At 31.6% G+C, this 57,671-nt stretch carries 55 protein-coding genes, 1 tRNA gene and 11 pseudogenes (2 of these 67 only partly in view); 37 read left to right on the plus strand and 30 right to left on the minus strand.

The genetic code is table 11. The annotated features are described in order from the left end of the window. On the minus strand, positions 1 to 389 hold the beginning of the coding sequence (locus DN393_RS21540; RefSeq protein ID WP_149173894.1) for an S-layer homology domain-containing protein. It extends 766 nt beyond the left edge of the window; only the first 389 of its 1,155 coding nucleotides appear in the window; its start codon is at positions 387 to 389; the stop codon falls past the left edge of the window. Positions 390 to 748: 359 nt separating this feature from the next. Continuing rightward, positions 749 to 1,150 (minus strand): hypothetical protein, encoded by a 402-nt coding sequence (locus DN393_RS21545; protein WP_149173895.1) that lies wholly within the window; start codon positions 1,148 to 1,150, stop codon positions 749 to 751. Between the two features lie 135 nt (positions 1,151 to 1,285). Between DN393_RS21545 and DN393_RS21550 the strand changes: the two genes are divergently transcribed. Beyond that, entirely contained in the window at positions 1,286 to 1,651 is a 366-nt protein-coding gene (locus DN393_RS21550; RefSeq protein ID WP_149173896.1) for a hypothetical protein, read from the plus strand. Between the two features lie 163 nt (positions 1,652 to 1,814). Here the strand turns inward: DN393_RS21550 and DN393_RS21555 are convergent, their stop codons facing one another. Next, the gene (locus DN393_RS21555) at positions 1,815 to 2,384 is read right to left on the minus strand and encodes a sunset domain-containing protein (RefSeq protein WP_149173897.1); all 570 of its coding nucleotides are present in this window, start codon (positions 2,382 to 2,384) and stop codon (positions 1,815 to 1,817) included. Positions 2,385 to 2,834: 450 nt separating this feature from the next. Between DN393_RS21555 and DN393_RS21560 the strand changes: the two genes are divergently transcribed. From DN393_RS21560 to DN393_RS21595, 8 genes are all read left to right on the plus strand, one after another. Next, positions 2,835 to 2,984, plus strand: coding sequence for a hypothetical protein (locus DN393_RS21560; protein WP_255449805.1), 150 nt, complete (start codon positions 2,835 to 2,837; stop codon positions 2,982 to 2,984). 1,214 nt (positions 2,985 to 4,198) lie between these two features. Further along, positions 4,199 to 4,309, plus strand: a complete 111-nt coding sequence (locus DN393_RS21565; protein ID WP_097816455.1) for a YjcZ family sporulation protein — start codon at positions 4,199 to 4,201, stop codon at positions 4,307 to 4,309. Positions 4,310 to 4,349: 40 nt separating this feature from the next. Further along, complete coding sequence (locus tag DN393_RS21570; RefSeq protein ID WP_088058122.1) at positions 4,350 to 4,460, plus strand: YjcZ family sporulation protein; 111 nt, start codon at positions 4,350 to 4,352, stop codon at positions 4,458 to 4,460. 38 nt (positions 4,461 to 4,498) lie between these two features. After that, positions 4,499 to 4,624, plus strand: coding sequence for a YjcZ family sporulation protein (locus DN393_RS21575; RefSeq protein ID WP_088058124.1), 126 nt, complete (start codon positions 4,499 to 4,501; stop codon positions 4,622 to 4,624). Positions 4,625 to 4,746: 122 nt separating this feature from the next. Further along, complete coding sequence (locus DN393_RS32110; protein ID WP_255449806.1) at positions 4,747 to 5,394, plus strand: hypothetical protein; 648 nt, start codon at positions 4,747 to 4,749, stop codon at positions 5,392 to 5,394. A gap of 418 nt (positions 5,395 to 5,812) precedes the next feature. Further along, on the plus strand, positions 5,813 to 6,025 hold the full coding sequence (locus DN393_RS21585; RefSeq protein WP_154131932.1) for a DNA translocase FtsK: 213 nt from the start codon (positions 5,813 to 5,815) through the stop codon (positions 6,023 to 6,025). A gap of 399 nt (positions 6,026 to 6,424) precedes the next feature. After that, positions 6,425 to 6,739: a hypothetical protein gene (locus tag DN393_RS21590; RefSeq protein ID WP_149173898.1), complete on the plus strand. Its 315-nt coding sequence runs from the start codon at positions 6,425 to 6,427 to the stop codon at positions 6,737 to 6,739. 79 nt (positions 6,740 to 6,818) lie between these two features. Beyond that, positions 6,819 to 7,133, plus strand: a complete 315-nt coding sequence (locus DN393_RS21595) for a hypothetical protein (protein WP_088047512.1) — start codon at positions 6,819 to 6,821, stop codon at positions 7,131 to 7,133. Between the two features lie 75 nt (positions 7,134 to 7,208). Here the strand turns inward: DN393_RS21595 and DN393_RS32490 are convergent. Together DN393_RS32490 and DN393_RS32115 are read right to left on the minus strand one after the other, a co-directional pair. Next, positions 7,209 to 7,424, minus strand: a pseudogene (locus DN393_RS32490) (hypothetical protein). Positions 7,425 to 7,442: 18 nt separating this feature from the next. Beyond that, the gene (locus DN393_RS32115; RefSeq protein ID WP_088047510.1) at positions 7,443 to 7,640 is read right to left on the minus strand and encodes a hypothetical protein; all 198 of its coding nucleotides are present in this window, start codon (positions 7,638 to 7,640) and stop codon (positions 7,443 to 7,445) included. Between the two features lie 437 nt (positions 7,641 to 8,077). On the opposite strand from DN393_RS32115, the pseudogene DN393_RS21610 reads away from it, so the two are divergent. The 3 genes and pseudogenes from DN393_RS21610 to DN393_RS21620 form a co-directional block, all read left to right on the plus strand. Continuing rightward, positions 8,078 to 8,308, plus strand: a pseudogene (locus tag DN393_RS21610) (hypothetical protein); the annotation flags it as partial. 134 nt (positions 8,309 to 8,442) lie between these two features. Further along, positions 8,443 to 8,699: pseudogene (locus DN393_RS32120) on the plus strand (rod shape-determining protein MreC); the annotation flags it as partial. Between the two features lie 446 nt (positions 8,700 to 9,145). Further along, a complete protein-coding gene (locus DN393_RS21620; RefSeq protein WP_088047508.1) occupies positions 9,146 to 9,370 on the plus strand; it encodes a hemolysin XhlA family protein in 225 nt (74 codons plus the stop codon). Between the two features lie 698 nt (positions 9,371 to 10,068). On the opposite strand, the pseudogene DN393_RS32125 reads toward DN393_RS21620, so the two are convergent. Together DN393_RS32125 and DN393_RS21630 are read right to left on the minus strand one after the other, a co-directional pair. After that, positions 10,069 to 10,255: pseudogene (locus DN393_RS32125) on the minus strand (hypothetical protein). A gap of 973 nt (positions 10,256 to 11,228) precedes the next feature. Continuing rightward, positions 11,229 to 11,798: a TetR/AcrR family transcriptional regulator gene (locus tag DN393_RS21630; protein WP_149173899.1), complete on the minus strand. Its 570-nt coding sequence runs from the start codon at positions 11,796 to 11,798 to the stop codon at positions 11,229 to 11,231. Between the two features lie 402 nt (positions 11,799 to 12,200). Between DN393_RS21630 and asnB the strand changes: the two genes are divergently transcribed. Next, on the plus strand, positions 12,201 to 14,024 hold the full coding sequence (gene asnB / locus DN393_RS21635; protein WP_149173900.1) for an asparagine synthase (glutamine-hydrolyzing): 1,824 nt from the start codon (positions 12,201 to 12,203) through the stop codon (positions 14,022 to 14,024). A 219-nt stretch (positions 14,025 to 14,243) separates the two neighbouring features. Then, positions 14,244 to 14,462, plus strand: a pseudogene (locus DN393_RS21640) (GNAT family N-acetyltransferase); the annotation flags it as partial. Positions 14,463 to 14,522: 60 nt separating this feature from the next. Here the strand turns inward: DN393_RS21640 and tnpB are convergent. After that, the gene (tnpB, locus tag DN393_RS21645; protein ID WP_149173901.1) at positions 14,523 to 15,644 is read right to left on the minus strand and encodes an IS200/IS605 family element RNA-guided endonuclease TnpB; all 1,122 of its coding nucleotides are present in this window, start codon (positions 15,642 to 15,644) and stop codon (positions 14,523 to 14,525) included. Positions 15,645 to 15,812: 168 nt separating this feature from the next. Between tnpB and satA the strand changes: the two are divergent. Then, a pseudogene (gene satA / locus DN393_RS21650) lies at positions 15,813 to 16,058 on the plus strand (streptothricin N-acetyltransferase SatA); the annotation flags it as partial. A 232-nt stretch (positions 16,059 to 16,290) separates the two neighbouring features. Here the strand turns inward: satA and DN393_RS21655 are convergent. Then, positions 16,291 to 16,737 (minus strand): hypothetical protein, encoded by a 447-nt coding sequence (locus tag DN393_RS21655; protein ID WP_088047622.1) that lies wholly within the window; start codon positions 16,735 to 16,737, stop codon positions 16,291 to 16,293. Positions 16,738 to 17,073: 336 nt separating this feature from the next. Between DN393_RS21655 and DN393_RS21660 the strand changes: the two genes are divergently transcribed. After that, a complete protein-coding gene (locus DN393_RS21660; protein ID WP_088047623.1) occupies positions 17,074 to 17,253 on the plus strand; it encodes a DUF4083 family protein in 180 nt (59 codons plus the stop codon). 192 nt (positions 17,254 to 17,445) lie between these two features. On the opposite strand, the pseudogene DN393_RS21665 reads toward DN393_RS21660, so the two are convergent. Continuing rightward, positions 17,446 to 17,741: pseudogene (locus DN393_RS21665) on the minus strand (IS4 family transposase); the annotation flags it as partial. Positions 17,742 to 17,929: 188 nt separating this feature from the next. On the opposite strand from DN393_RS21665, the pseudogene DN393_RS32130 reads away from it, so the two are divergent. The 4 genes and pseudogenes from DN393_RS32130 (at position 17,930) to DN393_RS21680 (ending at position 21,405) form a co-directional block, all read left to right on the plus strand. Further along, positions 17,930 to 18,126: pseudogene (locus DN393_RS32130) on the plus strand (helix-turn-helix transcriptional regulator). A 1-nt stretch (position 18,127) separates the two neighbouring features. After that, positions 18,128 to 18,598, plus strand: a complete 471-nt coding sequence (locus tag DN393_RS21670; RefSeq protein WP_242069246.1) for a DUF6773 family protein — start codon at positions 18,128 to 18,130, stop codon at positions 18,596 to 18,598. A gap of 250 nt (positions 18,599 to 18,848) precedes the next feature. Further along, positions 18,849 to 19,473, plus strand: a pseudogene (locus DN393_RS32495) (DUF874 domain-containing protein). 1,506 nt (positions 19,474 to 20,979) lie between these two features. Next, positions 20,980 to 21,405 (plus strand): DUF4879 domain-containing protein, encoded by a 426-nt coding sequence (locus DN393_RS21680; RefSeq protein WP_088047624.1) that lies wholly within the window; start codon positions 20,980 to 20,982, stop codon positions 21,403 to 21,405. Between the two features lie 96 nt (positions 21,406 to 21,501). Here the strand turns inward: DN393_RS21680 and DN393_RS21685 are convergent, their stop codons facing one another. Further along, complete coding sequence (locus DN393_RS21685; protein WP_000540371.1) at positions 21,502 to 21,612, minus strand: YjcZ family sporulation protein; 111 nt, start codon at positions 21,610 to 21,612, stop codon at positions 21,502 to 21,504. Between the two features lie 250 nt (positions 21,613 to 21,862). Between DN393_RS21685 and DN393_RS32145 the strand changes: the two genes are divergently transcribed. Together DN393_RS32145 and DN393_RS21690 are read left to right on the plus strand one after the other, a co-directional pair. Beyond that, a complete protein-coding gene (locus DN393_RS32145) occupies positions 21,863 to 21,997 on the plus strand; it encodes a hypothetical protein (RefSeq protein WP_001177696.1) in 135 nt (44 codons plus the stop codon). A 593-nt stretch (positions 21,998 to 22,590) separates the two neighbouring features. Continuing rightward, entirely contained in the window at positions 22,591 to 24,117 is a 1,527-nt protein-coding gene (locus DN393_RS21690) for an NAD(P)/FAD-dependent oxidoreductase (RefSeq protein WP_149173902.1), read from the plus strand. Positions 24,118 to 24,173: 56 nt separating this feature from the next. Here DN393_RS21690 and DN393_RS21695 read toward each other — a convergent pair whose 3' ends face one another. From DN393_RS21695 to DN393_RS21700, 3 genes and pseudogenes are all read right to left on the minus strand, one after another. After that, positions 24,174 to 24,569 (minus strand): DUF3221 domain-containing protein, encoded by a 396-nt coding sequence (locus tag DN393_RS21695; RefSeq protein ID WP_000491767.1) that lies wholly within the window; start codon positions 24,567 to 24,569, stop codon positions 24,174 to 24,176. Between the two features lie 446 nt (positions 24,570 to 25,015). After that, positions 25,016 to 25,330, minus strand: coding sequence for a hypothetical protein (locus tag DN393_RS31660; protein ID WP_370458105.1), 315 nt, complete (start codon positions 25,328 to 25,330; stop codon positions 25,016 to 25,018). Next, positions 25,267 to 25,482 (minus strand): annotated as a pseudogene (locus DN393_RS21700) (Y-family DNA polymerase); the annotation flags it as partial. The gene DN393_RS31660 and the pseudogene DN393_RS21700, both read right to left, overlap by 64 nt. Before the next feature lie 584 nt (positions 25,483 to 26,066). On the opposite strand from DN393_RS21700, the gene DN393_RS21705 reads away from it, so the two are divergent. From DN393_RS21705 to DN393_RS21720, 4 genes are all read left to right on the plus strand, one after another. Next, positions 26,067 to 27,158 (plus strand): response regulator aspartate phosphatase, encoded by a 1,092-nt coding sequence (locus DN393_RS21705; protein WP_001102657.1) that lies wholly within the window; start codon positions 26,067 to 26,069, stop codon positions 27,156 to 27,158. Then, complete coding sequence (locus DN393_RS21710; protein WP_149173903.1) at positions 27,158 to 27,316, plus strand: Phr family secreted Rap phosphatase inhibitor; 159 nt, start codon at positions 27,158 to 27,160, stop codon at positions 27,314 to 27,316. The genes DN393_RS21705 and DN393_RS21710 overlap by 1 nt, the downstream gene beginning before the upstream one ends. 188 nt (positions 27,317 to 27,504) lie before the next feature. After that, positions 27,505 to 28,299 carry a hypothetical protein gene (locus DN393_RS21715; protein WP_000713970.1) on the plus strand — a complete coding sequence of 265 codons (795 nt, stop codon included), beginning with the start codon at positions 27,505 to 27,507 and terminating at the stop codon, positions 28,297 to 28,299. Between the two features lie 28 nt (positions 28,300 to 28,327). Then, positions 28,328 to 28,561 (plus strand): hypothetical protein, encoded by a 234-nt coding sequence (locus tag DN393_RS21720; RefSeq protein ID WP_240792561.1) that lies wholly within the window; start codon positions 28,328 to 28,330, stop codon positions 28,559 to 28,561. Between the two features lie 175 nt (positions 28,562 to 28,736). Here the strand turns inward: DN393_RS21720 and DN393_RS21725 are convergent, their stop codons facing one another. From DN393_RS21725 to DN393_RS31665, 3 genes are all read right to left on the minus strand, one after another. Next, positions 28,737 to 29,009, minus strand: coding sequence for an HU family DNA-binding protein (locus tag DN393_RS21725; RefSeq protein WP_149173904.1), 273 nt, complete (start codon positions 29,007 to 29,009; stop codon positions 28,737 to 28,739). A 133-nt stretch (positions 29,010 to 29,142) separates the two neighbouring features. Next, positions 29,143 to 29,508 carry a hypothetical protein gene (locus DN393_RS21730; RefSeq protein WP_064475132.1) on the minus strand — a complete coding sequence of 122 codons (366 nt, stop codon included), beginning with the start codon at positions 29,506 to 29,508 and terminating at the stop codon, positions 29,143 to 29,145. Between the two features lie 269 nt (positions 29,509 to 29,777). After that, positions 29,778 to 29,921 (minus strand): hypothetical protein, encoded by a 144-nt coding sequence (locus DN393_RS31665; RefSeq protein WP_170958608.1) that lies wholly within the window; start codon positions 29,919 to 29,921, stop codon positions 29,778 to 29,780. Positions 29,922 to 30,084: 163 nt separating this feature from the next. Here DN393_RS31665 and DN393_RS21735 point away from each other — a divergent pair, with 163 nt between their 5' ends. Continuing rightward, positions 30,085 to 30,510: an HD domain-containing protein gene (locus DN393_RS21735; RefSeq protein WP_149173905.1), complete on the plus strand. Its 426-nt coding sequence runs from the start codon at positions 30,085 to 30,087 to the stop codon at positions 30,508 to 30,510. 172 nt (positions 30,511 to 30,682) lie between these two features. Here DN393_RS21735 and DN393_RS21740 read toward each other — a convergent pair whose 3' ends face one another. From DN393_RS21740 to DN393_RS32155, 4 genes are all read right to left on the minus strand, one after another. Beyond that, positions 30,683 to 32,518, minus strand: a complete 1,836-nt coding sequence (locus DN393_RS21740; protein WP_149173906.1) for a DNA/RNA helicase domain-containing protein — start codon at positions 32,516 to 32,518, stop codon at positions 30,683 to 30,685. Positions 32,519 to 32,858: 340 nt separating this feature from the next. Continuing rightward, entirely contained in the window at positions 32,859 to 32,987 is a 129-nt protein-coding gene (locus tag DN393_RS32150; protein ID WP_000789571.1) for a hypothetical protein, read from the minus strand. 379 nt (positions 32,988 to 33,366) lie between these two features. Then, positions 33,367 to 34,785, minus strand: coding sequence for a right-handed parallel beta-helix repeat-containing protein (locus DN393_RS21745; protein WP_149173907.1), 1,419 nt, complete (start codon positions 34,783 to 34,785; stop codon positions 33,367 to 33,369). A gap of 113 nt (positions 34,786 to 34,898) precedes the next feature. Next, positions 34,899 to 35,030 (minus strand): hypothetical protein, encoded by a 132-nt coding sequence (locus tag DN393_RS32155; RefSeq protein WP_255449812.1) that lies wholly within the window; start codon positions 35,028 to 35,030, stop codon positions 34,899 to 34,901. Between the two features lie 275 nt (positions 35,031 to 35,305). Here DN393_RS32155 and DN393_RS21755 point away from each other — a divergent pair, with 275 nt between their 5' ends. The 8 genes and pseudogenes from DN393_RS21755 (at position 35,306) to DN393_RS21795 (ending at position 49,232) form a co-directional block, all read left to right on the plus strand. Beyond that, entirely contained in the window at positions 35,306 to 35,731 is a 426-nt protein-coding gene (locus DN393_RS21755) for a hypothetical protein (protein WP_149173908.1), read from the plus strand. Between the two features lie 357 nt (positions 35,732 to 36,088). Beyond that, entirely contained in the window at positions 36,089 to 38,509 is a 2,421-nt protein-coding gene (locus tag DN393_RS21760) for an AAA family ATPase (protein WP_149173909.1), read from the plus strand. Then, positions 38,509 to 39,774 (plus strand): McrC family protein, encoded by a 1,266-nt coding sequence (locus DN393_RS21765; protein WP_149173910.1) that lies wholly within the window; start codon positions 38,509 to 38,511, stop codon positions 39,772 to 39,774. The genes DN393_RS21760 and DN393_RS21765 overlap by 1 nt, the downstream gene beginning before the upstream one ends. Before the next feature lie 183 nt (positions 39,775 to 39,957). Beyond that, a complete protein-coding gene (locus DN393_RS21770) occupies positions 39,958 to 42,273 on the plus strand; it encodes an AAA family ATPase (protein ID WP_179958529.1) in 2,316 nt (771 codons plus the stop codon). After that, the gene (locus tag DN393_RS21775) at positions 42,266 to 43,594 is read left to right on the plus strand and encodes an HNH endonuclease (RefSeq protein WP_149173912.1); all 1,329 of its coding nucleotides are present in this window, start codon (positions 42,266 to 42,268) and stop codon (positions 43,592 to 43,594) included. Before DN393_RS21770 ends, DN393_RS21775 begins: the two co-directional genes overlap by 8 nt. Positions 43,595 to 44,961: 1,367 nt before the next feature. Further along, positions 44,962 to 46,191 (plus strand): Shedu immune nuclease family protein, encoded by a 1,230-nt coding sequence (locus tag DN393_RS21785; protein WP_179958530.1) that lies wholly within the window; start codon positions 44,962 to 44,964, stop codon positions 46,189 to 46,191. Positions 46,192 to 46,401: 210 nt separating this feature from the next. Then, the gene (locus tag DN393_RS21790; RefSeq protein ID WP_179958531.1) at positions 46,402 to 48,249 is read left to right on the plus strand and encodes an ATP-binding protein; all 1,848 of its coding nucleotides are present in this window, start codon (positions 46,402 to 46,404) and stop codon (positions 48,247 to 48,249) included. A gap of 432 nt (positions 48,250 to 48,681) precedes the next feature. Next, positions 48,682 to 49,232: pseudogene (locus tag DN393_RS21795) on the plus strand (recombinase family protein). 50 nt (positions 49,233 to 49,282) lie between these two features. On the opposite strand, the gene DN393_RS32500 reads toward DN393_RS21795, so the two are convergent. The 5 genes from DN393_RS32500 to DN393_RS21810 form a co-directional block, all read right to left on the minus strand. Further along, positions 49,283 to 49,513 (minus strand): IS3 family transposase, encoded by a 231-nt coding sequence (locus DN393_RS32500; protein WP_370458100.1) that lies wholly within the window; start codon positions 49,511 to 49,513, stop codon positions 49,283 to 49,285. Positions 49,514 to 49,518: 5 nt separating this feature from the next. Beyond that, positions 49,519 to 50,001, minus strand: a complete 483-nt coding sequence (locus tag DN393_RS32505) for a hypothetical protein (protein ID WP_370458101.1) — start codon at positions 49,999 to 50,001, stop codon at positions 49,519 to 49,521. Further along, positions 49,995 to 50,423 carry an HTH domain-containing protein gene (locus DN393_RS32510; RefSeq protein ID WP_370458102.1) on the minus strand — a complete coding sequence of 143 codons (429 nt, stop codon included), beginning with the start codon at positions 50,421 to 50,423 and terminating at the stop codon, positions 49,995 to 49,997. The genes DN393_RS32505 and DN393_RS32510 overlap by 7 nt, the downstream gene beginning before the upstream one ends. Before the next feature lie 144 nt (positions 50,424 to 50,567). Beyond that, positions 50,568 to 50,634: transfer RNA gene (locus tag DN393_RS21805), tRNA-Val, on the minus strand. After that, positions 50,628 to 50,987, minus strand: a complete 360-nt coding sequence (locus DN393_RS21810; RefSeq protein WP_002204123.1) for a helix-turn-helix domain-containing protein — start codon at positions 50,985 to 50,987, stop codon at positions 50,628 to 50,630. The genes DN393_RS21805 and DN393_RS21810 overlap by 7 nt, the downstream gene beginning before the upstream one ends. Before the next feature lie 152 nt (positions 50,988 to 51,139). Here DN393_RS21810 and DN393_RS21815 point away from each other — a divergent pair, with 152 nt between their 5' ends. Further along, positions 51,140 to 51,337 (plus strand): helix-turn-helix transcriptional regulator, encoded by a 198-nt coding sequence (locus tag DN393_RS21815; RefSeq protein ID WP_002204122.1) that lies wholly within the window; start codon positions 51,140 to 51,142, stop codon positions 51,335 to 51,337. A gap of 388 nt (positions 51,338 to 51,725) precedes the next feature. Here DN393_RS21815 and DN393_RS32515 read toward each other — a convergent pair whose 3' ends face one another. From DN393_RS32515 to DN393_RS21840, 4 genes are all read right to left on the minus strand, one after another. Then, positions 51,726 to 51,992 (minus strand): hypothetical protein, encoded by a 267-nt coding sequence (locus DN393_RS32515; protein WP_002090487.1) that lies wholly within the window; start codon positions 51,990 to 51,992, stop codon positions 51,726 to 51,728. A 681-nt stretch (positions 51,993 to 52,673) separates the two neighbouring features. Next, entirely contained in the window at positions 52,674 to 53,318 is a 645-nt protein-coding gene (locus DN393_RS21830) for a hypothetical protein (RefSeq protein ID WP_149173915.1), read from the minus strand. A gap of 100 nt (positions 53,319 to 53,418) precedes the next feature. Further along, positions 53,419 to 55,074: a pyridoxal phosphate-dependent decarboxylase family protein gene (locus DN393_RS21835; protein ID WP_149173916.1), complete on the minus strand. Its 1,656-nt coding sequence runs from the start codon at positions 55,072 to 55,074 to the stop codon at positions 53,419 to 53,421. Positions 55,075 to 55,560: 486 nt separating this feature from the next. Then, complete coding sequence (locus tag DN393_RS21840) at positions 55,561 to 56,487, minus strand: aldo/keto reductase (RefSeq protein ID WP_149173917.1); 927 nt, start codon at positions 56,485 to 56,487, stop codon at positions 55,561 to 55,563. A 365-nt stretch (positions 56,488 to 56,852) separates the two neighbouring features. Between DN393_RS21840 and DN393_RS21845 the strand changes: the two genes are divergently transcribed. After that, positions 56,853 to 57,671, plus strand: partial view of a non-ribosomal peptide synthetase gene (locus DN393_RS21845; protein WP_149173918.1) — the 5' portion only. Its footprint extends 6,780 nt past the window's final position; only the first 819 of its 7,599 coding nucleotides appear in the window; the start codon lies at positions 56,853 to 56,855; the stop codon falls past the right edge of the window.

Raw genomic sequence — 57,671 nt, forward strand, 5'->3', positions numbered from 1 at the left:
TGTTCACGAGTCAAAATATCATCTGGGCCAAATCTACTATTACCGTATCCATTCATAATTCCAGCTTTTACAATCGCTAAAATTTCTTTTTCAAACATAGTACCTTTTACATCATTGAATGGATTTTTGAAAGAAGGATCATCCACTGGTTGTAAATATGCATATAACAACCTAGCAACTTGACCACGTGTAATGGGATCGCCAAAACCAAAAATACCATTTCCATAACCAGCAAAGATATTTCTCTCTTTTAAATCCATTATTGCTTTATAAGACCAGTGATCTGAAGGAACATCACGAAATCCAGTCTCAGCGTGTACATTTGTCAAAGAAGTAAATGTTGATGTAGCAAGAACAGCGCCCGCTAAAATAATTTGTTTGAAATTCATAAGTAATCTCCTAATAATTAATTTTTCACAAATTAATTAAATTTTTTTATTAATAAATACAAATATAACAATTAGTATTGTATTTAAATTTACAAATTAAGTAAATATTTAGTGGTAATTGAATAATTCAATAACTATCCATAATGGTCAGCACAAAACATACTATATCACTGCTTATAAAGATAATAAATATTTGCAGTAACTAGGGGAAAAGGGGATTTAATATTAAAGGTCTGCTGTTACTTTTAAGCAGACCTTCTATTGTTAACATATGATTAAAGTATATTATTACATATATATCGCAATACAGAATGTTTCATTTATAGAATGATTTAATTTGAACATTCTTGATAGAGAGTTTAATACCACTTTGGATATAGGTTAATATTGTTAACTTCCATGGATTGAGGGTCTTCAATCCATTTTTGTAATAAAGGAAGATATTCTTCAATACGTAATTGTACATCTTCAGTAGAAATAAAAGACTTAGCATTATTTGATGTAGAAAGGATTTTATATAATATTGACATAACTAAAAAAGCATTTGCTTCTGTACCTACAATATCAACTGGTAAGAGCAAGCCATTAACATAGATGTGATAATAATTTGCGTGATTACCACTGTCATAACGATCTTTAGTAATTACAAAATGCTGACTAGGGGTAGAATTTGTTTCGTGAGTGAATACCACATTTGCTTTTTGTTTATTTAATGTATCCAAAAAGTCTTTCATGGGTAATGTTGATTTAAATGGTATCATGATAATCCTCCTTTAAATGTTTACATCCTTATATTAACAATTAATATATAGAAATGTATGTTAAATAAAGTTCTGTATTTGTGAATATTTTCCTGTTAAAATGTTTGTATATACAAATTATTAGGGGATGAATTCATGGATAAGAGCGGAAATGTAGATTCTCAGAATGAACTGCAGTTAACCCAAAAGCACGCGGAATTACAAGCGATAAAGAATAAGTTTGAATCAAAAGTAATGGGTGCTGCATTAGAGTCGGTAGAAAAGGAATCAAGCTTATTGAAAGTTAGAATGGAAGAAATTAATGTTGCAGTTAAAAATGATATTGAAATAAATGTTGATGAACTTTCAGAGAAAGCAGAAGAATTACTAAATATGGATAGAAATCAATCTAATGAAGAAGTTGCAATTAAGCTATTAGAAGATATTTCGTTAAATAGTAAAAGTAAATTTTTACGAAGTATAGCTAAAAGTATGTTAAAAGAAAAGTGGTGGGAGAAGTAATGTATAAATATATAAAAGAGAAAATTCAGAATTTCTTATTTAAATTATTAAATAGTGAGAAATTTAAACAAATGCTATGGGATTTATTAATACTGATTATTGAAACTGTTAGAGATGATGATAGAAAAACAAAAACCGGCTCGTAAGGAGCCGATTTTTTAATTTATTTTTTTGATGCTCTATAACCGGCAGATTTTGCGTCGGCTTCTGAACAAAACATCTCTTCAGCTTTCGTTTTATCATAGAACTGTTGACCAGGCATATGATAAATTTTCTCGCCCCTACTATTTTTATTGCCTTTGATAGTACAAGTACCATTTTGTTCTGTTACTTGATTTGTTTTGGGTTGAGTAGCAGCTTCTTGTTTCTTTTGTTGCTCTTGTTGTTTCTTCAATTCTTGTTGTTTTTGCTGTTCATCACGTTGTTTCTGAAGTTCCTGTTGTCGTTTTTGTTCAGCTTCTTGTTTTTTGAGCTCTTCTTGTTTCTTTTGTTCCTTTTGTTCCTCTTGTTGCTTCTGGAGATCTTGTTGTTTTTTCTCGTCTTCCTTTGATTCCTCAGATTTCTTTGTTTCTTCTTGTTTAATAGTAGTAGCGGCTTTGTCGGATTTATCGTTATCCGAATCTTTAGCGCAAGAGCCAATTAAAATAATTAATAAAATAATAATACCTAGGCACCCAAAACATCCGCACCCTCTGCGCTTTTTTTCTTCTTTTTCATTAATTGCTTTTGCCATCCTAATCCCCCCTTAAGTATTTTAAATTTCAATATACAGTATAACAGATGTTATGAAGGTATTTTGCAAAAATAATTGATTTTCGGTTTGTTATAAGAAAAGAGCCAATCCTTGTATAGTAATAGCTCTTTAATATGTATGCTTCATTATGCTAATAAGAGCATCTACATCGATGAGCTCAATATTTATATTCATTGTATAATACGTACGTTGAAGAGGACTCGGATTTCGTATTGTCTTTTGTAAGTATAGTATCCTACAGGAGCAACCTTGCTTAGGATAGTAAAAAAGATGGCAAATGCAAAGCGCAGTTTTTGTTTATCGACTCTTACTGTATCAGAAGTAGTGATAGATCAATTTGGATTAGAGAAACTGCAACCTATCCAAGGAAGGTATATATGAAGGAAAACTCCGAGTGGTTTAGCACCTGAGGTTGTCAGTAATTTAAACATGCAAGTTATACCGGATAAAGATATTGGTATTATGTATGATCTTAGCCCCTCGTATGTTGGGAAAAAGAAAATACAATGGAAACAAGCGGGTATCTGGAAAGGGCCTACTGATATGAGAGAAATTAAAAGGGGTGAAGCGAATGCCTGAAATACTTGATGTGAAAGCCATGTTGTATGATGAGTTTGTAAAGAATATAATAAGTTAGTTTACAAGTTTGTATGGAGAAAGTACGGAGCAGTTTTGGAATCGATAAAAAGTACTACGGGTTTAGATATAGAGGATTTAATTTAAAATGGTATGTGATTTGAATGATGAAAAGTCCTAGCACAAAGTGTTAGGACTCAAGGAAGTAAAGTTTTTGCAATTGTCGATTCCATATAAAAATAGCAGTAAAAAAATCATAGTGATTTTTTAATAAAACCGCTATTTTTTGCATACAAAAAAAGGAGTGCCGTATTAGGGCACTCCTAATCGCTAATAAATACCCAGCTTCATTTAATGATATGTGAAGTTTAACTAAAAATGATCATAAAAATTTCAGTATGTTTTAGTTTAAAATCAAAAAAGAGCACTTAATAAAGTGCTCTCGTGACGAGATTCATTTTGTAATGATTAATTCAATTTATAAAGAAAGGAACACAGAATATTATATGTGCGTGCAGTCAATTGAGTTCGTTTTTTATAAACAAAGAGCAGTTAGCAAAAGCCAATTGCTCGGTTAATTGAATGTGAAAATTTAGCTTTTACATTCTCATAGCGGGATAAGAGATTACTATTTTTTATTAAATTGGATTAGGCGGAAGAGATCTTACAGCAGAAAAACTACGATTTCCGATTTGAACTGACGATACAGTCTCACTAATGTATCTTGTTTTTCATTGTATACAGTTACCGAATTTTATCATACTATGTAATTCAAAAATGGAAGCTTATTAAAGCTGAGAGTATTAAGAGATCTAGCGTTGGACTTAGTTACACAAAATATAAAATATGGGTAATTCATAGAGAACTTAAAATAATATACTAGTTACTTAGTGAAATAGTTATGTATTTTTGAATTACTAAAGTAGAGGGGAAATATATGTATGATTCAATTCAAATGAGGAACTATAAAACTATAAAATAGTATGTAACAATTTATAAATTGATTAATGGCATTTTCATCAAAAATGGAAAAGTTGATATAAAAGCACATAACCGTTTACAGCCCAATACATATAGTGTCAGTGTAGTGAGAAGCAAGTACAACATGATTGCAATGAGTAGATACACTTTCTATATTAACTTGTTTTCATTACGAGCTGTATTAATAGAACTTCTGTTAGTATTATGAAATTCATCTTTGGATAGGAGGGAGTATCTTGGCTACAGGAAAAGGGTATGGACATGGTTATAGTAATTGTGGAGGATTTGCATTACTAGTCGTGTTGTTTATTTTGCTTATTATCGTTGGTGCTGCTTGTTTTTGTTAGTTTATGAAGTTCATTCGCTTCTAGAGGGGAGTAGTGTATATTGGCTGCAGAAAAAGGGTATGGACGTGGTTGTTGTTTTAGCGGAGGATTTGCATTACTAGTCGTGTTGTTTATTTTGCTTATTATCGTTGGTGCTGCTTGGATTTGTTAGTTTATGAAATTCATTTTTTCTAAAAGGAGGAATGTATCTTGACTACAGAAAAAGGATATGGAAACAGTTGTGGTTTTGGCGGAGGATTTGCATTACTAGTTGTATTGTTTATCTTGCTTATTATCGTTGGTGCAAGTTGTTGGGGCGGGGGATATGGTGCTTAAGTAACACCTTTTTATATCACCAAGATTAAATGGAGGATTACTTCACATGATGTGAAGTAATCCCTCATTAATATAATATATGTTAAGGACAACCAATAAGTTCGTTGTGAAAGGAGAAAAAAATGGAATCTAATCCATATTTTCATAAGGATGTTTCGTACCAAACTCTATCTATTCCAACAAACGAGGTAGTTCAGAAAAAAATTAGAATTATAACGGTTGAAACCATTACACTCCCTCAACAGCCTAACGAATTAATTAATGAAATCACAGGTGAAATCACAGACGAAACTGCAGATCAAACCACAGATGAAACTGCAGATGAAACCACAGATGAAACTGCAGATGAAACCACAGATAAAACCACAGATGAAACTGCAGATGAAACCACAGATAAAACCACAGATGAAACTGCAGATGAAACTGCAGATGAAACCACAGATGAAACTACAGATGAAACCACAGATGAAATTACAGAGAAAACCACAGATGAAATCACAGACGAAACCATTAATAAACAGGAAAACAATACGCTAGATTCCTCGCCATTTCAAATTAACATTCCGTATTTTAATATAAAAATCACTTCAACAGAGATATTAGGTGTTGCTAAATCTGTATTTATGCAAACGCTACTTAAAAAAATTCAAGATCCGGTATTTTTAATGAATCTAATGAATAGTGAAGGTGGAAAAAAACTACTTAATTTAGCAGGTAATTTTTTAAAAGATACTAGTACGAAATCAGAAAACGATAATGATGCAAAATGATCTCAGTCTATATTAATACACATTTTTTTGGTCGCTCTAGTTTTATTGATACTATATCAAAAGGAGGATAGGAATTTTAAAAAATTCCTTCTTTTATTACGGTGATATTGTTTATTTCCCTTGTTATTATAAAGGTATCTTATATTATGAATTCAATGAAAAAAAGTGCCAGGATAATGGCCTTTGTTTGGCAGGAAATGTGTCGGTTATTTTGGAGGTAACGTGTTATATTTGTACTATAAGTAGTAATGTAAAACATTGCTCGAGAGCCTTTTGATAATTGAAAATGGATTGTTATAACTAACAAGGATGGTTGCAAATTGGACGGACAGTATTTCTTTTACATTCAATTGCAATTCACATTACGTAGGTGAAGGAGTATGAGATTTCATTTATCGTATATTTAAGGAGAAGGACAATGGAAGAGAAGATTAAAGAATATGTAGATGGGGTTTATGAAGCTGTTAAAGAGTGGGTAATCACAAGGAAAATAATATCAACGACGATGTTACAGCGTAGATTTAGAATCGGGTATACGAGGGCTGCTCGAATTATTAATAGACTAGAAGAAAATAATATTATCGAGCCAAGAGAAGGTAGAGGACCGAGAAAAGTTTTAGCAAATAAATAGCATCCATTGGGGTGCTTTTTATATTGTAAAGAAATGTATATAAATAGTAATATTATTATAAAATGATTTTAAAATATCCATAAAGCTTTTTATTGTATGATTATGGAGGAGGTGATTGGATGTTTGAATGGCATTCGCTAAGTGATATTATAGTTTTTATTTTTAAAGCTGGAGCCTTAGCTACAGGATTTCATTATGTGATGAAAAAATTAAAGTACCTAGCTTAATAGGTGCTTTTTCTTTTGCACAAAACAAACGAACTTAATGAATGGAAATACAGCGATGTATGAGATTTGTATTTTATTACAGTTGATTTGAAATAAAATACAAATCTTTTTAAAAGTAGCTATTTTTATTCTATATAATAAATCTAAATTAAATTGAAAAGGGGATGTTGATATGAGAAAAATAGATGAGTCAAAAAGATCTTTTTTCGAAACGCATGGAGAAAAGGGAACAACTTACTTTGTACATGGTTATGGGAAAGGGATAGAACAAAAGATATACTTTGGAGAATTTAACTCATTAAAAGAAGCAAGACAGTTTATTTACCGTTACGTTCATAGGAATCCTGAGTGGTTCAATGGAAATGGTGATGTGAATGAATACAATAATAAGCAGTCAAGGCCGGACGCAGATGATGCATGGCATGAAAATGTGTTCAAAAATGAATATCCAAAGCAATATAAAGATTTTGAAGGTTGGAGCAAATAAAAGTAGCGAATTAGCTGCTTTTTTATTTGATAAAAAAGCATTTTAAACATTTCTTATAGCATCGAATACTTATGTAAATATGGGAAACAGATTTAATTCTTGGAATGAGGGTATCGATGTGGATATAACACAAATTATGGCGAGAATAGTGGTGAATGGGAAAGATCTTCCGTTTACTTCAGTTAGAACCTCTGCGTGGATTAATGGACCTGCAAATGATTTAATTGTTACGACTAAGCAAAGAGTAAATGAGCTTTATCGGTTTATGTGGTCACGGGTGCCAGTTATGCTAACAATGTATTTCCTTCAGGGTGCTGACGTGATGAGATTTGCTAGGGTTGCTGGAGTTGATGAAAGTGTAACGGGAGAATATATATATCATTTTATTTGGTGATAAGACAAACTTTAAGTAGCCTAACAGCTGCTTTTTTATTTTGAATAGAAAAAAGGAACCCGTAATGGCTCCTTTTCATAATGCTATCTTGTACTTATTAATTTTTCGCTTAACATCCATAAAAGCTAGTAGTGCTGCAATAGCGCAAACACCTTTAAACCAAAGAAATTCAGAAGAAAATAGTCCGCCAAAGAAAGCGACCGAGTGTACAAGACAAGTAATACCAAATAACTAAAGCATTAATTTTAATTCCTTTGAGGAATACTTATAGTTTTTAAATCTTTCCCACATATGTATCAACTCTTATTGTTATGAAGTTCTGTAGTTTTTCTTTTTAAAATCGCGCATGTTGAGGATGAAGAATAAAAGGAAGATAAAAGCTGCGATACCATTAATCCAGTAGTATGTGCCCCCTGTTGTGAAGCCGTTATAGAAGGAATAGACATTCCAAATTATAAGAAGTATTGAACAAACAGTAGAGATCATTAATGAGCTAAAACTTCTCATGATTTTCATCTCGATTCAAAATGTTAGAACTTATCTATAATTCTACATTTATATAAATAGATTTTCGAGAAGAATGAAAAAGAACCCGATGAAGTTCGGGTCCTTTCGTAAGTGATGATGTATTCTCGGCTTGGGAACTGAGAAAATACAAAAATATAATACATTGAGATTTAGAGAATTTCAATACTAAATTAGGGATTACCGCAAGGGGTGAATATGGTTAGGCAACAAAGCCTAAATTGTAAAATGAATAATTTGTTACTATATTTAAATTTTTACAAAAAATAACCATTTTCTTCAGATTTCAAGAAGGTTTTACAAAAAAATACATAGAAATATAAATATATGATAATGAAATGAGTCGAATTTTCATCATGACTGATATCCATAATATGTTCATTTCAATTAACATGAAATACATATAGAGGAGAGCGATTATGAAAAGGAAAATTGGTACAGCAGTCGTAGGTTTATCTGTTTTAGGATTTGGAATTTTTGGTTTTACTCATGGAAATGGTGGAGGTATTGTTCAAGCGGCTTCAGAAGGGGATGGAGGAGGAGCGCCTGCATATGCACATGGAAATCATGGAGGAGCACCATCTTATACTCATGGAGAGGGATGGTCTCCTAGTTATGCACATGGAAATACTGGAGCACCAGCTAATACAGAGCCTGGTGGGGGAATTTAACTAATACTAATATAAAAGTTGTAAGTTTATATATAAGAAAAAAGTTATTCAAAGAGGAAAATAACCGAATTTCTGCCTAGTTGTATAGAAAGCGGTGCACCCAGATGCGTAAAGATGAAAGAACGAATCGTTTGGCAGTAACAATACAAACCGATCAATCCATTCTAGGGTTTTTTACAGGGGGAGGGTACGATGGGAAGAAGAAAGTTCTTAAAATTAAAAAATCCCAAGAGATAAGGCTGGAAAAATTAAAAAAGGTGATAAATTTGTTACATCTAGTCTAAGTGCAAAGATAATATCTGGTCTTGATGTAGCAGAAGTGGTGGACCAAGAGTCAGATGAATATGGTTTTACTCAAATCATTTATTAGAGTAAAAGATAATTTATAAGTGCTAACAATTTTGCAAATGAACTTACTAACAATTATGTAGAATAGACATAAATAATCGCTAATATGTCGTCTTTGAAAATAGCTGAAATTAATTAAATCACACTTATACGAAATGCTCTTAAAATTATCCGTGATATCAATCATAATGTCTAGAATTGTGTAGTATTCAATTGAGAAACCATCAATTTAAATAGGACACAATCAAGTTAATTGGATGAAAATTAAAGCAACAAATCAATGGTATTAATAATAAAGCTGGATAAAATCAAGTTTTATGTATTAAAAGAGGCAAAATTGCCTCTTTTTTTATTTTTAACAATATACGGATGTGGTATGGAATTTCCTCCAATGAATTCACCATGAATAAGGTTGTCTCATATTATGTAAAGATTGCTCTATTAAGATTATAAAAGGATGTGAACGCATTGGAAGATGTTTATGTAAAAATTGACAATTTAAAAGCAGAACAAAAAGAGTTAATGCGAGATATTCGTAATTTAGAAACTCGCACAACAATTAATGAGAAAGACATAGCTACAATTAATAAGCAATTAGAAAAGATTAGCATGAATACAACTTGGATTTTACGAATTATTATTAGTGCAATTACTATGTCAGTTTTGGGCTTAATATTAAAAGGGATGATTTAGAATGTAAAAATAATAGTACTTATGGAGAGAGGGACAAGTGTCTCTCTTTATTTTTACCATTTTAGCCAAGAGGGTTCCTTTAGAACATGACATAGGTAATCTGTACGATTGAATGTGAGACATTAGTCAGTACTTATCGATGGTAAAGTAGACGTATATAATTTAAAAGAGAACCCATGCAACAATACAAATAATAATTTGTATGTGAACGTAAAAAATACCAAGACGGCCATGGAGAGGAGGGAGGGATTGGTATTTTTTAGTTAAGATTACGGTTTTTTACGTGATTTTCACATTCTGTTAACCATAATAATATCAAGTTCTTTAATTCAATCGTTTCAATTTTGCAAGTGTATTCTTCATCTTCTACATATTGGTGGGGCATCTTTGTATAATCTGATTGTATCTCTAAATTAAAACTGGTTACCTCATCACCATCAAGCTAAAGTTTTATAATGCTCCAAAATGAAAAATACGCTATTCTTTTTGTAGAATCATAGGAGTGGGTGGCGTATTTTTTATTTTGTTTTGCTAACTTGATGTTGATGTGATGTAACCTTAAGTGTTTAAAAATTTAAAAAGGTCCCTCAATAATATTAAAGGGACCTTGCTCACGCAAATGATCTGTAAATCAATTCATCTTTGATATACAAATCATTTGTGTGATAATATTTATAAAGAATTACTAAATATTGAAATTACATAAATGCTTTTAGAAGTTCCTGAATTAATGGGATTGTTCCACCGATAAATTTTAAAACTGCCATTGCGATTTCCATATAATTCTCTCCTCTGCTTTTGTATTAAGGTGTGTTGAATCTTTATAACCTTATTATAGTAAGCGGTTACATTTATAACAATACATTTTTGTATGCAATATTGCATATTTATACGTTTAGACAAAACTTATACCTCTATTAGTCATTCTTTAATGGTACCATACAGAGGTGAGAGTCTTTAAGGGTTCGCCCTAATAGGAGGAAATATGGAAAGAGTACAAGTGATTTACAGTAATCTGAAAATTAAAAGTTGGGCTAAACAGGTATTAGCTGTAGGAGGAATATTAGGGTTCTGCTACTTGGTGCTATATGTTTTTAGTTTATTAGTTGTTATGTAAATATTATATAACTAAACTAGTAGAGTCTTGCCTAGATAGGTAAGGCTCTTTTGTTATCTGTAATGAGTAAACTACATACAAGACCTCTCAAGTTTGTCAGGTACTATGTATGGTGCCTTATTTCTCTATGTTTTAGACACTAACTCCTATCATTGAAAGTAAATAAACCTCTATTTAAAAGTTTCCATTTATATTGAAAACACAATTGTATTGATAAAAAATGTGTGTTTATTAGATACATTTTAAAAAGAGAAGCATAAGTTATATGACGTTTTGGTGGAATTTTTTTATCTTTGAAAAGGATTTAAATCTTACAAATAGATTTGATCCCTTTCTGTATACCGTAATTTCTATATTACCATATGAATATAATATACTGAAAATAATTTAAAAGCAAGAATATTAGTAGGGGTCCACCACATGCCCATCAACTTAAGACTTTAAAGTAGCCCCTAAACGAAGAATTTTTTAAAATTGATTGATAGTAAACAAGAAAGGTTGGCAAATACCTAACTAAAGAAATTTCTTCAGGTAAGCAAATCAATAATATATCAAAAGGTCCTTTACAAAATTTATTACTCTATGGACAATCATACGGATTGGGATTTTATCAGTTATTCCTAAATAAACATTGGATATTTCTTATATTTGTCCAGACTGAAAAGAGCTCATTAAAAACACCAGTATTCGTGCTTTTCTTTATATATTTGTACCACAATTATTTTTTGTATGTGGTTAAAACTAGTTTTTAAGAAGCATATGTTTTAGTAACTGAAGAAATTCTTTATCACTTTTATCATCTTTTATATAATCCTGTTCATAGTTAAAAATCATTCGCACTAACATAAAAGCTGTAAGCGGTAATGGTACCTTCTGAAAAGCCCCTTGCTGATAACCTTTTTCAAGCAAATTACTTATCATTTTAATTGCTTCTTCTTCAGATTTTTTTAAACAAGCTATAATTTCAGGTGAATGGTACTCTTTATATTCTTGAAAGAGTGTAGAAACAAATGGGTCTTGATGATATTCTAGGCTGATATAATGAAGGATTTTTTGTATTCGTAGCAAAACATCCTTTTCCTCTTTATATAAATCAAATAATTGTGAGCGTTTAAGTTGAATATGACGCATATAGCAGTCACATAATATTTGAGTTTTATCTGTATAGTAATAATAAATAGTTCCTTTACCAACTTTAGCTTTCTTTGCAATTTCATCAACCGTTGTGTTACGGACACCACGCGTAGAGAACAGTATTGTGGCAGATTGAATGATTTTCATTTTTTTATTTTCTTTTTCTAATTTTATCATCGTCTACACCCTATCCTTGAAATATTTAGCGAAGTTTTCTGTCATTACATTCTCTATCAGTCTATTTGTCATTTATTAACGCCTAATAGAAAGTCCTCTAGTTGCTTCTTATAGAATAACACACATCATTCCTATATCTAGTATATAACCATAATAGAATACGATTTTACATCTTAAGAATAGAAATGAGAGTATGAGATCATAGGTTATTAATTGGATGATGAGAATTCAAGTGAAAGGAGACAGCGATCTCCTCATCGATTGAATAATTTGATTTTTTACTCAATTCATTTTATTATATAAACATGACTAAAAGATGTTTTTAGTCGGATTTTTTTATGAAAAACCGACTGGTATTTGATTTTAGTCGGTTTCTATACTATTTGAGAGAAGGTAGACACTATGTGTGGAATTGCAGGGTGGATAGACTGGTCTAAAGACTTGTCTAATGAACAAGAAACGTTAAAAAAAATGACAGATGCTATCATTCACCGAGGACCTGATGCAGAGGGGCATTGGTTTTCAAAACGAGCGGCATTAGGTCATCGACGTCTCATCGTCATTGATCCTGAAGGTGGCCTTCAACCTATGCTGTATAAAGATGGAAATGATACGATTGGTCTTACGTTCAATGGAGAAATTTATAACTATCAAGAATTACGTAAAGAACTTGAGGAGAAAGGTCATGAATTTCAGACAAAGTCTGATACAGAGGTATTACTACATGCTTATTTAGAATGGCAAGAAGATTGTGTTCAACACTTAAATGGGATTTTTGCTTTTGGTATTTGGGATGAAAGATTTGGGAAATTGATGCTTGGTCGTGATCATCTAGGTGTGAAGCCTTTATTTTTCGCTCAAAGAGGGAGTGCAATTCTCTTTGGTTCAGAGTTAAAAGTTTTACTTTCGCATCCACTTGTAGATGCAGAAGTAGATAAAGAAGGACTTTCTGAGATATTTTGTCTTGGACCAACACGTACTCCAGGTCATGCGATTTTCAAGGATATACACGAAGTGCGTGCTGGCCATTATATGACATTTACCACTAATGGCTCGAATACGACACAGTATTGGAAACTTGAAAGTAAAAACCATATAGATGATATTGATACGACAGTGGAGACAATCCGCTCTATTTTACAAGATACGGTTAAACGTCAGTTAATTGCTGATAGACCAGTAGTATCTATGCTTTCCGGAGGTTTAGATTCAAGTGGTCTAACAGGTTTAGCAGGAAACGAATTTGGGAATAAAGGGGAACACCTTCATACATATTCCCTGAATTTCATCAATGATGAAAAAGACTTTGAGCAAGACTTCCTTCGTTTTGATCGTGATGAACCTTGGGTGAAACGTGTGGCTGAATATGTAGGAACAAAGCATCACTCTATAGAATTGGGATCAGATAGTTTAATAGAGCATTTATTAATTCCAATGCGAGCGCGTGATCTACCTGGAGTTGGAGAACTAGAAACATCACTTTATTTGCTATTTAAGGAAATGAAAAAAGACGCAACAGTTGCACTTTCAGGCGAATCAGCAGATGAAGTGTTCTCAGGATATCCATGGTTCCACCAAGAGAAGTTTTTAGATGCAGAAATATTCCCTTGGAGTGTTAATTTATGGTATAGTACAGAAATTTTATCAGAGGATTTTAAAGATAAGATTAGCCCTGAAAAATATCAAAAACAAAAATTTGTAGATGCGATTGCTGAGGTTCCTTTTTTAGAAGGTGAAAGTGATCTGCAAATGAAGCAACGTCAAATGTCTTACATGTTTATTACACGTTTCTTGCCATTTATGCTAGAACGAAAAGATCGTACAAGTATGATGAATGGCTTTGAAGTACGGGTTCCATTTTGCGATTACCGGCTTGTAGAATACTTATGGAATGTTCCATTCGAAATGAAAAGCATAGACAATATTGAAAAAGGTATTTTACGTCGAGCTTTTGAAAATGTACTTCCAGAGGATGTACTTTATCGCAAAAAAAGTGCATATCCAAGCACAAAGGATGCTTCATATCTACAAGGTATTAGTGATTGGATGTTACATGTGTTGAACGATCCTCAATCACCTATTTTACCATTAATAAATGTAGAAAGAGTTCGTGCTATTGCAGAAGGAAAAGACAAAGTAATTTCTGGTAATGATGCACGAAGTATAATAGATTATTTACTTCAAGTTAATAGTTGGCTTCAGGAATATAATGTTAAATTAGTATGATAAATGTAATTTTCGAATAAAGAGGATAGATGAGTCCTCAATGACCTAAGTGAACCGCATCTCCAATGTATTAGATAGTTATCTAACATTTGGAGATGCGGTTTTATTATTTTGATTTGCAATAACGCTAATCAGTTAGTAAATTAGAATTGAATAAGGGACATGGAAAGAACTAGGGGGAATAATATGAATTGGAGGTCCCACGTAAAGGAGAATATGATGAACCTTTTAATTAGAGAATTAGAAGTAGATGATTTAGACAATTTACCGGAGATCGATGATAGTTTTATAGTAAATTCTCGGTTGATTTTTTCTCTTTCAAAAATAAATAAGCAAATAGAATATACAGTAGAAGACGTTCCAAGTTATGAGAAAAGTTATTTACAAGACCAATATGATGATGAACTAGCATACACTGAATATTTGAACTACCCCCACTTTCACTTCGTTTAGAAGTGGAGGATTCCTAAGTAAAGAGTTCTATCGAACTCTAATTGATTAGGCTAGCCCCGCAGTCCTTGCGGTTAGAAGCCTTATTGCTTCATTCTTTATATTGATACTTGCGTTAATATCTCTATCATGGTGTGTACGACAAGAAGGACAGTCCCATTTACGTAGGTTTAGATTTTTAACGTCTTTGTTTTGATATCCACAACAAGAACATAATTGGCTGGAAGCAAATGTTTTCGATACGACAATGACTTGTTTACCATACCATTTTGCTTTATATTCCAACATGGTTCGAAACTGTGACCAAGATACTTCACTAATTGCTTTTGCCAACTTACGATTTTTTAACATATTCGATACTTGCAAATCCTCTATACCGATAACATCGTGATTTTTGATGATTTCAGTTGAGATTTTGTCTAAGTAATCTTTTCTAGCATTGGATATGTATTCATGAATTCTAGCTACTTTTACTCGTTGTTTATTCCAACGAGAAGATCCTTTTATTCTTCTAGAAAGAACACGCTGTGCTTTCGCCAACTTATCTTCTAATGATCGGAAAAACTTTGGATTTTCATAGGGTGTTCCATCTGACAAAATGGCGAAATCTTTTAGTCCTACATCTACTCCAATGTAAGAATGTGTTTTCGGAAGTTCTTGTACTTCTGTTTCGACTAACAATGACACAAAGTATCTGCCAGAAGGATTCCGTCTAACAGTCGCATTTACAATACGTCCCTCTACTTTACGACTTTTGGCAAATCGAACAAGGCCTAGCTTCGGCAACTTTATTTTGTTCCCTACAAAGGCAATGTTTTCATTTGTTTGTTTTGTGGTATAAGACTGTACGTTGTTCTTCTTAGATTTAAAGCGCGGTGCGCTGTTTTGTTTTTTGAAAAATCGTGTATACGCATCCGCAAGGTTGCGAACAGACGACTGAATCGCAATACTATCCACTTCTTTGAGCCAAACAAACTCTTTCTTCATGGCAGGAAGTTTGGCAGAGCATGTACCATATGTTAAACCTTTTCCAGTTTCTTTATATGCGCGATCCCATAGGGATAGGAAATGATTGAATACAAAGCGAGAACAACCTATCGTTTTATTAATTAGAATTGTTTGTGCTTGATTTGGATAGATACGAAACTTAAAGGCTTTATTAATTATCATTTGATTCACCTCCATTTCGGTATATGAATATTATACACCAAACGTATATTCGATGGATAGTGAAGTAACACTTTATGTATGTCGAACAATTAAGATGGCTTCCTGCCATCTCTTGTTCGAAGCCAATTCATCTCCCACCTATTCACTTCGCGTTCCTTGAGGAGAATGATAAAGGTGGATAAAAAATATCGTTCACTTGGAGTTGGTAGGAGGTTAATTGAGCAAGCAACACAGTGGGCAAAAGAAAGCAATATGCCAGGTATAATGCTTGAAACACAAAATAATAATGTAGCAGCATGTAGGTTCTATGAAAAATGTGGGTTTGTAATAGGTGGGTTGGATTTTTTAGTATATAGAGGGATACATGAAGAAAGCGATGAAGTTGCAATGTATTGGTATTTGCATTTCAAATGAAAGTAAACCAAAACTCGAATATATAAATTCCTCGCTGTTACATCCGGGACAAGCAAATAACTAAAAGAAAAAGAAGGTTTCTTTCCGAGAGTAGGGGCATCTTTAATCTTGCTACCGATAATCAAATGATATGTTAATTAGATTTTGATATTGTATGCATCGTCTTTTCTTCAATTAAATAAAAAATACATCCTTATAGGGATGTATTTTTTATTAATAATAATGTTATAAATTATTCTACATGAACCGATATACTTTTAGATAATACTTGCATTGAGAAAGGAACTCTAGCTTCAAAAGCTATAGTGTTTGTTGAATTTGGTGTATTTGAGAAGATGTAAGAATCCTTAATACGTAATCTAAATGTTTTTTCAGATCCGAATGGACCAGTATAAGAACTGACTTCGTCTAAAGAACTTCCTGAATATCTAATACCATTAATAGTTAAAGCTTCTGAATATGAATCCGGTGTACCTACTTCACTAACTTTCACATAAAGGTAATCGCCTTTAAGAACAGGAATAGATAAGTAAGAACTTGCACTATACATTTTGTTATTATCGCCTACAGCACTAATGCTAACACTTCGTAATGGAGAAGAATCCGCCTTTGAAATAGTTGGTAAAAATGCTAGTGTAAGTGCAAAACACATAGCTAACATGCTCATAAATTTTTTCATATTAACAACCCCTTAGGTATTTATTTAACATCCTGTATTTTACAGGTTAAAAATGTAAACTTCAATATCGTTATATAAGGAATAATTATGAAATTATGCATATTTGATATAAAGCACACCAAAACTCGGATACATAAATCCCTTGGGGTTACATTTGGGATACGCAAATAACTAAAAGAAAAAGGAGGTTTCTTTCCGAGAGTAGGGGGTCTCTTTGCTCTTGGTGCCGATCATGTGACGTTATACGAACCTGACATGTATAGAGTATACAACCAAAATCAAACAACAAATCAATTCTTTTAAATGGTAAAATAAGGAAAGAGGGAGTCCTGTATAATGCCTTTAGAAAACTCTATTTATTATATAGGAGTTGCTATTATATTAATGATCATCGGTACATTGCTTGGGGGAATTATACGTTTAATTCAACATACTAGTAATCACAAAAAGCAAGATTCAGTTGAGCAAAAGTTAGATAAAGTTATTCAACTGTTAGAAAAACAAACCAAAGATTGACCTTACTCAAAATAGAAGTAGTTTGCAATAGCTCCCAATAACGCAAATTATGTAAATGAGCTGTCCATATGGATGGCTCATTTTATTTTTTCTTAGCGTGACTTTTCTGCGAAATGCTGTAGGTACCCAATCACTATCAATCTAACAAAAGCAAATATCCTCAAAACAAAAAATAAGCCGGTCCTTGTCAAAAAGTAGGTGTTGTAACAGTGGTACGGTCCCCTTATTAAACAGTTGATTCAGTCACTCCGCGGGCTGATGAGTACTTTTGTTGATGCTTCTAAACAGCTAGATAACTGGGCTAAAGAAGTTATAGCTATATTTTGGCCAACTCATACACATAAATTTACTAAACCTTTTGCTTGGTACTTACTGTTTTGTTGCACAAAACGAACATCTCTAGCAAGATACTGTAAGGTATATGTAGATAAAAAAATTCGAATTTCGTGAGCAATTAGTTCTAATTCATCATACAGAGAAACAGACATGAAAAAGCCATCCGTTCCTATAATTCTACAGAAATTATAGGAACGGATGGTTTAAGATAAAAAAATATATATTCGTAATCTATATGTGACTTAATGTAATATATATATTTCATTTATGTTAATAATAATTTAATATATAGAATATGGGATTTATATATGAAGTTAACTTTACAAATGGGGTGTATGTAGTGTTTGTAAGTAAAGAGAAAATTGCAAGAGTTAAAAGAGTCTAACTCAACAGGAGTTGGCCGATGTTGTAAACGTTACGCGACAAACCAGTAGCCTTATTGAAAGTAATAAGTGTAACCCTTCTTTAAAGCTTTGCATTCATATAGCTAAAACATTAGATAAAAGTTTAGATAAATTATTTTGGGAGGAACTTTAAAATGGAAAAACTAAAAAAATGGTTTTCACTCAGTACACACTCAGATGAAAGAATTCAACAAATCGAAATGAAAATTTGGGCGCAATCTGGAATTATTGTCCTACTTTTAGCTTTTATAGATGTTGTAATAAGGGGAGCATATCTACACCACCCATTCCTAGAATGGATTGCTTCATTAGCCATTATAATTTGTTATATGATTTTCTTCTTTATTAAATCTATTCTAACTGGTGTTTATGAAACAGATATTAATAATAAAGAGCAATTAAAAGAAAAATTAAAAGAAAAAATGAGTAATACCTTTATTTTTTGTTTTGTCGCAATAGGTGCTACTACATACAAATATTACTTCCCTGAAGATTTTGGCGGATGGTTAGCAGTAATAGCAAAATTCATTATACTTTTCGTTTTCCTATTTGGTATTCAATATCTTATTACAGTAATAGCTTGGAAGAGATCAAATAAAATTTAATACATATAGACAAAAAAGCTTATCCTTTAGTATTTAATGATAAGCTTTTTTATTATTTTTTTATCGTTTTTTTTGTTTTTGGTGTATTTCCTTCTCTTAGGTTGATAACGATGCGGTGTTACTCCATCACTATCAATTTAAAAGAATGATTCCACGTTTTAAGAAGAAATTAATTTGTTTTGATTGAGAATAGATTATAAAGTTAATATTTAAATATAAAGAATTTGAATATTAATTAGTTATCATTTGAATGATTCAGATATGGGATACAAAGTTAATATTTGTATCTGTGGTCGTTTATACATATGAAAGAATTAAATTAGCAGGCTTAACAATTGCAGCAAGTTTATTATTAGCAGCGTGTGGTACTGAAGAAGAGACAATAGAGCAAGATGCGAAGAAAGAGGAACAAAAAGAAAAAGTTAAAGCATTTCAGGAAGAAAAGCAGTGGGTTAAATGAAGCGAAAGCACAAGAAAAAGCGGAACAATCGATGACAGAACAAGGCCAGGGAGCGTGAAATAAAGATGTGAAATCAAGTCAATTAGGAATCCAAACAGCAAAGGATGGAATAAAGGTGGCTGAACAGGCGCTAGATGTCCATATTGAAGAAAAAGACAGTCTAACTCGAATTGTTGTTATCGTTCCAGCAGGAACAACGAAAGAAACAGCGCAACAAGTATGCGACATAGCAGCGCGCCAGGTGGCAAGTTTCGGGACAATGGGATTATATGTAGATTTGAAAGCACCATCAAAAGACTATTTAGGGGAATATTAGGAAAATTTCACTGGTGATATCGGTATCTATGACAGCAACGAAAAACAATTAGTACGTGGATACATTTCCAAGTTAAATCCAACAAAAATTAAATGGTAAGAAAAACAAGATCCCTACACAATGTGTGGGGATTTTTCCATAAAGAAAAGACACCCAAAGGTGCCTTCCTCCGACTTGAACTACTTTAAATTTATATAAATATACACGTATTACCCCTTTGTTATACGTGTAAACACATCCTATAAAACAGAATCGTCTATATACACCAGATTGTTAGTTCACTAAATATCAAGAGATTTAAGATCAATACGTTACGTCTTTCAAAAGAATCTGCTTTATAGAATGTATCCACAATTTATATTTTACTACATGTAATATTTATTTGGTGTATTTTTTGAGAATATGTATAATTGCATAAAGTTCACGAAAAAATGAGAGTATAATTTGGTATTGTGTAATAAAGAAAAGGCCCACCTACGGAAATAGGTGGGCTTTTTTTGGGCAATACTATCTCAATGCATAAAAGGGAATTTGTATTAAAATAATAGCATATTCTTAGAGTTCTTATATTGAGAAATAAAGAAAAGACACCCTAAGGTGCCGCCAAAGTTTTTAAGCTAATTCTAGTGTATCTCCATGTAGAGTACAGATTAAGTTTGTATAATACATATGTATTATATAGAAAAAACAGATACATGTTGTTAACAACTTACATGAACTATTCAATGTTTATATTTTCTTTTACTTACAAGTAGAACCATTGAGCAATGGGGGGATTTTTAGTGTTAAATATGGTATGTATATGCTTAATTATAGCAGCTCTTATAGCTGGGATATGTATTGGGGTTACATCGATGATTTTTCCACAAATAGAGAAAAGGGTTCCTAAAGATTAGTTATAATTACTCTTGTAGTAGCAATAATCCATCTTAAAACAAGTGGATTGTTTTTGCCCATAAAGAAAAGACACCCAAAGGTGCCTTCCTCCGACTTGAACCATCTTAATTTTATTGTGTTGTTATCATATAAGAAAAGAAGACATCGATTAAGATGTCTTTTTTTCCTTGTACAATGCTGTTAAGAAGGTATTGTATTACTTAAAAACCATAAAAAAATATAACAATCATTGAGTAAGCTTATTATAGCATCAATAAATAGTTGTTTCGATATGCAATATTGCATATATATAGATTTATATATTTTTTATCTATATAGTTTAATTGTCTGTTATTTGTTTTAATTCATTTACTTATATTATTTTTTGAGTGCTCCAGCAATGGAGCCTTTTTTTATGCAATAAAACATTTTCTTTACATTATTTAGTCGATCTATATTAGCTTTTCCTTCTTAAAAGATACTTATATGTTACCAAACTATTGTATAGACGACCAGTCTTTTGACGAGAATTTAGTGAGTTAATAATATTAAATTTGAAAATAGTTTTTATATTGAAAGTAGTAGCTGGATTATTCTGTATGTCAATCGATATGCTAAATTGCATATCAAAAAAAGTAGAAATTGTTAACGTTTTCAAAATAAGGAATATTCTAATAAAATTATGCTAATATCAAACTTGTACTTATTATAAAACAAGGGGATGTTTATATGTTTAAAAAAGTTACATTAGGGATATCATCATTAGCGGTGGCAGCGGTAGTTGGGTTAGGAATGGCATCGGAGGCATCAGCAGGACCAGCAGCACCTCTAACTTCTTTAAGTGTAGTAAAAGTGGAATCACAATTGGGTGGAGTTGAATACATTACTCCTAATAGTTTTAGTACAACTAAAGATCATGGGGGAAGTTACTTATATGTTTACACAAAAGAAATAGGATATGGCCAGTTTCCTTTTGCCAAAATGAATGGATTTGATGTAAAAAGTATTGGTTCACAAATAATTGGTGGTAATCCTATTGTAGGTTGGGAATATAAATGGGACGCATCAAAGCATCAAGAAGGGACTTTTGAATATCAAAAGACTTCAATAAATTATCCAAGAGATACGTGGCGCACGTCGTTATATATTAAGTAATCAGTTTTATATATTAGTAGCATGAAAATCCCTGCACTTTGTGTAGGGATTTTTCCAAAAAGAAAAGACACCCAAAGGTGCCTCCTCCAATAGTTTTTAGCAGAAACAACTGCATCCGATAATGATTAATAGTATAAAGAGTACAACGAGTAAAGCAAAGCCTCCAGCAAACCCACAGCCTTCGCCGCAACTACCACCATATCCCATAATTATAGTTCCTCCTTTAGATAAGAGTATAAAACTAGGGTTCATTCCATGGATTTTAATGGGTTCACTTTACCTTATGTTTTTACGTTTGAATTGAGCAGGTCTTTTTGAAAATAAGGGAAATATAATTTAATGTGTTTCCGCTGAATGTTGATAAATTACACATTTTCTAAAAACAAACTATTTAATTATATAAATAATAAGATTATTTAATATAATGTATTAATCCTAACAGAAGGGAGGATTAGCCATGCAATTAGTTTGTTTTAAAGTTGTAAATGGTCAATACTTTTTAGTTGTAGAAGGTATCGAGATTCCTGCGCCAATTCCAGCGTTTGCTGCAGCTTTATTAATTGGTTTAGGAGTAATACCGCTTTGTTCTTAATTTAAGGAATTCCAAACGGCACTACCTTTCAATCGATAAACCCTTAGGCATATGAATGCTTGGGGGTTTTCTTAAAATAAAAAAGAAAAGACGCCATAAGGCGTCCCCACAATTAGGTAGATAAGACTTTAGTTTTCCAATCTAAAGAAATTTTGTATCAGCTCTTTGAAAGTATATCATAATATCTGATTGAATTATTATGCATTATTACATACTTTCCCAAAACACTCTAGTTTCTATTTGATAAAATAAAATCGAAATATTACTAAAAATCAAATAAATATTTCTAAAAATCCCAAATATTTAAAAGGATATCAAAAGTGATACATTTAAGGTGCAAATTATAAAAAATATTAAAGGGGGAAAAAGCAGTATTAAAAAAGCAATTATAAGCGGTGGGCAGTTATACAAGTTATATGAACCTGAATTTTGTTGAAAAAGGATACTCATTTAAGTTTACTTTTTCTGACTTGGACCAACTTCATTTTAATAATTTGAATGAAGAATCATCATTTGTTTATTCTGATTTCTGGAAAAGTTTTAATAGATTCATGTTGAACAAACATACTTTTTAGAAAGAGGAGAGATTATTGATGGATAGTCAATTACTATATCAACAGCAAAAAAGAGAAAAGGCACTTGTGATTGGAGCTGGTATTGCAGGCTTACATACTGCACGCGTGCTTTCCAGTTATTTTGAGACAGTGATAGTTGTTGAAAAAGATGAGTTACCTCAAAAACCATCTGAACGTCCAGGTACCCCCCAAGACTTTCATCCTCATCGTGTATTACCACGTGGAGAAATAATTATGAACCGTTTCTTTCCTGGATATGTTGATGATTTATTAAATTTAGGGGCCCATAATGTCAAGAATGATAAAATGATTCGATTTTCTCCGTATGGGGCACTGGAACTAGTTATAGAACGAAAAGGTGCAGCAAGCAGTCGAGCATTGTTAGAATGGACAATCCGCCAACGTGTGCAAGAAATTCCTAATGTCCATTTTTATTCAAAGCAAGTAGTCACAGGCATTTTAGCTTCGTCTGATCACAAGCGTGTTATTGGAATTAATATTCAAGAACGGGACGAATTAAAAACAAAGCGAACTGTGTTAACCGATTTGGTAGTTGACACATGTGGTCGTCAATCTAAACTCAATAAATGGCTTACATCTATGGGCTATGATGTTCCAGAACCAGAACGTTTAAAGGTGAATTTCGGATATAGCACGAGATATTATAAAGTACCTTCACATATCAAAGAGAAATTGAGTGCAATTTCTGAAGGAGATCCTGCTAAAAAAGTTGGTGCTGTAGGGTTATTATATATTGAAGATAACATAGCTCAAGCGCTACTATTTGTTGCTGGAGGTACGCATTATCCACCAACCAATTCAAAAGAATATGAAAAAGAGCTGGATTCATTAGTTACCCCTATGATGAGGGAGTTAATTAAAGAGTTAGAACCAATTAGTGTCCCAAGAGGATTTAGAGCACGTGAGTCAACTCGTCAACATTTTGAACAAATGGAAAATTGGCCATCTGGATTATTGGTGTTAGGTGATGCTTTTTGTAACTTTGATCCCATTTATGGGCAAGGAATGACCGTAGCCGCCATTGAAGCTGAAATGTTAGATACTTGTTTAAAAGAACATTCTACTCATAAACCTGGATTCGAACGCAAGGTGCTGCAACGTATGCAACAAGCAATTGAACCGGCATGGTGGCTGAGTTCAATTGCGGATTTACGTTGGAAAGGTGTTGAACATGTAGGAGCCGTTCCACTAAAAGGTGTGAAATTTGCACAGAAATATTTTGATTTATACCTTAAACAAGCTGTAAAGCAAGCGAATGAGGGGAATTCATCCATGCTCCAAAAATATATAATGATGAATGGGCTAGTTCATTCGCCTCATGATATCATTAACTCAGATATGTTAAGGATGTTAATCAATGGAGATGAGTCTTTAGAAGAGAATGAACTTTTGAACGAACTTGGAGAAGTAGATAAGAAACCAATGCAAGAAAGAATAAATGAATTAATCCCTTCTTTTTCATTAGCTTTTGAGAATAGCATTCCAAATTTGTTCTCATCCATTTCAATTTCTAATGTCAAATGAGGAAAAGAAACATTGCTCTAATTAGGGCAATGTTTCTTTTATTAGATAAGCAGTATTTAATCAACTACTTTTTCAATTGTTGGCATTATAGCGATTGGTGGTAAAGAGTAAGTCCAAGCAGCAGCGTATACGTTTAATTTTTCACCTAATTTGTAGTTTTCACCATTGGATACAGGTACTCTTAAAATTTTATTTTGGGAAACTAGCTCCCACCAATTATGCTGATAATAAAGTGCTTCTTCTTTCGTAAAAGTATCAGCAACAATTAAGTAATTATCGTCTGCTGAAATAACATAGCCCGTGAAAGGTATTTGTATTCGTACCTGTTCCTCCTTAATTGGAGAAGTGTTATTGGCAGTATCCGCAGAAGCAGGTGTTAAGCCAAAAGTAAATCCGCACCCTAATGTTAATGTTGTAACTACTGTTAATAATTTTTGTTTTTTTGAAAACATAATAGAAAGCCTCCTTAAATTTTATTACCACACCAACACCATTCTATTCATTTAGATATAAAGCCTTTCTGCATTCAAATATTTAACAATTTTGTCATAAATAAAACAAAATTGTATGTGATATGTATTTTTTAGAGTGATTTATGATATAATTCACTAGGTAAAGTATTTTCGTGGTTCATCTCTATATAGTTTTTTACCCTACTTACTCTGTAAAATATTATTGGTGAAGAGAGAATGTTTTCTCTCTTCTTTTTTTATTTGACATTAATAATATCGTTAATAAAGGATGTTTAATATTTTTTAGGCTATTTTGTTGTTGGTAATTAGTTTTGGTACGTATAATAAAATATGGTTTGATTAAGAGATTTAGTCTTGACGTACAGAATTTGCAAAATGTTGGTGTTCCGTCTTTATTTACATCAAATGTTAAATGTATTCTAATTTTAAATGAATTCAACATAATATTTTGTATCTATAATCCCAAAGGAAACTTTACATGGAAATGAAATTTTTCCTGCAGAAGCAGCCTGCATACAAGAAATTACCCAAGATTCCAATTCTAAAGGCAAGCGGTATACTTGAATATTACCATCACTGTTTTTTACAGTTACAATCGGTGTATTTACTCTGGTTGTAGCAAAATCGTCCGTTGTTATCATTCTTACTGCATTATTAGTGTGAAAACCAGTGTTTATAACTTCATAAATCTGTCCATCTTCTTTACTCCCAATTCTTTTAATGGGGGAGTGGCAGCTAATACGAAAGAACCGTTTCTATTTACATCACCGACTACTGCCAATTGTGTATACATAGGATCTAACCCCATTTTGATGCAACTTATAGAAGCGTAAAAGCTACGTAAATCAACACATAAGATGATTCTATTCGGTAAGATAGAATAGTCATACACTGTTATTCCTTCCTAAACAAAAGAACGTTTGTTCTTATTGTATGCGAGCTTGTGTTCTTTTATAAAGAGGTTTTGTTTTAAAATAATTTTTTCAGATATTCTTCTTGTGGGAGCAGCAGTTCTAACAACAATCAGTAATAGGGGGCGTGACATATGTCCATCAAGCTAAAATTTTAACATACCCACAAAAAGAAAATTTTTATCTCTCTACACCAATTTATGACAAATCATTTTTTTCATTTTTAGGATAATGAATTTCTTAACTTGATGGCAATGACCTAACATTAAAGTATATGGGTAATTTCTATTAATTAATATATTAAATTTAAAAAATATAAAATTAAAGCATAGGTGTATGATAAACGTATGTAATATCCTTCATTATGTCCATAAATGTGCCCTGGATTTATTAGTATTTTTTTGCTAAAACCATACTAAATAAAGGCCGCAATAAAATTAAAGGTAAAATAAACAGAATATTCAAAATTATATATATCAACTTATTTAAAGGTTAATCTAATGTAATACCATGATACCATGGTTTTACATTAGATATAGATAATTTTGGAAAAGGGGAAGATTCTATGAATGTTCAACTAGAAAATGAACAAATAACAAAATTATTAAACGACTGGTATCAATCCATGTTAAAACAACAATTAGTTAAAGCAAAACAATTAAAAGAGTATATAGAAAATGAAATTAACAATGTCAAGGAAAATCAAAACGTACTCTTATATTATTCTTTATTAGATTTTAGATACAAAGCATTAACAGATTGGATAAGTATTAACGAAAGCAGTTTTGATGAAATGGATAATTTCACAACTCCAGCAGATGACTTCCTAGCTTATTATTATCACTTCTTTAAAGCATTCCATTCTACTTTAACATCCAATTACACTGAAGCAAGTGAACACTATGAAAAAGCTAAAGAACTATTAATACACATTCCTGATCCAATAGAACATGCTGAATTTAATTATCGAATGGGGTATTTTTATTATCAAATCTATAAACAAGTAATAGCTCTTGATTATATAAAATTAGCTAAAGAAGAATTTTTAAAACATGAAGGTTATGAAATAAATGTAGCACTATGTGACAATTTTATAGGTCTGTGTTGTATTGATTTAAAACATTTCGAATTAGCTGAGGAGTCATTTAATAAGGCACTAGACACATTCCAAAAAAATAACCATAAAAATTCTATCCTTATGGTAAGACATAATTTAGCTTGGTTATATTCAAAACAAAATTTATCTAAACTCGCGATTCGTCATGTATCTGAAGTAACAAAGAACAATCCAAACCATTTCAAAGCATTTTTCGTAGAAGCATATGAATACTATAAGATAAATGACCATAATTACAGCGATCAACTAATTCAAAAAGGATTAAAACTTAGTAACGATTTTAACAATCAAGAATTCCAACATCGTTTTAAAATTTTAAGAGCCCTCAACAACAATGTCCCTACATTAACTTTAGAAATATTTATTTCAGAAGGTATTACTTATTTCAAACAAGAAAAACTATGGGAATGCGTAAAAGAATATGCTGATATCTTAGCTCTAAAGTTTTATGAAGAAAATAACCATAACAAAGCAAGTCAATATTTTTATATGAGCAATACAGCTCAAAAAAATGAATTAGAAAAAGGAGCGTTAAAATAATGAAAAAAATCTATCTAACTATACTTGGAATATCTTTAATTAGTATCCTAACATTAGGGTTAAACGACTCTTTTAAAAATCAAGCTGTAAATATAGGAGACGGTGGAGGTGCACCAGCAAGACCAGATTATTTATTACAAACACACGCTGACTTATAAGAAAAAAACACCTTCATTCTTGAAGGTGTTTTTTATAATCTGATTTTTAAATAAATGAAAAACGGAATATATCAAAGTTCTCTAAGTTAACAGCATATTCCAATTATTAGAAAAATATTAAAAATTTTCATTTTTTGTTCTATTATGGAGGTGAGGAGAAATTATACTTATAAGGGAGCTGTATTAGTTTGAAAAAATTTTTAGGATTAGTTTTTGTCGTAGTTATATTAGCTTTTGGAGTTTTTCAACCATACTCACTAAATTTAGAAAAAGTTTTTGCACAAGATAATACTAGTAACAATATTAATAATAATACCAAAGAAAAAAAGATCGATTGTGTACCTTGTAAAAAACCAGAAAATCTTTCGAAAAATGAAACAAATAAATTTGCTGACGAACAAATTTTGGACAAAGTAAAAAAACAATTAACTGATCTTAAACAAAACAAATTAAGTATTTATTCCACAGCAGATTTTGAATGGAAAGAAGCTGTTAAAGTCGATTATAAAGAGAATAAAACATCGGCTATCATAATTCCTTCAAAAGAAAACCCTAAATCTAATGATACAAAACAATATCTAACTGTAGGATTTAACGAATCTGAAAGTAAGTTTGCAGACCCTACATTTTTAGAGTTGAAAACACCAAATAATGGTGATACGATTCTTTTAACAGTAAAAACATTAGATGGTGAAAATGTAGGGACTTTAGACCTAAATTCAAAAGATGGAAAACTTAATCAGATGAAATTATTCACTGATGGAAAAAGTGAATCAATCTTAAAAGAAAACAATGCAAAAGCAGGTTACTGGGAAGATGTTCAACGTTGTATTAAAAACAACTGGAAAACTATGCCTCAATGGGCTAAATGGGCTTGCGAAGGTGCATGTGGAGGATGTTTATTTGCTAGTCCATATGCATGTGGTGGTTGTCTTGGATGTCTAGCTGGTTACGCAATTGGTTGCGCTGCTAGTCAAATATAAAAAGAAGGGTGTGATTCCTCAAATGGAAATGTCTAAAGGAATACTGTTTTATAGACTAACATTGATTATTGCTTGTTTCGCAGTAGTTGCCTTCACATATCCATCTGAATTCTCTAAATTCGCATTAATCGCAGGTATTGTTGGTATTTTTATTACACTAGATAAAATAATAGCAAAAGATAACAAAAAAAGAGTTTATCTCCTCGTATCATTACTCTTTTTAATCGGATTTGCTATAACCTTCTACTACACATTCTTATAAAAATACTTTACAATAGGCGATACTTCAAAAAAAAGAATCCTGATTTTTAAAGGATTCTTTTTTTTGCTCTCCTTCTCTTTTCCCCCCTTAACAAACCAGATTAGCTAGCCAAAACAGGATATGCGAAGGGTAGGGGGCAAAGCTGGGGTGTGGAAAGCCTTTTGACTATGTATAATTATTTCACTGCCTCTTTTAATTCTTTTCCAGCCTTAAAAGCAGGTGCTTTTGAAGCCGCGATTTGCATTTCTTCACCTGTTTGTGGATTACGTCCTGTACGTGCAGATCTTTCACGTACTTCAAATGTGCCAAAACCAAGAATCTGTACTTTTTCTCCATTTGCTAACGCATTTGTTATTGTATCTAATAACGCTTGTGTTGCTACAGCAGCATCTTTTTGTGTAAGTTCAGCTTTTTCTGCTACTACTTTTGTTAAGTCTGTTTTATTCATTTTCTGCACCTCTTCATATGTAATTAGGTGACTATTATAACGTGTGATTACTCATGATGCAATTATACATAGGAAAAGCCATAGCAAGAGCAAGAGGACAATGTCTGTGTAAAAGGCATAAGAAGGATATTAATTATCGCTTTAAACTCTGTTCATATTTCTTTACATCTTCCATAGTTTTAAATATTAACACATCAAAAACTCCTTTTTCATTCCCACATACGATAACAAAACCATCTGTTGCTTCCAGAACTCTACCGACGCCACCATCTGTAAGTGTAATACTGGTGAGATGTTTTACGTTCAGTTTTTCTTCTTTTTGAATGTAAGTAGTTATGGGTGTTCCTACAGGAAATGCGTCTGTGATTTCTTTTGTTGTATATGTCCCATCATCAATTGACTGAGTTTTAGCTGTAATAGAATCAGTTTGAGTGGCACATCCTGTTGAACATATTAAAAGAATGCCAGTAATCATACTTACACATGCTGTTTTTACCATTCACAAAATCCTCCTATAACTGTTCGTATTGTTAACCCATTTAGGGTAACAAATTATATATACGAAGTTTGTTGGATTATATGAGTCGTAATTCAACAAAGATACAGGTATTTTGGCAGAATGTGTTTCAAGCAAAAGAAAAGACACCCAAAGGTGCCTTCCTGCGACTGGAACCATCGTAATATGGTATTGGGTGCCAACCCGATTATTATTTTACCACATTAAGTAATTTTGGTTGTTGAGAAATATAATTCAAATCTATATGTTGTTTACTTTTGTTTTATTAGTTTTTGTTGTCGATTTTTCAATCTGCTCAAATTTTTATATTCTTTTGGGTGTTCTTTAGAAGCCTCTGAACCACGTTTTATTTGTTGTTTCGTTTCTGTATGGAGTAAATCAGCATGCTTAATCATGAGATCAGATTCTACTTTTTAAATGTATTTTTTTGTAGATTCATAGGGGAAGGGAAAGGAAGGCGTTTTTTTACCTTGCTTATTGTGTTTCATTGTGTGAAAATAACCGAAGAAATTATTGAATACAGTACTGATAAATGATAATAGAAAGTGAGCTTTTGTGATGATACCTTATTATATAGAGATAGCTCATGAGATCGCTAAAACTGCCCATGCTGGACAAGTAGATAAAGCAGGAATTGACTACATCAAACACCCTGAGACAGTTGCTAGCTTTGTAAATACGGCCGAAGAGAAAGCTACTGCTTATTTGCATGATGTTCTGGAAGATACAGAGATAACTGCTAATGATCTATTAAGTGCTGGTATACCTCATAATATAGTTGAGGCAGTGCAGGTACTGACAAAAGAGAAATACACGCCTTATTTTGAGTATCTGAGCAAAGTGAAAGAAAATTCTCTTGCCCGTACTGTCAAACTTGCAGACTTAAAACATAATTCTGACCGCTCACGACTTGCTAGGATAACAGATAAAGACCTAAAACGATTGGAAAAGTATCGCAAAGCAATTCAGTTTTTAAGGGAATAAAAGAAACAGCAACTTCTATAGTGGCAATCTCTTATAATACTATTTGTTTGAACAAAATTCTTCTTGCGAATTTTCAAAGGTATTTAATAACGATTTTCAAGATGCTGTGGAATAAAAAAATAAGAGACTCTACTCTGAGGGAATCTAGAATATCGTCTCTTATTTATAAGCCTTAAAACATCAATTCAGGAATATGTAAATGATTTTTAAATAAGTTCCAAGTCTCATCTAGAATGGGTTTTGGTGGTATGTAAATAATTGTTCCATCCCGACCTCTTGTTAAAATAACTCGATATGCATTGAGTTTAATTTGGAACGGATCTTCGACACCCCATTGATAGTGCTGTCCCTCCCAAGTCCCATTCTGTAGATATAGATCATCATCCCAATGAACGAGCGTCATATCTAGTTCAAGTCCCTGTGTTTGGAATTCAGTTGAGCTGTAGTTGAGCGCTCTGCAATAGTATTGGGATTCGGGATAGTTAAAGTATTGAGCGATCTTACTAGGGCGTTCATATCGTTCATCTCTTGGTAGAACAGGGACTTCTTTTTGACGATCAGCGCCACCAGCACAGACAACACCAACTGTTTTTGTATCATCTTGATAAAGCTGATGTAAAGTGAGTTTGGCTTTGTTTAAATCACGTGTAATAAAAAGTTGATAATGTTCTTTCGGTAAATGATGAATCAGTTGTTTTGTTTGTTCAAAATTAGCATCTAATAGAGTATTAATAATTTCATAGTATTTTAAAGCTGCATGAGCACGGAAAGATGAGTTTAAATGTAGCTGAGAATGAGTTCTATAATGTGCTGCATTTGTAAATAAAGAATTAGGATGTTTAGAGTGAACAGTCACGTTTTTTCCCGCGATCGCATGATTCCACAGGGCAAGACCGCCTTCTTCTCCAGAATAGATCTCCTGTCCGTCACCAATTAAACCAATTGTTACACTCCACGGTTTATTGTTTGTTGCAATATTCATTATAATATCCGGTTCGCTTAAGTTTTGGGCTTTTCGATTTCTTTTAGTGAGCGATTGATCGACTTTTTTTGTATCCCATGCTCGTTGGGCCTCATCAAAAATGATGATCTGTTCCTTTAGAATCATTCTCTTTTCGAGAAAGTCCATTTTATAGCCATATAGGCCTTGTACAAAGGTTCTATTTTTCAACGTATCTTGTAATACGTCTACTAATGGACCGTTACCTGATAAATAAACTGCATTTTTCAGCTCATGTGCAATGGTTAGACCTAAATATGTTTTACCTGCTCCTGGCTCGCCAGATACTAAAATGAGATGATGGGTATTTGTATGTTGGGCTTCTTCAATGATTGAGCGTACAGTTTGTTGTACTGCTGGAAAGTTACTGCTTGATACAGCTTTAATATCAGGGAGCGGTTCATTATTTAAAATGGAACGAGCAGCTTCGAGCATAGAAGGTGAGGGTTCATAGACACCATTGATTATTTCCTCTAGCGTCAAAGTTGGTGCTTCTGTTTTATTTAATATTCGTTTAATAATACATTCCAACCCATCAACTGTTGAAAGGGTTACTTGATAATCTTTTTGGAAAACCCAGCGTTCACCTACATAGTTTGTAAGCAGTAAAACACCTATGACTTGCATGTTAGATTGTTGAATAGCCGAATGATAATGTTCGAGATCACGCATATAAAGGGATGTTTGGATATATTCAGAAGGGGAAACGTTATTATAACTTTTACATTCGAGAACTATCAAATAACCATTAATCAATAAAAGTACATCTGGACGACGACCGCCTCCGCGTAAAATCTCATATTCAAAAATAAGTGATGCATCTAAATTAGAAAATCGATTAAATAAATCTTGTAGTTTATTGTAACTATCAATCCATGCTCTCTTTTGAGAATCTATTTTTGGATCATTTGCATTGGTTTTATAGACATGATCTAGCAATTGTTTAATAAAAAACTGTACATCTAATTGCTTAAATTGTTCAATAGTTCCAGCCCAGCCATAGTGCAAGATAAAGGCCCCCTTGAAGTGTAGTAGGATATATGTATATTTCTATTATACGAAATGATATAACTAGTTTGGAATAAGAAAAGAGTTAAGTCGTATTTATTCTGGGGAATTGTGTAGTAATAAAAGATTTTTGTTATATTTTGAGGGCTATCGATAACAAAAGAATTGATTTAGATGAAGATATTTTATGCTTAAACATAGTTTCTTAACTAGAGCACGAAATCATATTATTACCCAATTGTCACTTTTAAATAAAGTCACTATGTTTTGAAAAGAGATGCGATAAAATATAAAAAGGAAATGGCCCATTTGTTAAAAAGTTCAATTTCCTTTTTACGATTTAAATATGTTTAAATTTTATTATAAAGGAACCTAAATCATAGCCTGTTTTTATTATAGCTATAGCTGAAATGATAGCTAATGGGTATTTAATAAATGGTTTGTTGAGAAATTCCTTTATGTTTTTCATGTTGTAGACCTCCATTTTATTAATTGTATTATTATATATAGTATCATAAATATGGATGGTTAACATTCATGATATTTATCTCTATTAAATATAAAAATAAATACTAATAATAAAGGATTATATTTTTAATATACTTGTTCCTGAATTAATAATAGATTATTTTCTGCGGAGGTATTAGTACTTAATATTAAGAGAAATTAGCCACAGCTTACTAATATAATTATAGATACGCCTATGTACTTAAAGTATAAATACAGAGTTTTTATAAGCATGGAAAAATTGCAGTTTCAATTGAAACTGCAATTTTTAATTCATCCTTGCCATTATAGGGGAGGGGATTTGAAGTGTGCTAAGATAAAGTCATTTTAGTAAATTTGCTTCATTTTAAAATAAGTTTGAATGAAGGAGACAATTTGCTAAATACACTATGTTGTTCATTTCCTTCTTGACTCATACTTGCTTGATAAGATGAAAAACCTTTATACGTTTTTCTTTTCCATTGCCATAAGCCATTAGTTTGATCGAATTCACCATAGTAATGATTGTAATCGAGTTTGTTTCCAGTGTTTTTACTAAAATTAATGCTAATAAAGATACGACTATTACTTGCATAGATTTGGTTATTGGTAATTACATTGTTGCGGGTATCATAATTTAATTCGATTTGGCCACTCTCTTGATCTTTTGTATCATTTTTATAAATTACATTGTTTGTAATCGTGTTATTTTCAGCATATCCTTGCTTACTGTCATATCCACCAATTGCAATACCACTCATGATATTATTGGATATCGTATTGTCTCTAACGGTAATTTGGCTTGCGCTTTTTCCTGCATATTCGCTAGCTACTTCAATACCGAGGTCGTTTTCATAGCTCTGATTTTGCTCAATGATAATTTCCTTCCCACCATCCACGTAAATACCATCAGCGGAATATTCATTATAACTAGTATTATTGATGGATGAATTGTGATGGACAATGTTATTATGAACAACTCCATTCCGCACTTGATCTAAAGCAGTTACTGGAGATACGCCTTCATGTCCAATCAGAACAATTCCAATGTTGTTGTTATCATGTACTTTGTTATTGGTAACTTCAAAGGAATCTACATTCCCATTCACAGCAATTGCTTCACTCAATCCTAATTTCAAATTTGCTACTTCGTTATTATCGATGACAATATGATTTAAATTATTTTGTGCACTAGATGAAGTACCGTACACAGCAATGCCATGTGCATTTCCATTCTTTACATTTGCTTCAATGTGGTGAATATAATTATTTCTAATATCAATGTAACTTCCTGTTCCAGTGATATAAATACCAATAGGGGTTTCGTTAACTTTTGCTGATTTTAAATTGCGAAATTCTAATCCTTTTACTTGAATATAGTTTTTGTCTTCTATAGTAAATAACCCATCATCTTCTAATTTGACTTTAGAACCATCGAGAATGACTTTTTCATCTTGATAATTTTGAAAAGTAATGGGTGCGCCTGAGGCACCAGAATGAGTGACACGAACTTTTTGGTTATAAACTCCGCCTCTTATGTAGATTGTACTGCCTTCTTTAGCGACGTTAGCAGCTTTTTGAATGGTAGCGAAAGGTTGATCTAATGTACCGGAATTGAGATCGTTTCCTGTTGGAGATACATAGTAATTTGTAACAGGATTTGCATTGTTATTGGGTTGTGCAAAGGTTAAGGCAGGAATCGTAAGAATTAACATACTGAAAGAAAGCAATAAGATAAAAAGGGATTTTGTTAATAAGGGAAATATTGTTTGATAGTTCATTATTATCCTCCTTCTTTTTATAAGCATTCCTTCTCAACTATATAGTTAAAACTGACGATTTATATCTTGTTTCAATAAAAAAAACCCGGGGCTGAATCCCGGGTAAAGGGACATCAACCACCGTGGTCTCCGTTTGCAATCATACTTTGAACGACTTTTACTACGTGACTATCTGTTTGAGATGTAATTCCCAATGTAAACATTAAAGCTGTAGCAATAATCATCACTTTAATTAGCTTTTTCATTTTAAAGCTCCTTTCGCATCGGCTTTTTTCTTAGCTTGAATTGCTTTATAGAAGTATGTACCTGCTTTGGAATGCTAGCCTTGTTCAAAAATCTTTTCTGCTAGTGCGTTACAATGTGATGGAAGTTTTATTTAGGGGGATTTTGACCACCATAGAAGTACTTTTTTCATGTATTGGTGGATTATCTTAATGAAAAAAACAAAATGTTTTTTCATTGACCTAAGTTTTTATCATGTGTATATTTAGTTTTAACGTTTTTGTAACTAGGAGGAAATATGAGAATAGCTGATTATTTTTACATGGGAATTTCAAAAAGAGAACTAAAAAAAGAAATTGAAAGAACACTAACTAAGTGCAAGATAGAGGTAACAAATTTAGGAATTGAAAATATGGAAATAGAGGATTTAAAATTATTAAATGCTTTTATTAAATCAAAAGCAGAACAAATAAAAGCTACACAAATATATACTGCGAAGCTTGCATTTGGAATAGGCATTATAACATTAATGATGAAAGAAATTTTAAACGTAAGTCCTATTTTGGGTATGTTTATATTATTTTTGATATTTATTAGTATGTCTGTTTGCTTCAGAAGTGATGAAAAAATATTTAGAAAAAAGGTGCAGGCATTTTATTATCTTTCTAATTTACTAGATTTGTACATTCAAGAAACGGAGAAGTGTATTCAGTCTAATAAATAAAGAAGTGAATCCTAATTTTTATTTTGTCTACATTTTATAGAGGCGCTATATTAATTTTGGTCTAGAGGAATTATTGTAATAATATAGCTTTCTTAAAAACCATCAAAGAAATTCTTTGGTGGTTTTAATTTAGTTAAAAAATACGTTGGTAGGAGTGGTTCTAATATTTTAACAATATTTTTTAATGAATCAGGGAAGTGACCATCACCAATAATATTTCCACTGAGTTCTATATAGTTTTATTCAGGATTATGACAAATATAAATGGTTTCAGTTTCTTGTTTTTTAACCGTATTAATATATTAGGAATAAATGTTATTATATATTTAGAAATATATGCAATAGGGAGAGGTTAAAGTGGGAAGAATATTTTCTTTTTTTTCTAATACAATTGAAGAATTTGAAGCATTTATAAAGTTAGGTACTTTTTATTGGCCACGAGCGCTTGCAAAAAAGACAAAGTATCAACAAAAAGGTAATGAATATGAACAAATGGAAGAAAATATTGGAGATTCAGTTTATATTGTTGTAGGGACAAAGGTTAAAAATGATATAAAAGACCCCATATTAAAGGGGAAAGTTACAGGGGCACCAATGATCACGCATAAAGGAATTGTAAAAGAGGTATATAACCGACCAGTTATGGGCTACCGATATACTCATGGTCGTAATACTACGGATAAATCATTTATGCTTCCTTTTGAATTTCTTAAAGAGATGAAACAATTAGATACATATATGGGGAAGGAATTTTCTACTGAAAATAAAATAGAGTTAGAGCAAGCTATTGAAATGGGAAAGATAATTAAGCGTTTATTAGATCATGATGAGATTCACTTTCAAAGAGCCTTTATTAAAAAAGGTACTATTTTTATTAAAAATGATAATTCAGAAAGCGTTTTTAGGTTGGATAATATGTTGGTAGATTTGTCATATAATGAAGCAGGTGTCAGTGAGCGACTAACTTATCGGGAAATGCCTAGTAAAAAGTCAGTACATAAAATTGTGGAAGAGTGTAATAAAGCCGGGTTAAATGGAAAGGAACTCATTAAAAACTTGAGAACATGGCGTGCTAAAGAATTTGTTAAAGTTAAAATAGAAGAAGAGATTTTTCAGGAGCTAGATGGAAAACTTCAAGAAGGTGTAAGTACAAGACTAATTGTAAAAGAAGATAATAGTGATAGTTTACTTACGAATATAAAGAAGAAAATTGGTTTTGATTCTAATAACACAGAAAATCAAAAGGATGTGGTACATATGAATTTACCTAAAAATCAAATTTTGTATGGTCCGCCCGGAACCGGGAAAACTTATTCAGTTGTACGAAAGGCGTTGGAAATAGTTGATCCAGAGTTACATCAGCAGTTAATAGAAAATAATGCTGATCGTAAAGAGTGGATGGGTGCATACCAACGATATACTGAGGAGAAGCAAATTCAATTTTGTACATTCCATCAATCATATTCATATGAAGATTTTGTAGAAGGCTTACGTAGTGATGCAGAGGGAAACTTTAGGCCAACTAATGGTATATTTATAGATATTTGTAAAGAAGCAATGGATAGTAATAAAATTATTAACCCGGCTTATGAGTTTGATGAAGAAGAAACAAACTTTTACAAAATGTCTTTAGGTAAAAAAGACCTTGATACTGATATTTATAGATATTGTATTGATAATAAATTAATTTCGATTGGTTTTGGAGATGATTTGAATTTTTCAAAATGCAACACTAAAGATGATATAAAAGAATTAGTTGAAAAGAATTATAAAGGGAAAGATAAAAAATCTACAGTTTTAAATAATATTAATCGTTTTAAACACTCGGTAGAAATTGGTGATATTGTTGTAATATCATACGGGAATTCATATATTCGTGCAGTTGGGCGTATTACAGGAGAATATGAATACAAAGAGAATACAGGAATACGCTATCACCACTTTAGATCAGTAGAGTGGCTATATAAAGGTAAGTTAATTCCTGTTGAAGAGATTTTGATTAATGGGGAGTTTACTATGCAATCCCTTTATAATATTCGTAAAGAGAATTTGAATTTAGAGGCACTTCAAGAACTGATTAGTACAGTTGAAATCGCTCAAGAAACGAAGATGAAAAACTATGTATTAATTATGGATGAAATTAATAGGGGCAATATTTCACGTATTTTTGGTGAGCTTATTACATTAATAGAAAATGATAAAAGAATAGGAAAGAAAAATGAGATATTTGTAAAGTTACCGTATTCTCGTAAAAAGTTTGGAGTACCTTCGAATTTGTATTTAATTGGGACAATGAATACAGCAGACCGGTCTATTACATTGATGGATACAGCCCTTAGAAGACGTTTTGAGTTTATTGAAATGGTACCGAATGTCTCTCTATTACCAGAAGATATTGATGGCATAAATGTAAAAAAACTAGTGCATACCATTAATCAAAGAATAGAGTATTTATATGATAGAGATCACACAATTGGACATGCTTTCTTCCTGTGTAATGATTTATCAGAAACAGAATTAATAAATATTATGAAGAAAAAGGTTATTCCTTTATTACAAGAGTATTTTTATGATGATTGGGAAAAGATCGAGATGATCTTAGGTGGAGCAGCCAGTGACGATAGTTCTAGTTATTTCTTGAAAAAAGAAATAATAAAGCCGGCAGATATTTTTACTGGGTTAAATAATCATTACTTGGAAGAACAAGTTAAATATTCAATTGTTCCTCAGCCAAATAAGCAGGCATTGATGAATATTTATAAAGGGCAAAATAGTTAATGAAGAACATTGTATTAACGGAATGTCATGACGTTATAGGGATTAATGAGGATGTAGGGGATAACAAGACAATTACACCATCACAAGCAGATGAACTAGCTAAGTTTATTGAAACCCAAAAGCTTAAAAGTGAGTATATAAGCTGGGGAAATAAGAGTATTAAGTTTATAAATTATGTTGGGTTTATTCAATGTTCAACGTTTTCTATAGAAATCTTACCCAAGGTAGCATTACATAATAATTTTAATCAAATGCGTAAGGTGTTAATTGGAATGCTAAATGATTGCGGTTATTTGAATGTTAAGACTTCGACTTTATCCCAGTTACAATTAATAGATGGATCTTTATTTGAAATCTTTGGACGAATTTATGCATCCCATTTATTTAAAGAACTGACCAAAGGTATTATGATGGAGTATCAGCAAGTAGAGAATAATTTAATGATGTTAAAAGGTTCTCTTATTATTCGAAAGCATATTAAAGAAAACTTGAGCCGAAATAAGAAGTATATGGCATATTGTCAATATGAAGAAAGAACTATTAATCACGAGATTAACCAAGTATTTGTAGCTGCTAACCAATTACTATTGAAAAATATTAAAGATATAGAGACTCAAAAACTCCTAAAGCAAATAGATCATATGTTAGATGGGGTACAGCCAAGGACATTCTCTACAAAACAGTTAACGAAAATAAACTTAGATCGGATAAATAAAAGGTTTGAAACACCTTTATTGTTAGCGAAACAGTTTCTAATGAATGTTACAGCGAGTTTTAGCGTGAAAAATAATAACTCATTTTCATTTCTCTTTGAGATGAATGATTTGTTTGAAAAATACATAACAGCTTTAGTAAAACAAGTAACTAAGCATGCTATATACGAGCAGCATAAAGAATATAAATTACTTGTAAATGAACACAATGGTAATGATATTTTTCAGCTAAAACCAGATATTGTTGTTGATAATGGTAATACACAAATTATTATTGATACAAAGTGGAAGACCTTAACAAGTGGGAATCGCTCAGGAGTGAAGCGAGAGGATTTATTTCAAATGTATGCATACTTAACGCGATATGAAAGTGCGAAAACAGCAATTTTGTTGTATCCAAAACAATTAGAACTTGAAATAGACTACAATGAACATATTCAATCTTGGTATTTACATGTAAATAAAGAGAAAAAGATGAAGGTATATGGTATATCGTTAGAAAGTAAGGTCAAAACAATTAAGCAGCTTTGGAGAATTATTCAAATGAGTTGAATAATAAAATTGTTAATTTAGTTAAATCACTAAAAATATTTATAGAATAACGGAAATAAGGGAATGTAAAGTTATAATGTTCAATGAAGTGTTTTAATAAACATATATACTATGGATAAAATTTGTGCTGAATTTTATCCATAGTATATAAATATCGGGAATTTCCGATATTTAATATTAACTGTGGAAAGGAATAATAAAATGTTTTTTTTCTTTTATGAGTTTGATAATTTAGAGCCTGGAACTTTTTTAAGTAATAGTGAAATTCAAGAAATGTTTAAATGTGGACCTAGTGGAAGTATGAGAAGATCTTTAAAGACAAATTCACTTGTATTAATTTCAGATAAAGAAAATCCGTCCTATCCTAATATGGAAAAAGTTGATGGTATCTGGCATTTTGTTGGCATGGGTAGATTCGGAGATCAATTGCTTGACTATTTACAGAATAAAACCCTTTCACGTTCAAATGATAGTGGAGTGAATTTATATCTATTTCAAGGTGAAGCAACGGAGAAGATAGCCACTAATCAAAGATATAGATTTATTGGAAAGGTCTTATTAGTTCAACAACCCTTTGAAAAGTACAATCAATTAGATGAAGCGGCTAATAGAAGAAAAGTATGGATTTTTCCATTAATTGAAACTGGGGTCGTAGAAAAATTTACTGATTTTATTAGTAGATTTTCTAAGTACAAATTAATGGATAGAGGCGTAATAGAATATCCTAATTTTGCTCTCACTAAAAATAGTCCAGATAATATATTAAAGCTAATGAAAAATGAAAATGTTGATACATTAACTGGCCCAGGAGGGTGGTTTCTTACAAAGACAGGACACTTTTATAATCAAAACGCTAAAAGTAAATTAAAACTTGGCAATATTTTTGATGAAAGTGAAGGGCATAGTACAGTATTCCAAGGACAGAATAAATATTTGAATCCATATTATAAAACATCTATAGTGTATTTAAGTGAAGAAAGTTCAGAAAAATCTAGTGTAGGCACTGATTTAAATCTCTTAGGATTAAGGATTGAAAGTATTAAATATCAATCTAATAGAAATGAAGATGTTGATATTAAGTTTATCCATGATAAAGATATAAATAATTTAGATAAGCCTTTTTCTACTTTAATTATTGGTCCAAATGGTACGGGAAAAAGTACATTACTCTCCGTTTTTCAGAAAGTACTTATGGATTTGTACTATATCGCTGAATCTAAAGAATCGAAAGAAATATTCTCATCTGGAAACATTAATTATGAAATTAACTATTACTTAGGAAAAAGTAAGTATACAGTAAAAAGAGATAATTCAAAAATAGATTTTCTTAGAGAAGATAAAAATATAGGGTTTAATAAAAATCTATTACCACAAAAATTAATTGCATGTGCATTTAATATTAATGATAAGTTTACTTATCAAAGTAATGAAGAAGATGTAATAGATAGATATCAATATCTGGGTATCAAAAGTTCAGACAATATGGCAAAAATAGGGGAAACTACAAGAAACTTAGTTCAGAATATAATAATGTCTTCGCTAGGAAATAATACCTTTCCTCATTTAAAGAATATTACTAGTTTTATTGGGGTTGAGCCCAAAATAAGAATTGTATTTAATACAGTAGATAAAAAGAATATTTCAAGTTTAATAGATAGAGAAATTATAGAAAATCTCCAAAAAAAATATATACGTTCAAAGAAAAATAGGGAAATTAATAATGTGAATATAATAGAATACCAGGAAATAATAGATTTTATAGCTCACCTTAATAATACTAACAAGGATTCAAATATATTTAAGTTTTCAAATCAATCAATAATAGTTGATTTTGATATAGAATCTTATAAAAAGTATGAAAATTACTTTGATGAATTAAACATAATATGGCATTTATACGAAATAGGGATATTTAAATTACCAAACGTTGAACTGAAAAAAGGAAAGTATTTTAAATTAGAACAAGCAAGTTCTGGGGAGGCACAATACTTTTCAACGATGGTAAATATATTAGCAAAAATACAAGATAATTCCGTTATAGTGATAGACGAACCAGAAACAAGTCTTCATCCAAATTGGCAATATAAATATATTTACGGCTTAAATACAATCTTTAAAAAGTTTCCGAGTTGTCATTTTATTATGGCTACACATTCCCATTTTTTAATCTCGGATTTAGAGTATGGATCGTCTTCAATAATTTCAATGGAAAGAAAAACTGCTAATTCAGGTGTTGATGTTAAATTACACGATGAAGATACGTTTGGATGGGCAGTTGAGGATGTACTATTTAATATATTTGGTTTACCAACAAATAGGAATTATTATGTTGCAGATGAAATAGATAAGATTCTTTATGAAATTAGTCTAGGGAATTTAAATGAAGGAACTTTAAGGAAAATTAAAGATTTTAAGCGAATTCACGAAAAAATGAAGGAAAGCGATCCGCTCCGAGAGGTTCTAGAATTAATCTTTAAAAAGGTTGGTATCGATGGTTAAATACTACTACACACATCCAAATGATGATCTACAAAAAATTTTTGAAAAGAGTCATGATTGGGAGAAAACTAAAACAGAATTAAAGTATGTAAGGAGTATTATTTACCAGAAATTGTCCGAGTTGTATGGAGAATATTGTTATTACTGTAAAATGCCTTTGGATGCAGGAAGCAATCCAGGTGATATAGAACATATTGTTTATAAAGGAGAGGGAAATTATAAAGAATTCTCATACCATCCTTTAAATTTAACATTAACTTGTAAGAGATGTAATACTGCTAAAGGAACCAAAGAAAGTTTAATCTCTAATAAGCAAAATATCAAATATAAATATGAAGATTATCCTCAAAATCCAAGTGATTATACAATAGTTCATACCCACTTTGATGAGTATTTTGAACACCTAGAAATTAATGATCATATATTTATTGAGCCTAAAAATAATAGTCAAAAAGGAATTAAAACAATTGAAATTTGTAATTTATATAGACTGGATTTGGCATTAGGTCGTGTGAAAAGGATGAGAAATAACTATGGGATGGGAGGACCTGCAAAAGAATTAATCATGAATGGTAGAAGGTCGAATGAAGAAATAAAAAAAGAACTAAGAAAGTTTTTTAATGAAGATACGACTGAAAAATTCCAAGCATTAATGAATATTGGAAATAATTTAATTAATCTTCAAGTAGTTAATGCTCTAGCCAAAATAGAAGATGTAATAATAATTTCTATAGAGGAAAATTATTTGTTTTTTGAACAATTTATGAAATGCTTCAATAATATAAACCAATATTATGAATTGATGAGGTATATAAATGAGACATCTACTCTTTCTAAGGCATTAAATCAGGTAATCGCAGAGGAGCATGTATTACAAAAGGGAAGTTCTAAAATATTTTTAAATAGTAATGGATTAGGAAGATTGAGTGAGTTGGTCTGTGACAGAGATTTAGAAGTGCGTAATACAGTTAATGAAAAAGTAAAAAAATATCTTAGGGACTTAGAGTTATTAGATATTAATTTAATTATTAAAATTGTGAATGAGAAAGTTAATTTTCTAAAGATAGTAAATGTTATTTCGGAAATCCTGAAAAGTGAACAAATAAAGTATTTGTTGCCAGGATTGCATAATTTTGATTTTAGGTTTATAAAACAGGAAATTAATAGATTTAATGACAAACTAGATCAGAATCCTCAATTAAAATTATTGTCTCTTTTAGAATGGTATTATAAAAATATACTAACAGGTATTGATAGAGTAAAGTTCTTTAAGAATAAGGCTAAGATTGAATTTATAATTAATTACCTTGAATCCAAGTAAATAGAAACTCTCTGTAAAATTATTGAAAATAAAAGTATTTAACAATATTTACAATTTAATTTAATTATGAAAAACATGTGTATTTATAAATTCAGGGTTCATTGCAATGATTGCGGATAAGCTGAGGCTGGAACATAAGGCTAGCTGAGAATAGAAGTAGTAAGGGATTTAATGCTCCTCTTGTAATTGGTAAAAGCCAATAAACATGATTTCAATCCAATAAATATTTTGATACATACCCAATGAATGATTTTTATTCATTGGTTTTTTTGTGTTTGTAAGAAGGAGTGATTTCATGAAGCTATCGAAAACGGAATGGTATTTAAATGACTTCTTGATTTATTGTCAGAGCAAAAATTTATCACAAAAAACAATTTCATCTTAAGAACAAACATTAAAATTGTTCCTGTTATGGTTAAAAAATGAACAAGACCTTGAGGAAGTCAATCATGAAAAAGCGGGACATATACGATAATAATACATTGCTTATGTTCAAGAGCGTGGCAAAAATATGGTGGTAAGTCGTGAAGATTATCATATAGAAGTAAAAGAGTTAGCAACTAACTTTCTTCAACAGGCTGTTGCACCTAATGAGGTAGAAACAAAAAAAGCAAGGTAGATGAATCATATAAAGAAATTTATAGAATCTCTTTATAAAGTATCCTTCTATCATATGAGTATAGACTTTTAGTTATTTAATAAACGAGTGGTTAATTTTATGCCCCTTTTTAAACATCCCCAAACATAACTTCATCATTTAATTTTTGGACATCCTCTGCTGCAATTAGTAAGGTAATTACTCACTATGTAACTTTTAATCACTTCAGAATCATCGCCTGCGACAACATTGCCCTAAAAAGTTATGAAAATATGGTGTATCCAGTTCACACAGCAGACCGACCATATATACACCCCTGTCCCACATAGGGTGGGGTATCTAAATGTAGAAATAATTAGTGCATCGCAACTGTTCTTGCTAATCTCGTTCATTACTCAGTCATTGATTGCTTGTTTTTTTCTTTATTTGTTTGTTCTTCTTTCATTGTTCTTTCATTCGTTCTGTACTTGCTGTTGTCTTCGCCTCTTGGTATGTGTCTTACTATTGATAGTAGGAGAATCTTATTTTTACCACTATAGTACTGCCTAGTATTAGTATCATACAGTCCTTCCTTATCTATGTTCTAGCAATATGTTTTTGATTGACACATATGATTGAAGGGAATCCTGTGTCATTGTGGTGCTGTGTAGCCTCAATCAGTAGTGTTAAGTTTTGGTTATATTATTTATAATAAATATGACTTGCTGTATTGATGTTCCAAGAAAGTAAGGATACAGCATCTCGTTCAATTTTAAAAGGAGATGATAAGATGGAGGAAAAAGAAGCGTTAACATTGGAGGATATTGCTAATTCATTATGGAAACTGCTAATGAAGAAGTATTGGGGGAAATTATGGATTTTTCTAGAAAAAAATCCTGATTTAAAAAAGAATTTTACAAAATTCTTATTGAATCCAGAGAGGGTAATATTATATTTAGGAAAAACCCATTGGGGTGTAGAGTATATAGGGGATGTTAATTCTCAAGAAATTAGTTCAAGAAATAAAGCTGATATTCAAATTTTAGACTATTCAAAAGGAGAGAACCTATTAACAGACATATTGGGCATTGATTTTAGTAAACAAACAGGTCCAGTAATGGGATTACCTGCGTATAACGAAGACCTGATTTATCCTACTAATGAGGCAATGGACATTATGATGGGGAATGGTTGGAATTTATTTGGCCAGTCAATGATATTGGGTATCAATACAGGCGGATTTGTATTACAGGAAGGCATGTGCCATAGAATAGTTAACGGCTTCTTTTATGGAACTAACCAATCTGGTCTAGTTACCAGAAATGTAAAGTGGCTAGATTTGTTCCCATTAAAAATAGATGATACAGGTGTAGAAGGAGGTGCATTGGAGTTCTATTTGTGGCCTAATCTTGCAGAAGTCATAATGCATGATGTCCATTTTCAATATCCTCTCCCTTCTGGATTTAGGGAAGAAAAATGGTATAGTTTAAATCGCTTTGTTGAGTTGATTAGTTCTAAGGATACGAGTGAACCTCAAATAACTGCTTTTCTAGCTGAATCTGAAAATCAATTTATATTAAAAATGGCTTTTATGGGTAAAAAAATATCTTCTGAATGTGAACTAGAATGGCAATCAGAAGAACGTAAAGCAATTAGACCAGACTTTTTTATAGAAGGGTCAAATGGTTATTCGGACATTGTTGAATTTAAATTACCTAATTTAAAAAATATAAATAACATAGTAGGGCGGGAGAATAGAGAAACTTTCAGTGCGGAGATTCATTCATATATTAGTCAAACAAGAGACTATGAGTATTATTTTGAAGACCCTAAAAATAGAGAGTTTGCAGAAAAAAAGCATAATATAAACATTTATTACCCGAAAAGAATTTTGGTAATGGGAAGAAGATGGATGCTAGATACCCCAGATTGGAGAAGGCTAGAAAATGATTATAGAAACATTATGATTAAAACCTATGACGAAGTTATAGATTTAGTTTTAAGTCATTTATATTCATAATCTAATTTTTTTAGAGGGATGGAGAATTAAACAACATTGTTTTAACTATAACTAAGTGCTACTATTACAGCGTATTTGACATGAAATTGATGTATCAAACCGTAAGAAATGTAAATATAGGTATAAAATTATCGATTCCTGTAAGATTATAGTAAATATTTCAATTTTAATTTGGTATTATTTACTTATAAACTTAAAGGAGTGAGTTGTGTGAAGTTAGAAAAAGTAATTATAAAAAACTTTCGTTCGTATGACGCATATACAGAGATAAAATTTGATGATTTAACGACTATTGTGGGGAAAAATGACGTAGGTAAATCAACTGTTTTGGAAGCTTTAGAGATTTTCTTTAATAATAGTACAGTAAAGATTGACGCGAAAGATTATTGTGTAAAAACAGGTGATCCTAATGTATTGATTGGATGTGTTTTTTCTGGATTTGCAGAAGAAATTATTTTAGATGAGACTGCACCTACAACTTTTAAAGATGAATTTTTACTTAATGAAGATGGAATGTTAGAAGTTCATAAAATATATGATTGTTCTAAAAAAACAATTAAACCAGAAATTTATTTAAAAGCATTGTATCCTAATGAGGCTATTGAGAAAGATAAAGCTTTAATTCAGTTAACGCAAACTGAATTGCAACGAAAAGTAAAGTCTATAGATTTAGAAAATGGACCCACAGATTTAAGGACAAATCATTTAATGAGAAAAGATATTTTTAGTTCGATAGACTTAACGAATTTAGCTATTCGTCCTATAGCCTTAAATAAGGGAGATAGTGGTACAGTTTGGGAGAAAATAAATCCAACGTTACCTATTTTTACTTTGTTCCAATCAGATAGACCAAGTTTAGATGGAGATTCAGAAGTTCAAGACCCTATGAAAGTAGCTATAAAGGAAGCCTTGGAAGATGTTCGGGAACAATTAGAAGATATTGAGAAATTGGTTCAAGAAAAAGCGATGACTGTTGCTAATTTAACATTAGAAAAATTAAAAGAAATGGATCCTTTATTAGCAAATGAATTAACACCTAGTATCTCAGAAACCCCAAAATGGCCGAATGTATTTAAATTAACACTAGAAGGAGATGAGGGGATTCCTATAAATAAACGAGGAAGTGGAGTAAGAAGGTTAATTCTTTTGAATTTCTTTAGGGCTGCTGCTGAAAAGCAAGATAGTAGTACAGGCAGAAATATAATTTATGCAATTGAAGAACCTGAAACTGCACAACATCCGTCTAATCAAATTATGTTGGCAGAGGCATTACTGAAATTAAGTAAGAAAGAAAACACACAAGTTATATTAACAACGCATGTCCCTGCATTTGCCAGCTTATTGCCAACAGATTCTTTAAGGTTAATTGTAAATTCGGAACAAGGTAAAAGTATTTTAAGTTCTAATACTAATGAATCAGTATTAGAAAAAATAGCTGAAACTTTAGGTGTAATTGCATCACCTATTAGTAGAGGAGTAAAAGTGGCTGTTTTTGTTGAGGGACCTAATGATTTAAGTGTACTAAAAATATTAAGTTCGATAATTGCTCGAGAAAATCCTCAAATTGTAGATTTATCTAATTCTGATGATGTAGTGATTATTCCTTGTGGAGGGGATACATTAAGAGGTTGGGTTGAAAATCAATATTTGAAACAATTGAATGTACCTGAAATACACATTTATGATAGAGATATTGTGGAGGAGGGGAAAGAACCGAAGTATGAAAAATGGTGTAAAAAAGTAAGGGAAAGAAATGATGGGTCGGTAGCTTATTTAACTACAAAAAGAGAGATTGAAAACTATATTCATCCAGATGCAATAAAAGAGTTTTATGGATTAACTGAATTGATGTTTGGTCCTCATGATGATGTGCCTAATTTGGTGGCTAGCCTAACTCAATATGGGGAGAGTAACGTAAAGAAAAAATTGAATAATCATGTCGCTAGACGCTTAACATATGAACAAATTAAAGAAATGGATACGGAAAATGATATTGAGGGAAAATGGCTTTTATTTATTAGTCAATGTGTTAACGGTTTAGCTGTTGAAACAATATAGGGTTAAGCTGTTCTAAAGCTAGATCTCCAAACCAAGTTCGTACCTATTAGAGAAAATGGTTAAATATAGTAGTATAGAATAGATTTTGAATCCTTACAGTAATAGGCATTGGCATAATGCTGTTTGAAAACCACATAAGCAAGATAAATGCATAGAAACTTGAGTGCTGGAGTTTCTGGACACGGGTTTAAATCTCTTTAATATTTTACATAATTCATCCAACATCTTGAATTGAAGGTGTTGGATATTTTTATTTGAAATAAAAAAGTGTATGTACCCTTCCTTGTAGTAAATATATAATTTAATATGGCTTTTAAATTATATATATTTTTAATCAAAACTCAATAGTATTGACACCGAAAAGTCATTGCAGTGTTATCAAGGTATCAATTAATGTTCATAAATGAACCGTAAAAAAGGGGATAATACATAATGAAATACGGATATGCACGAGTAAGTATGGTGTCACAGGAATTAAAGGTACAATTAACAATATTAGAAAATGAAGGCTGTGACAATATTTATTCTGAGAAGTTTACAGGAACTAAATCAGATAGACCACAATTACAAGAAGTTCTTTCAATCCTAAAAGAAGGTGATACATTAGTTGTCACTAAACTAGATAGATTAGCAAGAAACACTGTTGAGGGAATCGAGATCGTAAAAGGACTATTTTCTAAAGGTGTAATCATGTTTTAAATGTGTGACTATTAGAAGATACGACAATGGGAAGGTTCTTTTTAACTACATTATTAGCAGTAGCAGAAATGGAAAGAAACTTAATTGTAGAACGTACTCTGGAAGGCAAAGCCATCGCCAAACAACGTGACGACTTTAGGGAAGGCAGACCAAACAAATTTAGTGAAAAACAGATAGAATACGCTTTAGGGCTACTAGAAACCCAATCATATAAGCAAGTGGAGGAAATCACAGGTATTAGTAAAAGTACACTTATTAGGGCTAAAAAGAAGGCTAATAGCTAATTGAACTGTACCCTATAAAATGGACATTTTAATAAAAAAAACCTGAAAAATCAAGCGCTTAAAAGATGGTTCCAATATTCGATCGGAGCCATCTTTTTTAATGTCCACTGATACCGATTATAATTATACTCCTCCATATACTTCTTTATGGTGAGCTCAAGGGATTCAAAGGTTTGACAATCTTTGTAATCTAATTCATCTTTCATATGACCAAAAAAGGATTCCATTGGTGCATTGTCTAAACAATTGCTTCTACGGGACATAGATTGTCTGATCCCCATTTCTCTTACACATTTCTGAAATTCAGGATGTGTATAATGAATACCTTGGTCGAATGTAGAAGTGCTTGAGGATGAATGACTTCTCTTAATCTCTCTTTCAAATTATCTAATGTTTGATAGACGATATCCATTTGCAAAGAAGAGGAGACATGATAGGCTAAAATCTCTCGTGTTGTGCTGTCTTTTACACATGATAAATAAGCCTTTTTTCCTTGTCCATAAAATAAATAGGTAATATCTGTTAACATACCTTTTTCAGGATCTTCTTGATTGAATTGGCGTTTTAAAAGGTTCGGACATGTTTTATGTTCTTGTGTCGTTTTTACGATGTGTTCTTTTTCTAATTGTTTATCTGTCTGATAAAGCCACGCATAGTATCCACTCCGACTTACTCTAGCCAGTGTGCAAAGGTAACGCACCATACGTGGGAATTGGAATCGACGTATGGTTTGTTCAATGAGTGCGTATGTTTCTCGTGGTGTTAACACTTCTTCTGTAACGCCTGCCTTTCGAGTTCGTCTAACTTTTTTAGGAATGTCAATTCCGCTTCTAAAAACGCAATACATGATTCCGCTTTCTTTAATTTTTCATCGGATGAGAGAGTTTTTTTCGAAGGGCGTCCTGTGCGTCCTTTCCCGCGGCGTTCTGTATAAAATCCTTCCTCACCAAATTGTTCAATGGTTCTTCGCCAACGTTTTAAGCATGGTTTTGGTTTCTTTTCACCAATCACGGCTAAGTAAAACCCATTTTCTAAAAAGATTTGGCTAGGACCTTTTCCTTGTTGTTTTTCTTTTACCGCTTTTATTTTGAAATCTGGACAATAGCTAATTGAACGTTCTGACGCTATTACTACATTTTTATTTTTTTCTAGCTGTTTCATTTGAATCTCGTTAAAAATAATTTTACTCATTCTCCGTACCTCATTTCTATCGTTGGTTCCATTATAACGAGGTTTTTTAATAAAAATACACAAAAACCCCGAATCATGGGGCTTTTTTAAGTGTCCATGATTCGGGTTACAGTTCAAGGATTGGAGGGCTTTTTATTCTTATGATCCCGACTGGATTCGAACCAGCGACCTCCACCCTGTCAAGGTGGGGATCTATTTGATATATTAATCCTTTTTCTGTATTATAAACTCCCAAAACTTCTTTAATTCCTCTCGCTTTTGGGGCGAGGAATTTTTAATAGCTTTAAACCATTTCTCTAATTCCGTATCAGGTACATCAGTACTATCTTTTGCAATAAATCCTATCTCTTCTAATAAGGATTTAGTACTTATATTCATGGCGTTTGCTATTTTTTCTATTACTAATAGTGTTGGTTCTACTGGTTTTCCAGTTCTGGAATCTACGCCTTTTTCAAGTTTGTCTATATAAGTATGACTAACATCACATTTTTGAGCAAAATCGCGCAAGGATAGCTTATTTGTTAAACGATAATTTTTAATAATTTCACCAAGAGTTTTCTTCATGTGTAATCCTCCTAGTACAATTGTAAACAATAATTTACAAAAAGAAACTAAAATAGAGAAAAAATATGTAAAACATTGTTGACGATTAAGTAAACCATGGTTTACAATAGTTTTGTAATCAAATGAATACAAAGATGAAGGGGATTGGAGAAATGAATAAGATAGCTGAGTTGAGGAAAGAAAAACTAATGTCACAAGAAACGTTAGCTGTGCTTGTGGGTTTATCTCGTACTTATATATCCGAAATAGAAAATAATAAAAAACAACCTAACGTTAAGTTAGCTATAAAAATAGCAATGGTTTTGGGAACAAGCGTAGAATCTGTTTTCGGGTCAACTTGTAAACTATAGTTTACAAGTTGAGTGAGAATTCAATTACCTTACATAGCAGCTACATCATAATCTAAATAATTTAATTAACGGTAAAAAATATGGAGAAGGAAGTGTTTAAATATGAATATGAAGACATTTGAAATGCGTGAAAAACGATTAGCAGAACTATTAGGTGCAAAAGTACTTTGGGAATTTATCAGTGCTGTTACAGAGGAGATCGAAAAACAGGAATTAGAGTCTACACCAGGTTTATTAGAAGATCTATTTGTACATGTGAAAGAAACCATTCAAATTCAAAATATGAATCAACGCATAACAAAAACCCCTGTAAAAACAGAGGCTGATGGTATAAATAAAGATACATTATTTATGGAAGCATATGTAGAATTAATCAATCATAAGTTTATTATTTCTGAATTAGCTGTAGAGCTTTCATCTGTTCTAAAAGAATTAAATTGTTTTGTTCAATCATCTTTGCCACTGCTTCAAAATAAGCTTGATTCTCAAGAATCTCAATCTGCTTCTCTTTAGGGAACGTTTGAAGGATTTCCTTCATTTCTTTACACTCGTATATATTATTGTCTGCTTCTTCGATTAATTTATTGCGACGATTTGTGTATTCAAGTGCACCTAAAGTCGCTAATGCGCGTGTATCTAGTCCTAGGATTTCCATGCATTCATCTCCTTTCCCTCTACAATAATTCGATAGGGGAAAGGAGATTCCTTTAATGATTTGGTAGAGTTTTTATATAGTTATATAACATGCTATTTATTAGCAGGAATACAATAGAATTAGACTTAAAAGAGCTGCTTAAAAGGAAGAAAGGGGAATCCAGTAATTCTCACTCTTTTTTATTAAATGCTAAATATGACACGTTTGTTTCCTTTTATCATGAATTTCACATGGGATTCTTTAAGGAAGATTAGATAGCTATAGGGTATGTAATATGAATAGATAAACAAAATGAAAGAGAATTGTAACCGTCAGTATTATAGGGAATATTAAGGGTTTATCAAGTAATATGTCTTTAAGTGTTTAAAAGTGGGAATCTATGTATCACTCGTTACTTAAAAAGTAAAAGATTAGACATTAAAATAGTGAAAAGTATTTAAGTTACTTGTATAGATGAAATAATGGAGCATAACAAATTAAAACAAGATGAAACATGTTGAAATAAATAGAAGGGGATCTTGAGGTAGGCTAAGGAGAGAAAAGACGCATGCTGAGAAAGTGGCTATTGAATTCGAAGAAGTTAAAGTGTGAGAGGTGTCACTTAAGTAAGAATATCTATTACTAATTTACTCTATATAGAAGACTAGCTGCACTCAAGTACAGCTAGTCTTCTTCACAAACTTATATGGCCTCGATGACAAATTGGGATTGAGGTATATATAGTAATTGGGCTGCTAAGGAAGTTGTTGTATTAGCAAATGGGTATGCTTCCTTATAAAGAAAATTACTATACACTATTTCATTCATTTCATAGGTCGTACACAGTTTGTTTAGGATTTTTTGAGAAATTTTATTTGTACAAGCGGCAATAAAATCATAATCTCTTTTACTTATTTCTTGAATGGCATGTGAAAGAAGGGTAGTGACTATACCACTTCCCATCCAATCTGGATGACAAGCGCCCATATCTAGATAGACCAGTTTTTCTTTATCTAAATGAGAAAACTCAATAGATTCTGTCTCTAATGTATCTAAAAGTTGAAAAATAGGTTCCATTTGTGGGCATAGTTCAATCGCTTTATCTGTATCTATTAGTGGCTGGGTTACTTTTTTTGTTAAAAGAACTCCAACAATTTGAAAATTTTCTATTGCTACAAATGACGTTGCTTGAGATACAGCTTGTTTCATCATTTCTTCGCACATTTTGTGAAAAGGAGCAAAAGGAATTTGTAAACTGCTTACAAGAGGTTCATTATTCACAAAAGAATGTGCAAGTAAATGTGCTGCATCTTTCACGTGGTGTGTATCAAGTAGCTCTATATTCATATGTTTTTCCTCTTTCCTGATATAGTGAATAGTAATTAAAAGGATTAAAAATTTTATTTCATCTAGTTAAGTTTAACTATTAAAGCGCTAATAAATATGGTTATGAAACATATGAATGAATCTGTTTAGTAGCAATCGAAATATGTTCATAAAGAAATTCTACGATCTCATCTATACATTCAACAGTTGTATATGGAGAGATAGAAAAGAATTTTAATGTAGAAATCGGATTTCTATCATAACTGTTTATTACATCTACTACACAAGAACGAGTTGTATCACCAAAAAATACTTGATCGCGATTTTTTCCTAGGTAATTAAATAGTTCTATATTTAATCGGTTTGTATCCTCAATTTCTTCTTTTGTTGCAAGGCCTATTCGTTCTTTTTCCCAATTTTCTTGGCCATCTCCATTCAGATAGAAGCGGAAAGTTGTAATTGGTCCATATGTAAAATCATTTGTGATTGCGACTTGGGGTAGGGCCTTGCGCAACTTCTCTCTAAATAATAGATTTACACGAATATAATTTGCTAATATTTTTTGATATCCTTCAATTCCGAAGGCTAATAGATTGATATACATTGGAATAGCACTACCAGTTCGTGAACATTCTAAGGTATAGCCTGTATGATAACTTCCATATGACCTATTACCAAGATAAGGTGTGTCATCTTGTTCAATGTCCATCAGTTGTAAATCAGTATGATTTTTTACGATTAAAATACTTGAAGCATAAGGTGTTTGTCCTAATTTATGAAAATCAAAACATACACTATCTGCAAGGGACATATATTGCATTTTATCTTGTACGTATTGTAAGGCATTTTTCACATTAGGTTCAAATGAGAGTGAATTTTCTTCAAAACTATAATTATTAAAGAAACTATAGAATCCGCCCATTGCAGAATCAGCATGGATATAAATCGGTTTTAATTTATATTTTTTCTGTATTGCTTCAGCGCTCTCTTTAATTTTTCTTATATCATCAATAGTAAATGTGTCTGTTGATCCCATGGTAGCTAGAATATAAAGGGGGATACCGCCATTGTTAATAACTTGTATCATTTTAGCCTCTAAATCTTCTATATCCATAGAACTTGTATAAGGATCAGTTTTCACTTTTATTAAGTGATTTGACCCAATACCAGTTGCTTCAGCTGACTTTAATAAACTATAATGTGCATTTTCAGAAGCAAAGCAATATACATTTTGTGGAGCACCATGTTCTTTTGCCGATGGAAATTGTTTAGAAATTGCTAAGCGCAGGCTAGAAAACACGCATCCTTGTCCACCCCATGTTGTATAGCCGCCGCTATTATGTGGATTATAACCTATCAGTTTTGAAAGCATGGATACCACTTTCACTTCTGCTTCAGCTGCCCCTGGACCATATACATCCCAAACACCATTACCATTTAAAAGTGCCATTGTCATTACCCCTAATAGTGAAGGTATACTTGGTAGTGGTACAGCGTTAGACAAGTAATATTTATTTGGATACGGATGTCCATTCATAAATTGGTTTAGCTCTTCTATAACCTCAGACATAGTGATTCCAGCTAGTGGAATATGACTTTGGTGAATTAAGCCATTGTAGTATCCTTCTGATTTTTCCTCACATTTACCTAAAGTAGCTCGCTCTTCATTTTTTAATTGGTCAAGATTTTTAATTATTTTCTGCATAGATTCTAATAAAAGTTGTTGTTTTTCTTCATTTCCGTCAACGCTCGGAAATAGTTTTAAAATATCTTGCATGCAGTCACTTCTCCTTGTGAAAAACTGGATTTTTATTTTACTTGGTTAAACATAAGGGTATAATAATTTGTAATTGCCCTTTTGAATACTTAGAAATGAGGAGCTATTTAGAAAAAAATGTAATTCCATAGAAGATTATATGAATTATGGAATTTAAAGTAAAGGAAAATTTTTTGATTTATTTTAAAAAAAGTAATTGTGAGATAATGAAGTTTCTAAAAATATTTCTGAATTAATTGTTTATTCGGTTTGCATGTTGTCTTAGCATGTATGCAACTAGTGTAGTAGATATTTTAATCTAATGTAGAACGTATTATAAGGTAGTTGAATAAAAGGGTTCAACTACCTTATAAACTGTAGATATTGTTGGGAAAAGATAAAAAAATAGGGTGGAAGTGCTAAAGATATGTTCTAGTGGAGAAGAAGTAGTAGTATGGATTTGGTAGAAAAATCAGCACAATTTTTTATGGAAGAATAACGAGCTGATCAAAGCTTTTTAATGAATTCAATTTCATTATCTAATAATAATGGGCGAGTTAAGTGTGAAGAGTTTTCTTTAACCTGAGTAGAATTTTTTGCACCAGGAATAGCAACTGAAACGGCAGGGTGACTTAAAACATAACGTAAAGCAACTTGCGCTAAACTTCGATTTGATCGTACAAGTGAACGTAATTTCTCTACTTTGTTTAAGCTATCTTTAAACCACTTTTCTTTTGGCCAATCTTTTCTTAAATCATCGTCTGGAAATTGAGTTTCATGATTAAATTTTCCAGTTAAAATTCCCATCTTAAGTGGACCTCTTATCACAGCACCTAAATTATGTTTTTCAATATAAGGAAGGATGTCTTTTTCAGGTTCTTTATTCAAAATACTATAATCGAATTGTACGACATCTAAATCATTATTCTGATTAAAATGTTTTATATAATCTAAATCATTAGTAGAAACGCCAACAGCTCTCACTTTGCCAGATTTTTTTAAGGTTTGGAAAGCTTGTAGAAAGGCTTCTGTTTCTTCCGGTTTATCCCACCAAATATGACAAAAGTACACATCTATATAATCCGTTTTAAGCCGTAGTAAACTAGCCTCAAACGCATCAATGATCTTTTGAGGATCTCCATAAACGGCTGGTTGATTTGGGTCATAATGATGACCAATTAATCCACCTTTTGTAGAAAGAATTATATCCTGCCTGCGATTATTTATGGCTTTTGCAACGAGTGTTTCACTATGACCTAATCCATAAACATCAGCAGTGTCAATAAAATTGACCCCTAGGTCAATTGCTTTCTCAATTGCATCAAGTGATTCATTATCTTTTACTGCTCCCCATTCATCTCCACCAATTGCCCACGAACCGAATCCTATCTCTGAAACTATTAACCCGGTGTTACCTAATAATCTATATTCCATTATGTACGGACTCCTCCTTTACAGTTTATGTTATTAGAAGTATATATAGTGACTAGTTGGAATATTCTTGAATTTATTTTCGGAGTATAAATTAAACAATTTCCTTTAATAAAATATGTAAGATTGCTGTATAAAAAGAAATTAGAATTATTAGTGAAATGGTTTTTTATGCTTAAATTGAATAAAAGTATGAACTGTTACAGTATAAATATGAGTTTTATTCATAATTTTAATAACTATGCAATAAGCGAAATAAATGTTGAATTTAGTCGGAAAATATAGATTTACAAATTGCAGAATATGTACATATAGTTGTAACTGTAAATATTATCTGTTTTTAAATATTTATAAAAGGAGAAATTCATATGAAGGAAATACAAGAGAAATATGAAATTGTAGAAGAATTGGATGCAACGGTAGGCCAAGAAGCATTATGGATAGCTCATCAAATGGAAATAGAAAAAGGAATGAACAATGAACCGATTATAATAAAGTTAAAAGGAAAACTTCAAATAGAGGTCTTGAAGAAATCGCTTACCGTAATAGTGCAATCACATCCGGCGCTACGTACAATATTTAAGAAGAGGGATGAAAAAATAAAGCAATTAATTCAAAAAAATGTAGAATTTGATATACCAATTAAGGATTTAACTGCTTTTAAAAACACAGAACAAAAATCTATTTTTGAAAATTTCTTAGAATCTATAGTGAATGAGAAATTTAGCTTAGAAGAGGAGCCTTTGTTTAAATTCCACATCATTAAATTCAGTGAAGATACATTTATTTTACATTTAATGTTTCATCATATTATTTACGATGGATGGAGTTTAGGAGTTTTCATCCGACAATTATCCAATACGTATGGTGAATTTCTTCAAGGGAAGACGAATGTAGAATTTGAATCTCCTTATAAGAACCTCGTAGAGTATGAGGGGGGGGTTATTAATAGTGCAATATATAAAGAAGGATCATCGTATTGGAAAGATTATTTACAAGGTGAATTGACTCCTACAGAGTTTCCTATTGATTTTAATAAAATGAATGAAAAGAGATATACAGATCAAAATATAAGCAAGAATATTAATTCGGATCTATTTTATCAAATACAATGTTTTGCTAAAAAAAATAATATAAGTATTTATCGAGTAATGTTAAGTACTTATTGTACCTTACTTCATCAAATG

The organism is Bacillus sp. BPN334, from assembly GCF_008368885.1.
GTDB classification, from domain to species: Bacteria; Bacillota; Bacilli; order Bacillales; family Bacillaceae_G; genus Bacillus_A; species Bacillus_A wiedmannii.

Excerpts from the sequence above, each read along its gene's own strand:
- DN393_RS21545 (WP_149173895.1), bottom strand. The coding sequence starts at position 1,150 with ATGATACCATTTAAATCAACATTACCCATGAAAGACTTTTTGGATACA.
- DN393_RS21685 (WP_000540371.1), bottom strand. The coding sequence starts at position 21,612 with ATGGGATATGGTGGTAGTTGCGGCGAAGGCTGTGGGTTTGCTGGAGGC.
- DN393_RS32515 (WP_002090487.1), bottom strand. The coding sequence starts at position 51,992 with ATGGAAATCCTAGGACTAGATACACGCGCATTAGCGACTTTAGGTGCA.
- DN393_RS21705 (WP_001102657.1), top strand. The coding sequence starts at position 26,067 with ATGAATGTTCAACTAGAAAATGAACAAATAACAAAATTATTAAACGAC.
- DN393_RS21840 (WP_149173917.1), bottom strand. The coding sequence starts at position 56,487 with ATGGAATATAGATTATTAGGTAACACCGGGTTAATAGTTTCAGAGATA.
- DN393_RS32150 (WP_000789571.1), bottom strand. The coding sequence starts at position 32,987 with ATGAAAAACATAAAGGAATTTCTCAACAAACCATTTATTAAATACCCA.
- DN393_RS21585 (WP_154131932.1), top strand. The coding sequence starts at position 5,813 with ATGGAAGAGAAGATTAAAGAATATGTAGATGGGGTTTATGAAGCTGTT.
- DN393_RS21655 (WP_088047622.1), bottom strand. The coding sequence starts at position 16,737 with ATGAAAAAATTTATGAGCATGTTAGCTATGTGTTTTGCACTTACACTA.
- DN393_RS21730 (WP_064475132.1), bottom strand. The coding sequence starts at position 29,508 with ATGGTAAAAACAGCATGTGTAAGTATGATTACTGGCATTCTTTTAATA.
- DN393_RS21735 (WP_149173905.1), top strand. The coding sequence starts at position 30,085 with ATGATACCTTATTATATAGAGATAGCTCATGAGATCGCTAAAACTGCC.
- DN393_RS21775 (WP_149173912.1), top strand. The coding sequence starts at position 42,266 with ATGGTTAAATACTACTACACACATCCAAATGATGATCTACAAAAAATT.
- DN393_RS32110 (WP_255449806.1), top strand. The coding sequence starts at position 4,747 with ATGGAATCTAATCCATATTTTCATAAGGATGTTTCGTACCAAACTCTA.
- DN393_RS21670 (WP_242069246.1), top strand. The coding sequence starts at position 18,128 with ATGGAAAAACTAAAAAAATGGTTTTCACTCAGTACACACTCAGATGAA.
- DN393_RS21550 (WP_149173896.1), top strand. The coding sequence starts at position 1,286 with ATGGATAAGAGCGGAAATGTAGATTCTCAGAATGAACTGCAGTTAACC.
- DN393_RS32145 (WP_001177696.1), top strand. The coding sequence starts at position 21,863 with ATGCAATTAGTTTGTTTTAAAGTTGTAAATGGTCAATACTTTTTAGTT.
- DN393_RS21835 (WP_149173916.1), bottom strand. The coding sequence starts at position 55,074 with ATGCAAGATATTTTAAAACTATTTCCGAGCGTTGACGGAAATGAAGAA.
- DN393_RS21660 (WP_088047623.1), top strand. The coding sequence starts at position 17,074 with ATGCCTTTAGAAAACTCTATTTATTATATAGGAGTTGCTATTATATTA.
- DN393_RS31665 (WP_170958608.1), bottom strand. The coding sequence starts at position 29,921 with ATGATTAAGCATGCTGATTTACTCCATACAGAAACGAAACAACAAATA.
- DN393_RS21595 (WP_088047512.1), top strand. The coding sequence starts at position 6,819 with ATGGGAAACAGATTTAATTCTTGGAATGAGGGTATCGATGTGGATATA.
- DN393_RS21725 (WP_149173904.1), bottom strand. The coding sequence starts at position 29,009 with ATGAATAAAACAGACTTAACAAAAGTAGTAGCAGAAAAAGCTGAACTT.
- DN393_RS21755 (WP_149173908.1), top strand. The coding sequence starts at position 35,306 with ATGAGAATAGCTGATTATTTTTACATGGGAATTTCAAAAAGAGAACTA.
- DN393_RS21590 (WP_149173898.1), top strand. The coding sequence starts at position 6,425 with ATGAGAAAAATAGATGAGTCAAAAAGATCTTTTTTCGAAACGCATGGA.
- tnpB (WP_149173901.1), bottom strand. The coding sequence starts at position 15,644 with ATGATAATTAATAAAGCCTTTAAGTTTCGTATCTATCCAAATCAAGCA.
- DN393_RS21720 (WP_240792561.1), top strand. The coding sequence starts at position 28,328 with ATGTCTAAAGGAATACTGTTTTATAGACTAACATTGATTATTGCTTGT.
- DN393_RS21680 (WP_088047624.1), top strand. The coding sequence starts at position 20,980 with ATGTTTAAAAAAGTTACATTAGGGATATCATCATTAGCGGTGGCAGCG.
- DN393_RS21830 (WP_149173915.1), bottom strand. The coding sequence starts at position 53,318 with ATGAATATAGAGCTACTTGATACACACCACGTGAAAGATGCAGCACAT.
- DN393_RS21695 (WP_000491767.1), bottom strand. The coding sequence starts at position 24,569 with ATGTTTTCAAAAAAACAAAAATTATTAACAGTAGTTACAACATTAACA.
- DN393_RS21815 (WP_002204122.1), top strand. The coding sequence starts at position 51,140 with ATGAATAAGATAGCTGAGTTGAGGAAAGAAAAACTAATGTCACAAGAA.
- DN393_RS21555 (WP_149173897.1), bottom strand. The coding sequence starts at position 2,384 with ATGGCAAAAGCAATTAATGAAAAAGAAGAAAAAAAGCGCAGAGGGTGC.
- DN393_RS32510 (WP_370458102.1), bottom strand. The coding sequence starts at position 50,423 with ATGAGTAAAATTATTTTTAACGAGATTCAAATGAAACAGCTAGAAAAA.
- DN393_RS21810 (WP_002204123.1), bottom strand. The coding sequence starts at position 50,987 with ATGAAGAAAACTCTTGGTGAAATTATTAAAAATTATCGTTTAACAAAT.
- DN393_RS32155 (WP_255449812.1), bottom strand. The coding sequence starts at position 35,030 with ATGAAAAAGCTAATTAAAGTGATGATTATTGCTACAGCTTTAATGTTT.
- DN393_RS32115 (WP_088047510.1), bottom strand. The coding sequence starts at position 7,640 with ATGAGAAGTTTTAGCTCATTAATGATCTCTACTGTTTGTTCAATACTT.
- DN393_RS21765 (WP_149173910.1), top strand. The coding sequence starts at position 38,509 with ATGAAGAACATTGTATTAACGGAATGTCATGACGTTATAGGGATTAAT.
- DN393_RS21690 (WP_149173902.1), top strand. The coding sequence starts at position 22,591 with ATGGATAGTCAATTACTATATCAACAGCAAAAAAGAGAAAAGGCACTT.
- DN393_RS21630 (WP_149173899.1), bottom strand. The coding sequence starts at position 11,798 with ATGATAAAATTAGAAAAAGAAAATAAAAAAATGAAAATCATTCAATCT.
- DN393_RS32500 (WP_370458100.1), bottom strand. The coding sequence starts at position 49,513 with ATGGGGATCAGACAATCTATGTCCCGTAGAAGCAATTGTTTAGACAAT.
- DN393_RS21745 (WP_149173907.1), bottom strand. The coding sequence starts at position 34,785 with ATGAACTATCAAACAATATTTCCCTTATTAACAAAATCCCTTTTTATC.
- DN393_RS21785 (WP_179958530.1), top strand. The coding sequence starts at position 44,962 with ATGGAGGAAAAAGAAGCGTTAACATTGGAGGATATTGCTAATTCATTA.
- DN393_RS21560 (WP_255449805.1), top strand. The coding sequence starts at position 2,835 with ATGCAAGTTATACCGGATAAAGATATTGGTATTATGTATGATCTTAGC.
- DN393_RS21710 (WP_149173903.1), top strand. The coding sequence starts at position 27,158 with ATGAAAAAAATCTATCTAACTATACTTGGAATATCTTTAATTAGTATC.
- asnB (WP_149173900.1), top strand. The coding sequence starts at position 12,201 with ATGTGTGGAATTGCAGGGTGGATAGACTGGTCTAAAGACTTGTCTAAT.